We start from the raw sequence: 57,671 nt of genomic DNA on the forward strand, positions 1-57,671 counted from the left end.
TACGCCATCACGAATCAAACGAACACTAGAATCGCGAGTAATGAATCCATCTGTTACAAAGCCACCGGCAATTGTTCCAATCTTAGAAACCTTATATGTTTCACGGATATCAACTTGACCCGTAATTTCTTCTTCGTAAGTTGGTTCAAGCATTCCCTTCATAGCAGCTTCAACTTCATCAATAGCGTTGTAGATTACACGGTGAAGACGAATATCAACGTCTTGTGAATCTGCTAATTGTTTAGCTTGTGGAGTAGGTCGAACGTTAAAGCCAATAATGATAGCATTACTTGCTTCAGCAAGTGTAACGTCACTTTCGTTTATAGCACCAACTGCCGTATGGATAACGTTAACTCGAACACCTTCAACATCAATCTTCTTTAGACTACTTGACAGAGCTTCAACTGAGCCTTGGACGTCAGCCTTAATGATGATGTCTACACGTTTCATTTCACCCTCTTTTAGAGAATCAAATAAATTGTCCAAAGTTACATGGTTAGTTCGCTTCCGTTCCTCAACTAAAGCGCGCTTAGCACGATCTTCACCAGCAGCACGAGCCGATTTTTCATCTTCAAATACGACAAACCGGTCCCCCGCCTCAGGCACATCGTTAAGACCTGTAACTTCGACAGGTGTGGAAGGAGTAGCAATTTTAACACGATGACCAAATTCGTTAACCATGGTACGGACACGTCCAAAAGTATTACCAATAACAATTGGATCACCAACGTGCATCGTCCCTTGTTGAACAAGCACAGTTGAAACTGTACCTTTACCTGGATCAAGTTTAGCTTCAATTACAGAACCAGCAGCTCTTTGGTCCGGATTAGCCTTTAATTCTAGTACCTCAGCCTGCAACAAGATCATATCAAGCAATTCATTAATATTTGTACCCATCTTAGCTGAAATTTCTACAAAGATGGTATCCCCACCCCATTTTTCTGGAATAAGTTCGTACTCAGCTAATTGTTCAATTACATGAGCAGGATTGGCACCTGGCTTATCAATCTTGTTAACTGCAACAATAATTGGTACATCAGCGGCCTTAGCATGATTAATCGCTTCAATTGTTTGAGGCATTACACCATCGTCGGCTGCAACAACTAAAATTGTAATATCAGTAATATCAGCACCACGAGCACGCATCTCAGTGAAGGCAGCATGTCCAGGAGTATCCAAGAATGTGATTAACTTACCATCATGGTTCAACTGGTAAGCACCAATTCCCTGTGTAATTCCACCAGCTTCACCAGCTGTAATATGACTATTACGCAAATTATCTAGCAGTGTTGTTTTACCATGATCAACGTGACCCATGATTGTAACAACTGGAGGGCGACTTACTAGGTTATCAGTGTTAGCTTGTTCTTCATCAAAAATCTTATCAATATCAGAAATATCGACTTCAACTTTTTCTTGTGCTTCGATGCCATAGTCTGCAGCTAACAACTCAATTGTGTCATTATCCAAAGATTGATTTTGGTTAACCATAACACCCATCATAAAGAGCTTTTTGATGATTTCTGCCGGCTCACGATGAATCTTTTTAGCAATATCTGCAACGTTCATTCCTTCAGTATATTCTAATAAATCTGGTAATGGACGTTCCTTACGTGTTGGAGCTGGTTTTGTTTCAACGTTCTTTAGACGACCGTTCTTTTTAACTTTCTTATTACGGCGTCCGTTTCCGTTATAACTATTATTACGATTACCATTTCCGCTAAAGCGATTGCGACTGTAATCGTTCTTCTTTTTCTTATTGTTATTGAAACGGTTGTTTGAACGACTGTCATTATTCTCAGAAGACTTATTTACACTAGTTGTTGGAGCTGGTTTTGAGAAAGAACGACGCTCATTATTCCTGCTATTACTTGTATTAGCAGTAGAATGAGCGACTGACGCATTTGGACTAACTTTTCTCTCATTCTTCTCCGGTGTGCTACGCTTAATCGCTTCTTTTTTTCGCGGTTGTTCCTTTGCACGGCTTGGAGCAGGCGTACTATTTTTAATTTCAGAAACCGCCGCACGTGCTGCTTCTAAAGCCTTGTTTGCGGCCTTAGGCTTAACCGTATTGCTCTGCGAACGATTATTATTAAAACGTTGACTGTTATTGTTTCTACGATAATTACTATTATTGCTTGTGTTCCCCTGACGATTGTTAACATTCGTATTATTACGATTATTATTTAGTCGACCATTATTACGTTGTTGATTCTTTTGATTATTTTGATTATTGTTACGCGTTTGAGGTCGAGCATTGTTATTATTTGTCTTTACAGCAGTTTCTGTTTTTACAGATGTCTGATTTCCTGCCTTCGGATTGTATGGCTTTTTGCCATCTTCTTTTGCCTTTTCCTCATTACGACGAATAACTGTTTTGCCAGTTTTGCTCGAACGAAATTTTGGTGTGTGTTTTTCTGAACTTTCAACTGCTTTTCCGCTAACCGCAGTTTTATTATCACTTGTACTCTGTTTACTACCAAAAATGCTTACTAAGTGCTTTTCACTTGCATCATCAAGAGTTGACATATGATTTTTTACATCAAATCCTGCCTCTTGAGCTTTTGCAATCATATCTTTGCTTGAAACGTTTAATTCCTTGGCTAATTCATATATTCTCTTCTTGCCCATCGTTTCACGCTCCTATTCTATTTTTTTTAATAATCCATTTGTAAATCCTCTATCAGTAATCGCGATGACACTTCGCTTTTGCCCAATTGCGTTTGATAATTCTAACGTTGATCCAACCTCTATCCACATAACTTTATAGAAATTACATTTATCGGTTATTTTTTTTCGAGTAGCCGACCCCATATCGCTAGTAATTAAAACTAATAACGCCTTTTTCTTCTTAATGGACTCTAGTACAAGCGATTCACCAGTGATAATTTTTTGTGCCTTTTTCATCAATCCTAAATAATTACTAATATCACTATTTAGCATCGCCGAACAACTCTCTACGAGCTTGTTGGTGATCAACATACTCAATTAATTCATCGTAAAACTTATCATCTACCTCAATTTTAAATGCTTTATCAAAGGTACGCTGTTTCTTTGCTTTTTGAGCAATTTTTACGTCCAAACCAATGTATGCACCACGACCAGGCTTTTTTCCTGTCGCATCAATTGAAATCTCATTTTCCTTATTTTTAACAACACGAACTAATTCCCTTTTAGGAAACATTTCGTTGGTAACAATATCTTTTCGCATTGGAATTTTTCTAGTCTTCATTGCAATCACCTCCACAAATCTATTCTTCAGTTTCGGCCTCATCAACGTTTTCATCTTCTTCAAAGAATTCTGAAGCATCCGTCTCTGATTTAATGTCAATCTTATAACCAGTTAATTTTGCAGCTAAACGCGCATTTTGACCGCGCTTTCCGATTGCCAACGATAATTGATAATCAGGAACAACTACCATACAAGAACGTTCATCTTCTTCATCAAATAATACGTCTTCAACTTCTGCAGGATTTAATGCATTCGCAATATACGCCGCGGGATCCTCAACCCATTCAACGATATCCATATTCTCACCATGCAATTCATTAACGATAGTCTGAACCCGTTGTCCTCTTGGTCCAACACTTGTACCAACAGGATCAATATCTGGATTAGCGGATTTAACGGCAACCTTTGCACGATCACCGGCTTCACGAGCAATTGAGACAATCTCGACAGTTCCATCATAGATTTCAGGCACTTCTTGTTCAAACAAACGTTTAAGCAAACCAGAAGCACTTCTTGAAACATACACTTGAGGCCCCTTACCACTGTCATCAACTTTAGTTACATATACTTTAATATGATCATGTGGTTCATACTGTTCACCTGGTATCTGGTCTTGTTTAGCCATGACAGCCTCAACACCACCTAAATCAACATAAACATAACGATTATCACGGCGAGATACTTCACCAGTTACAATCTCATCTTCATATTGACTGTACTTTTCATAAACAACACCACGTTCTGCTTCACGAACTCGTTGCATAATAACTTGTTTCGCAGTTTGAGCAGAGATCCTACCAAAATTTTTAGGTGTTACTTCAAATTTAATTTCGTCATCTAGTTCGTAGGCCTTATTAATTGTTAATGCTTCATCGAGACTTACCTCAAGTTGATCATCTTCAACTTGATCAACTACTTTTTTTACTGCGTATACGTGAATATCACCTTTCTTTTCATCAAAGTCAACTTCGACGTTTTGCGCTTGACCATAATTTCTTTTATATGCTGAAACTAAAGCCGCTTCAAGAGCATCAATTACTATTTCTTTTTTGATTCCCTTTTCTTGTTCTAAAGCATCAAGGGCCGTAACCATTTCTTTACTCATTTTTTTAGTCCTCTCTAAAATTTAATTGCTAACCTTGCAAAGGCAACCTTGTCTAAATCAACAACTAATTGCTTTTTTCGTGATTTGTCCATGTAATCCATTGTAATTTGCTTACCATCAAAAGATATTAAATCACCTTCAAATACCTTTTTCTTATCAATTGGTGCATAAAGTGAAATATGAATATAGTCTCCCACAGCATTTTCGTAGTCCTCAATTTTTTTAAGCGGACGTTCTGCTCCAGGTGACGACACTTCCAAGAAATAGGCTTGGGGAATTGGATCAGGATCTGCCTCATCTAACTGTTCACTTAATTCATCGCTGACCATGGCACATTCCTCAATGTTAATTCCACCTGGTTTATCTATGTAAACCCTCAAGAACCAACTTTGGCCTTCTTTTACAAATTCAACTTCAACTAATTCAAAATTATGCTTATTAACTATGGGCGTTACCATTTTGGTTACTGTCTCAACAACATCACTACTCAAGGTTTCTCCTCCATTTTTCCAATAAAAAGAGCGAGCATCGCTGCTCACTCAATTTACGAGTATGAAAATTACATGAATAAATATACCATATAAAACGCAAAAGAGCAAATAACGCCCCTTAGAATAGGCTTAACTGATTCTCATCAGGTAATTCACTCAATACATTATTAATCGTCATGAATTCAATCAAGCTTGCTGAAACATGTCCTCTTTTTGCCAAATCTTCCTTGGATAAAAATGGTTTGTCCGCTCTCGCAGCAACAATCTGTTTAGCAACATTATCCCCAAGTCCTGGAATGGAATTGAATGGTGCTAGCAGTCTTTTACCCTCAATTATCCATTCTTCAGCATCAGAATGCTCTATATCGACCATTCCAAATTCAAAACCTCGTTCTATCATTTCATTCGCTAATTCAAGAACAGTTAATAAGTTTTTCTCCTTCGTAGATGCTTCCCGGCCTTTTTCGTTTATTTCGGTCATCTTAGCTTTCACAGATTCTTTTCCATGAGACATAGAGACAATATCAAAATCATCAGCTCGAACCGTAAAATAAGCGGCATAATATGCTAAAGGAAAATATACTTTGAAATAAGCAATTCGAAGTGCCATCAAGACATATGCCGAAGCATGAGCGCGTGGAAACATATATTTAATTTTTCCACATGACTCAATATACCAATCAGGAACATTAGCACTTCTCATTTTTTCTTCAAAACCTTCAGGAATCCCCTTTCCCTTACGAACACTCTCCATAATCTGGAAAGATGATTGAGAATCTAAACCATAATGAATTAAATCCATCATGATATTATCACGACACCCAATGACATCTTTAATTGTAACCGTTCCGGCTTTAATCAATTCCTCAGCGTTTCCCAGCCAAACATCGGTACCATGTGACAAACCCGATATTTGCAATAACTCTGAGTAATTCTTTGGATGCGTTTCTTCTAACATTCCACGTACAAATCGTGTTCCAAACTCTGGAATTCCAAGTGTTCCGGTTTTTGAATTAATTTGATCTTCTGAAACGCCTAAAACATCCGGTCCAGAAAAAATTTTCATAACATTAGGATCATCAGTTGGGATACTCTTCGGTTCAATCCCTGATAAATCTTGAAGCTTACGTATCATAGTAGGATCATCATGACCCAAAATATCCATCTTCAAAATATTGTCATGAATTGAATGAAAATCAAAATGGGTTGTTTTCCAAGCAGCGGTCTGGTCGTCTGCCGGATACTGAATCGGACTAAAATCATAAATATCCATGTAATCCGGTACAATTAAAATTCCAGCCGGATGTTGTCCAGTAGTTCGCTTGACACCTGTGGCTCCCTGGGAAAGGCGATCAATTTCAGCACCTCTAAGGTGAATATTATGATCTCGTTCATATGCTTTAACGTATCCATATGCAGTCTTATCCGCGACTGTTCCAATGGTACCAGCCCTGAAAACGTTATCCTTACCAAATAAAACCTGCATGTAATTATGTGCAATAGGTTGATAGTCACCAGAAAAATTTAAATCAATATCGGGAACTTTATCACCCTTGAATCCCAAAAATGTTTCAAAAGGAATATCTTGCCCATCGCCGATCATTTCAGTATCACACTTAGGACAATTTTTATCGGGCAAATCATATCCAGAGCCGTATTCGCCTTTTGTAAAGAAGCTTGAATATTGACAATTCGGACAACGATAATGTGGCGGCAATGGATTTACTTCAGTAATTCCAGACATAGTAGCAACAAGGCTTGAGCCAACCGAGCCACGAGAGCCAACTAAATATCCATCTTTATTACTCTTGTGAACTAACCGTTGAGCGATCAAATAAATAACAGAAAAACCGTTTCCAATGATACTTTTTAATTCTTTGTCCAAGCGTTCTTGAACAATTTCTGGAAGTGTCTCTCCGTAAAGCGCATGAGCCTGGTCCATTGTCAACTGCCTTATACGATCCTCTGCCCCAGGCATTTTAGGCGTGTAAAGCTTATTTTTCACTGGACTAATATCATCAACTGAATCAGCAATCTGGTTTGTATTTTCAATAACAATTTTACGAGCTTGTTTATCTCCTAAAAATGAAAAATCGCTTAGCATTTCATCTGTGGTTCTGAAATGAACATCAGGAAGTGCCGATCTATTAAGTGGATTAGCTCCGCCCTGCGATCCAATCAGAATTTGACGATAAATTGAATCATTTTGATTTAGATAATGAACATCACCAGTTGCAACAACTGGTTTCCCTAAATCATCACCCAATTTAATGATATTTTCTATTATCTCTTCGAGGTTCTTAGTTCCGCTCACAAGTTCTTGATCCAACAACTGCTGATAAACAGGTTTAGGCATCACTTCAAGATAATCATAAAATTTTGCTTTTGCCTTTGCTTCGGCATATCCCTTTTGCATCATTGCAGTAAATACTTCCCCACTTGAACAGGCGGATCCAACAATAATGCCGTCGCGTAGCTCTTTCAATTCTGACTTTGGAATACGCGGAACGCGATAAAAATATTCAACATTTGACTTTGAAACTAGTTTAAATAGATTTTTTAAACCATCCTGAGTTTTTGCAATTAAAATTGCATGATTTGGACGAGCATGTTTATATGCATCATTGTCACTCATATGATCATTTAACTGATCATGGTAAACGATATCATATTGTTCTTCTGCATCTTTTAAAAATTTAAAATACAAGTGTCCTGTTGTCTCAGCATCATAAATAGCACGATGATGATGCTCTAAATTAACACTAAATTTCTTTGCTAACGTATTTAATCTGTAGCCCTTTAAAGTAGGATACAAGAAACGAGCAAGTGTAAGTGTATCAATTACTGGGTTAGTAATTTCTTTCATGTTATGTCTAAGATAACCAGTGTTCATAAAACCTACATCAAAGGTAACATTATGACCAACAATTATTGAATCACCATAAAATTCTCTAAATGATTTAAAAATTTCTTCCTCACTTTTTGAACCATGAACCATTTCATTAGTAATACTGGTCAAATTAATTGTGGTTTCAGATAAAGGAAACCCTGGATCAATAAATTCTTCAAATTGATCAATTACATTACCATCCTGCATTTTCACAGCCGATAATTCAATTACCTTATCATAAATTGCTGATAAACCCGTGGTTTCCAAATCAAACACGACATATGTTGCACCCTTCAGGGGCGTATGCTTATTGTTATATCCAATTGGAACTCCATCATCAACTAGATTAGCTTCAACTCCAAATAGCATCTTTATGTTATTTTTCTTGGCTGCGGCGTATGCTTCTGGGAATGCCTGCAAACCAGAATGATCCGTAACCGCTATTGCTCGATGGCCCCATTTTGATGCCTGAATAACGTAATCTGAAATACTGTTTGTGGCATCCATTTGACTCATATTGGTATGCAGATGCAATTCTACTCGTTTTTCATCTGATCGGTCTTTTCGCTCAGCGTGTTTAATTTCTTCCACATCATAAGCATTCATTGTTAGATCCTTCATAAAAGTATCTTCTTGAACACTTCCTCGAACTTTAACCCAAATCCCTTTTTTTACGTTAGCAAATGCTTGTTCATCGCTGTCATTTTTAGAGAATTTCTTAACTGTAATTGAAGAAGTATAGTCTGTAACTTTAAAGATAAGTAGCTGACGTTCTGAACGTAGTGTGCGAATTTCGACATCAAAAATATATCCCTCAATTAACAACGATCGTTCTTCTTGATTAACATCTCGCAATTGCGTGACATTTTCTTTTGGAGAAATTGGTTTTCCAATCTGAACAGGTCCTTCATTGAAACTTGCATCGACAGCCTGTTCTTTTCGTTTATTTTCTCGCATCTGAATTGCGGCGGTCGCTCTTTGGGCAAGTTCCTGATCCTTTTGCTTCTTTGCTTCATGATATTCTTGAAACGAGGTCTCAGAATTAGAGGCATCCACCTTTGTCTTAATCGAAATATTTGAGAAGCCAATCATTTGATAATACTTGCTGAATGATTTAGTCACCTCGTCAGTAAAAAAGCTTTGTGCAACTTCATCAGGTACAGAAATCGTTAGTTGGCCATCTTCAAATTTAGGAACGGCTTTTTCACAAATTTGCTGAACAACTGAAGACTTGACATCACTATTCTTAACTACCCAATCCCAGTAGGATAGTACTTTTCTAACATTCAAGTCAGCCTTTTTCGGAATTATTTGATACTTAATTTGGGCAATCGCCTTAAATTCATTTTTAAGATGATTTTGAAAATTTAAAAACGTCTCAAAATCTAACACATCCTCAAATTCAAAATAAAACTCCCACTCCTTAGATTCCTTGTGAATTATTAAATTTTTTATTTTACCGGTCTTCAAGTTATTATCATCGTAATTTAAAAGTCCAATGTGCTCTAACAACGTTTGAAACTGTTCTTGTTCTGATAAACTCAATTTCTTCCTCCACTAGTGGATCAATCATTAATTTAAAAATGTTCCCCTGATTATAAACCAAGAAAACATCTTTTAAAATATTAAACTATTTAGCTTGATTTAGAAGAATTTCAATTGTATTTTTCAATTCTTCTACTCGTACTTCCAATGTCTCGCTTGTTTTTCTAATTTTAACTTCAACTATTCCATCACTAGATTTTTTCCCGACTGTTACTCGAATTGGAAGCCCAATCAAATCCGAATCGGCAAATTTAACACCAGCACGTTCTTTACGATCATCAACTAAAACCTGTAATCCTGCTTCAGTCAAATCTTGTTCAATTTGTGTAGCAATTGTTTGCTGATTCTTATCCCGATCGCTAACTGGCACAACATGTACATCATAGGGAGCAATTGCATTGGGCCAAACTAAACCATATTCATCCGCCTGTTGTTCCGTAACAGCAGATAACAAACGACTCACTCCAATTCCATAGCACCCCATAATAACAGGTTTCGCACGCCCATTTTCATCCAAAATAGTTGCATCAAGTGCTTTTGAATACTTAGTTCCAATTTTGAAAACATGACCAATCTCAATACCCTTAGTAAAAGTGAGTTTTCCTTTCCCATCAGGAGCAAGCTCACCCTCCTTAGCAACTCTCAGATCACTAAATTCGGTTACATCAAAATCGCGATTAAGGTTTGCATTGATAAAGTGATAATTATCTTCATTTGCACCTACAACAGCATTGGTCATTTGCTGAACATATTGGTCCGCTACTATTCTCACTTTTGCATCGTCTATCATTGGACCAACTGATCCAACGTGGGCCCCCAGCAGAGCAACAACCTCTTCCTCAGAGGCTTCATGAACTTCATTTACACCAAGCAAGTTTGTTAATTTTACCTCATTAAGTTCGTCATTTCCACGTAACAGTACCAAGATGGGTTCCTCATCTGCAATCATGACAAGGGTCTTGATTATTCGTCCCTCGTCTATATTCAACGCCTCAGAGACCTCATCAATAGAATGTGCATTATTAGTTGAAACTTTTTCTAAATCGCGCAACTCTTCATTAATGTTTAAATTTTGATATTGACTAGTTGCCATTTCAAGATTAGCGGCATAATCACTAGAATCTGAATAAGCAATTGTGTCTTCACCAACAGGAGCAATTGCAGAAAATTCACGTGAATCCCTGCCACCCATGGCACCAGCATCGCCGACAATCTCTCTGTAATCCAAACCAATTCGATTAAAAATGTTACGATAAGCAATTTCCATCTTATGGAAAACTTCATCTAAACTTTCCTCGTTCGCATGGAACGAATAAGCGTCTTTCATCATAAACTCTCGACCACGTAGCAAACCATAACGAGGACGATCTTCGTCACGGTACTTTGTTTGAATCTGATAGAGTGTCAGAGGAAGCTTCTTATAAGACTTAATATCATCGCGAATGAACGTCGTAAATGTTTCTTCGTGTGTTGGTCCCAAAATAAAATCCCTACCATGTCGATTCTTCAACTTAAATAATTCTTGTCCGTATGTTTCAAACCGACCTGATTTCTTCCAGAGTTCTGCTGGCAAAATAATTGGAGCCAACATTTCGACCGCATCAATCTTATCGAGTTCTTCTCTGATAATACCTTTAACTTTTTCTAAAACTCGGTAAGCTAGTGGCAAATATGCATAACTTCCCGCTGATACCTGTCTTATAAACCCCGCCCTAATCATCATCTGATGGCTTAAAGCCTCAGCATCACTTGGAACTTCTTTAACAGTTGGTATTAAAAGTTTTGATTGTTTCACTGTGTGCACCCCGTTTATTTAATGAAATATCGTTGAATATCATTCCATGTTACTAAAATCATGAGTAACATTAAAAATCCAAAACCGATTAATGTAATTATGTTTTCTGTCTCTGGTTTAATGGGTTTTCTTCTAATTGCTTCAATTATATTAAGCAGAAGCTTACCACCATCCAGAGCAGGTATTGGAAACAAATTAACAATCCCTAAGTTTAATGATAAGAACGCCAATACAAACAGAACAGAAGTAAATCCTTGACGTGTAGCTTGCGATGTTGTTGCATAAATGGCAACTGGCCCTCCTAAGTCATTTAGACTAAAGCCGTGAAACATCTGACCAATTGCTCCAAACAATCGCTCTGTCATTTCCCAAGTACCGGTAAAACCATACAATACTCTCGAAAGTAAGTTTCGGGTAGAAGTTGTTTCAATACCAATCATCCCAACCTTTTTCCCCCCGTTGTTAACCTCTTTAGGTTTTAGCTGAATAATTTTTTTCTGAGACTGTCTCTGAACTGTTAATGTTACGTTTTGATTTGCCTTATTAGAAATGTTTTCTGAAATTTCAGACCAATTCTTAATTTTTATATCATTAATTTTTGTAATTGTGTCATTATTTTTTAGACCTGCTTTTGCAGCGATGCCATTATCAACAACATTTACTTTATTAGAATTGGTTGGGACCGAGCCCTGGAGTATACCCAAAACTGCAAACACTACAATAGCCAGAACAAAGTTATTAAACGGACCAGCAAAATTTGTGAGCATCCTCTTCCAAAGTTTGGCTGCCTGAAATTGAACATCGTGCGGGGCAATTCTAACTTCAACATTATTTGCTTCAACTATGGTTGCATCATGGTCAACACCTAACCTTAAGAGCTTATCTTCGTTTCCATTTTGATAACCTTCAATAAATAGGTCATTAACCAAATCGTATTTAACAACTTCAAATGGAAATCCAACTCCAACGTTGGGATGATTGCTCGCGTCGATCTTAGTAACAATATTCTTTTGGTCTGTTGAAAGAATAACTTGCTGCCCAGGCTTTAACTCATCATCTTCTTCATCAATGCCGGCCATTCTAACATATCCACCAATAGGCAAAACTCGGATAGTAAAAGTTGTACCTTTTGACTTCAAATCAACGATTTTGGGGCCCATTCCAATCGAAAACTCACGTACCAGAATTCCTGAACGGCGTGCCATCCAAAAATGCCCAAATTCATGTACAACTACAAGAATTCCAAAAACAATAATAAACGTAACAATTGTTGTTAATACTGACATAAATTTCTCCTATCTAGAGCTAAAACAAACCAAACAGATGAGCAATTGGTAAAACCAACAACAAGCTATCAAAACGATCCAATATTCCACCATGTCCTGGCAGAATTTTACCAGAGTCTTTCACGCCATAGTAACGCTTGAGAGACGACTCAATCAAGTCTCCCATCTGACCAGCTATTGAAAGAACGATCGCAATCAGAGTTATGCCTATTACATCAAGGCTCACTTTGGTCCATATTGCAAAAATAGAGCAAATAATGACTGCAACTACGGTACCACCAATCGAACCTTCCCACGTTTTATTTGGACTGATCAACGGCGATAATTTATTTCTACCAAATTGACGCCCAATCATATAAGCCCCACTATCCGTAAGCCAAACGATAAAAAGAACAAACAGTAATGTTGTTAAACCAACATTTCGCGCAGCAACAAATTGATTAAATCCAAAACCAATATACAACATACTAAGTGTAAGTACACCAGCATCGTCGAAATTAAATCTATTTTTAGAAAAAATGATTCTAATTAACAATGCAATAACAAAAAGAAAGAAAATAAACTGTTTGTTAAATTGACTTGGTAAAAAACCATACCATTTATCATTTGATACTAAAAACAAAGTACCTAAAATGCTAATTGTTGCTTCCGGGCTGATTAACAAAATCTTCTTCATCATTAAGACTTCACTCATTGCAACACCTGCCAAAGCCAGTGCGGCCACCTCAATCCATGGCCCTCCCAAAATAATAATGGGAATAAAAATAACTAAAGCAATAACTGCTGTAATTACTCGTTGTCTCATCTCTCTAATAGCCTCATTTCTTTATACCGCCAAAGCGGCGGTCACGTTTTTGAAATTGTTGAATACAATTTTTTAATTCTTGCTCATCAAAATCAGGCCATAAAGTGTCTGTAAAGACCATCTCACTATAAGCAATTTGCCAAAGTAAGAAATTTGAAATTCTTTCTTCACCACTAGTCCTAATCAATAAATCTGGGTCTGCTAGTTCACCAAGTTGATTGGTCATTAAATTCTTTGCAAATAATTTGGCATCGATTTGTTCTGGGATGAGCTGTTTACCACTAACTTGCTCCGCAATTGACTGAACAGCTTGAATTATTTCGTCACGTCCACCATAATTCAAGGCAAAATTAAGAATCATTCCGGTATTTCGACTAGTTTGTGCAACAGCATCACGAACTGATTTCTGGGTATCCTTTGGTAACTTAGTAACATCGCCCATTACTTGGACTCTTATATTTTGTTCAATTAAATCTGGAACAAACGTTCCAAAAAAGTCAATCGGTAACTTCATCAAAAAAGAAACTTCTGAACTAGGTCTCTTCCAATTTTCCGTCGAAAAGGCATATAAGGTAAGCACTCTAACACCAAGATTGGATGCCTCTTGAGTGACTATTTTCACTACATCCATTCCCCTCTTATGACCAGCAACACGGGGAAGATGACGTCTCTTTGCCCATCGCCCATTTCCATCCATAATAATTGCAATATGGTTTGGAATATTCTCATTTAAAAAAATCTCATTTGAATCATTCACAATAATTCCTCAACTTATCAAAATACTTTAAAATTAAATTTCAGACCCAATCAAATCGTGTAAACCCACTAAATAAAAAGTGGTTCGGACAAAAACATAACCTCGTTTTTCACTCCGAACCAACCAGATTAAATAGTTAAGAAAACTAATTTGAACTTTCAACCTGTATTAAAAAATTAACCGGCTAATACTTCTTTTTCTTTAGTTGAAACGATCTCATCAACTTTTTTAATTGCATCATCCGTGATTTTTTGAGCTTGATCTTCTAAATTATGAAATTCATCATCATTAAAATCACCCTTTTTATTACCTTTTTTAAGGTCATCCATCATATCACGACGGATATTGCGAACTGCGATTTTAGCCTTTTCACCTTCAGCCTTAACATTTTTAGCAAGATCTTTACGAGTTTCTTCGGTCAATTGAGGAATAACCAAACGAATAGCTGAACCATCATTTGCCGGATTGATTCCTAAATCAGAAGTTAAAATTGCTTGTTCGACATCTCCCAAAACGGATTTATCAAATGGAGTAACTAACAAAACCCGAGGTTCTGGAATTGAAATTGATGCCATTTGGTTAAGTGGTGTCGGTGCACCATAGTAACTAATTTCTATTCGATCTAACAATGCTGCATTAGCTCGTCCTGCACGGATAGAACCGAGCTCACGTTCTAATGCCTCATGTGCTTTACCCATCCGATTTTTATTTTTATCTAAAATATCTTTTCCAGCCATTACTATTCCCCCTTGACAGTCGTTCCAATATTTTCGCCAATAACAACTCTTTTGATATTACCTGTTTGGTTAAGATTGAATACTACCAAAGGAATATTGTTTTCCATTGAAAGAGAACTTGCGGTTGTATCCATAACATTTAAGCCCTTGTCAATTATATCCATGTGAGTTAATTCATCAAACTTCGTAGCGTTTGTGTCTATGTTAGGATCAGCAGAATACACCCCATCGACACCGTTTTTTGCCATTAAAATAGCCTCGGCACCAATTTCAGCTGCCCGTAAGGCAGCCGTGGTATCAGTTGAAAAATAAGGACTACCAGTTCCAGCTGCAAAAATAACAATCCGATTCTTTTCAAGATGACGAACTGCTTTACGTCGAATATAAGGTTCTGCAATTTGACGCATCTCAATAGATGTTTGAACCCTGGTTGGCACACCTAAGGACTCCAAACTATCTTGAAGTGCTAAGGCATTCATTACGGTTCCCAGCATACCAATATAGTCGGCCTGAACACGTTCCATTCCCATTTGTTCACCGGTTTCACCACGCCACATATTTCCGCCGCCGACAACGATAGCGATCTGAACGCCCATATCATGAACATCTTTTAATTCTTCAGCAACTTTTTGAATCACTGGTGGATTAATACCAGTTTTTTTGTCACCTGCTAAAGCCTCACCACTTAATTTCATAATAACTCTTTTATATTTAACTTCAGACATAGATACAGCCTCCTATATTAATTCCATTACCAATTCTATCATAATCCAACTTGCTGCGAAACTGGGAAATGGTAGCCACAATTTCATAATTACTAAAAGTTAAAAATTGTTGAACCGTTCTTAATGTAATTTTTATAAAATACTTTGTTTTAAAATAAAGTTTGTCAAAAGTAACGTACTGTAACTGCTAATGAAGGCATAAAAAAAGGGAATCGCTACGATTCCCTTTTTTAATATATATTATTTGCCCATTTCTTTTCTAACTTCTTCGGCAAAATCAACATTCTTCTTTTCTATACCCTCACCGACTTCGTAACGGATAAATGATTTAACCTTACCGCCTTTAGAAGCGACATATTTAGCAACTGTTTGATCTGGATCCTTAACGAATTCTTGATCGTCAAGGCTCATCTCAGATAAGAACTTATTTAACCGACCTTCAACCATCTTTTCGATGATATTAGCAGGCTTGCCTTCCGTTTCAGCTTCCTTTGTAAGCACTTCACGTTCGTGTTCCAAAACTTCGCTTGGAACTTGGTCACGATTTACATACTTTGGATTAATAGCGGCAACGTGCATTGCAACATCTTTAGCAGTTTCTTCATCAGCACCTTCAAGAACAACAAGAGATGCAATCTTACCACCCATGTGTAGGTATGCTCCAAAATGTTCTCCATCATTTTTTTCAACAACTTCAAAACGACGAAGTGAAATTTTTTCACCAATTACTTGAGTTGCTTCAATGATGTCATCATTAATCGTTCCGTTTGTTGATTTAAGTGCTAAAGCATCCTCTATGTTGGCTGGCTTTTCTAAAGCAACTTGTGATGCGATTTCTTTTACAAGGTCGACAAAACGATCATTAGAAGCAACAAAATCTGTTTCAGAGTTAACTTCTACGATAGCAGCAGCATTATTATGTGACTCAACATCAGCCAAGCCTTCTGCGGCTACTCGGTCGCTCTTCTTAGCAGCCTTGGCGATCCCTTTTTCACGAAGAAAATCAATTGCTTTTTCCATGTCGCCCTCTGTTTCAACTAAGGCTTTTTTGGCATCCATCATGCCGACACCGATCTTATCACGTAATTCTTTAACTTGTTTTGCAGAAATACTTGCCATTATACTGGCCTCCTAGTTCATAATTATTTCACATAAAAGGCTGTCATCAATCTCCGGCCCAAAAGGTCAAAAACTGAGACAGCCCGAGTGTTATTATTCTTCGGAATCTGATCCTTCTTCAACTGACTTCTTTAAATCAGCTAAAGAATCTTTGCTTACGCCTGATTGAGCAGGAGCTTCTTCAGCAGCGTCAACATCATCTTCACCTTGACGACCTTCAATAACAGCGTCAGCCATTTTAGCAGTAATTAAACGTACGGCACGAATAGCATCATCGTTAGAAGGAATAATTACATCTACTTGATCGGGATCAGAGTTAGTATCAACCATTGCAACAACAGGAATGTTAAGTTTTTCAGCTTCTTGAACTGCAATCTGCTCCTTACGAGGATCAACGATAAACATAACATCTGGAATACGTGGCATATCTTCAATACCACCCAAGAATTTTTCAAGCTTATCTTTTTGTTTATTTAAAAGAGCAACTTCTTTTTTTGGAAGACGATCAAAAGTACCATCTTCAGCCATCTTTTTAAGATCTTTAAGACGCTTGATACGTTTTTGAATTGTGTTCCAGTTTGTTAAAGTTCCACCTAACCAGCGATGGTTAACATAGAATTGACCAGCACGTTTTGCCTCTTCTTCGATTGCATTTTGTGCTTGTTTCTTTGTACCAACAAAAAGTACAATACCATCTTCAGCGGCAACACCTTTAATGAAGTTGTAGGCATTATCAACTAATTTAACAGTTTTTTGTAAGTCAATAATGTAAATACCATTACGTTCTGTAAAAATGTATGGCTTCATCTTAGGGTTCCAGCGACGGGTTTGATGTCCAAAATGAACACCGGCTTCTAACAATTGTTTCATAGAAATAACAGGCATGTTATTCTACCTCCTAGTTTTTTCCTCCTAAGTCTTCGTGGATTTCGGGACCTTTCGGCACTACCTCAATCTCTAACTTAGTGTGTTTTGGTTACTAAACCGTTTATCATTGTATCGTAGCATCTCGTTCAAAGCAAGTTTTTTCTAGAGAAGTTATCCCAAATCTACCTGATTCTGGGACGTACCGTTTTCAATAAGGCTTCTATTATTGTCTAAAGCCACTTGGACCATATTTTTAACTGCATTAGTAGTATAAAATGCAGCATGAGGAGTAATCATTACATTTCTTCGTGCATTTAAATTATTAAACATCTCGTCATCAATTGGCTGATCTTCATGATCTATCTCAAAAATACCAACTTCGTTTTCGTAAGTGTCTAATCCAACTCCAGCAATTTTCCCACTATCAAGTCCTCTGATTAGAGCTGCCGTATCAATTAAGGAACCACGAGAATAGTTTAAAACGAACACTCCATCCTTCATACTATTAAATGCCTTGTCATCAAGCATATGATAATTATCTTTCAATGCGGGAACGTGCAACGTTACAACATCAACAGATTTGTAAAGTTCTTCAACCGTGTCAACATACGCCCCTTCTTTTTCAAGTTCAGGGTTAAGAAAGACATCATAGCAAATCACTTTTGCGCCAAATCCTTTAAATATATCTATTGCGGCGCGTCCAATTCTTCCAGTACCTATCACACCCACAGTCATTTGATTAAGCTCAAGTGCAATAGTTGGTTCCCAGCGAAAATCCCCTCTTTTCATTTTTGCTTGAAAATCAGGAATTCTTCGAATTAATGCCATTAATTGTGTAACCGATAACTCTGCAATTGCATTAGGTGAATATGCTGGGACATTTGACAACATTACATTATTCTCTTTCAATGCATTGAAAGACAGATTGTCTACTCCCACATTTCGCAATGAAAAAGCATGAATTCCGAACCGGTTCATTTTACTAAAAATATCATCAGTATAAGGCTTTTGTTGAAATGCAACGACACCATCAGAGCCCTTTGCTAATTCCAGCGTCTCAGAATCCAGTAATTCACTAACAGCTTGAACTTCAATATTGTTTTTTTCTTGCCATTCATTTAAATATGGTCGTTCATCTTCTCGAATACCATATGCCGTTATTTTCATCGTTTGTTACCTCTTTCATCCGTTTTGGTTGAGTATAACACACCAGTAATCAACTCCATTAAAGAGAAACATTTTTAAGTTTTAAAAATTCAATCTTTTTTTGTCGACTTTGATGTTTGAATTTATATTCAGCACTTAAGGCGTCATGTTGATTCTCAAATTGTTCAAAGTATAAAAGCTGGACGGGTCTTCTACTTGATGGTTTAGTATATTTGGCACCATTTCCAGAGTTATGTGTTGTTACACGATTAATAATATTAACGGTATACCCTCCATATAATGAACCATCATGACAAAGTAGAACATAAAAATAGAAACCATTTTTAATCGGTATTTCCATATAGTATTGTTTCAACCTCTTTAGAATAATCACTTCCTGAATACGTAATTATTGGCGGAATAATCTTTACCCCATTCGGGCCACCGTCTTTGATAGCTTCAATTAAAACCATGTTAGCATTATCATTAACGTGTGGATACACAAATTGAATCCTTTTTGGTGCAAGGCGATGCGCCTTCAATTCAAATAAAATATCATCTAATCTTTCCGGCCTGTGCACCATGAACAGCTTTCCGTTCATCTTCAACAATCGCGATGATACATCTAATACTTCACTCAGGGACGTTAATACTTCATGTCTAGCAATCGTGAGATATTTATTTGCATTTTTAATGCTTTGTTCCCTGTTAACAAAATATGGCGGGTTGCAGGTTACCACGTCAATTGAATCACTAGACAAATATTTAAAAATATTAGCAATACTATCATTAACAACATGGAACCTATTTTCTAAATTATTTAACTGAATACTTCTACTAGCCATATCGGCCAAAAGTGACTGAATTTCTACCAATGTAACTCTTGCTTCGGTCTTTGGAGATAAAAAGAGACCAACAGCTCCGTTACCCGCACATAAGTCAACAATATTCCTATCATGTTTTGCGTTTAAATTAGTGAAATGAGCTAACAGAACGGCATCAAGAGAAAATGAAAACACTTGCGAGCTCTGTATAATTTTAACGTCACTGCTATATAATTGATCTATACGTTCATTTATTTTTATTTTTGGCTTCAAAACTACTCTCCAACTTGTTGAAACTTTTCCTAAAATTCGTCATACTGACTGAAGTAAATATTACAAAAAAAAGGAAAAAAATCAAATGTTCTATTCAATTATCCGCGGAATCGTTTTCGCCTTAATATATCTAATCAATGGCATACCAAGGTCATACAACAAGGAACAACTTCCCAAGGGAAACTATATTTTAGTCGCACCTCATCGTACTTGGTTTGATCCTGTTTTATATGCAATGGCGGCATCGCCCAAAAAGTTTGCGTTTATGGCCAAACAAGAATTATTTAAAAATAAATTTTTAAGCTGGTTAATAACTAGTTTAAATGCTTTTCCCGTTGATAGGCAACATCCTGGACCATCTGCAATAAAAATACCAGTAAAGTTGCTGAAAAATAGCAATCTTTCAACAATCATATTTCCGTCAGGAACCCGCCATTCTGAAGAACTTAAAAGTGGCGCATTTGTAATCGCTAAACTTGCTGGAGTGCCAATTGTTCCAGCGGTTTACCAAGGGCCACTAACATTTAAAAGCCTATTTTCACGTCGTAAAATAAAAATTGCCTTTGGAAAACCAATTCAAATTGACAAAAAAATGAGAATGAACGAAGAGAATTTAGCAACTCTTGAGTCTCAACTAAATGCTGAATTTATATCACTTGATCGAGAAATTGACCCGGCATTTAAATATGTTGATGTCTCTTCCAAAAAATAATAACTATAAAAAAGAGGCCAAAATTTTTCTGGCCTCTTTTTTATAGTTATTATTTAGCAATCTTACAAACAAATTAGCCCTTCTTGGCTTGATTCTGCATTGAAGTCATCATTTGATGTAATTTCTTTTGTGACGGTTTTTGTCCCATCTGTAACATCATCGTCCGCAACATCTCTTCATTGATTGGAGGATTATTCTTAAGATAAGTCTCCATGTATCGACGAGCAATGAAAAAACCAGCTACTGCACCAATTAATGCAGCAACAACTACTATTGCAATCCAAATTCCAGTTGACACGTTAATTCCTCCTTACACTGTTACATATCTTATATACTACACAAAAAAACAATAAAACGGAAGAAAAAATTAATCACGCAACCCCTTTTTTCGCTGGGCGTCTTTGACTTTTTGGGGAGTAACTTCTTTACCATCTTTATCAAAAATCTGCATCATTTCTACCTGACTACGAAAACTCTCGCGAAATTTCTTTAAATATTTTTGGCGTAAATCTTTACGTTCAATGATTTCAAGATCACTCAAGCCATCTTCTTTGGCTTTTTTTGCTAATTCATTAATTCTTTTAATTAACTTTTGCATTTCTTGATCAGCCATACTCCACACTCCAATCTTTTTTATAATAATACTACCATGAAAGATCAAAAAGCAAAAAATACGAACATAAGTTTGATTAGGAAAGTTGGACATGGTATGATTATGTTAAATAAATTAAGGAGTTACGCAATGACTGTAAAAGTTGGTGACAAGCAATTTGCTGTTTTACAATTTATTCATGAAAAAGTTACTGAAAAAGGGTATCCTCCGACTGTTCGCGAAATTGGTGAAGCAGTCGGTTTATCCTCTACCTCAACAGTCCATGGTCATATTTCACGACTCGAAAAAAAGGGCTTCTTACAAAAAGATCCTACTAAACCCAGAGCTCTTGAGGTTACGGCAGCTGGATTGGAAGAACTTGGAATTGAAACCAACGAAGATACTATTCCAATGCTTGGTGTAGTAACTGCTGGGCAACCAATTTTAGCTGTTGAAGAAGCAACCGATTATTTTCCCGTCCCTGATGAGTACAAGGAGAGCCAAAAAGACCTCTTCATGTTAACCATTCGTGGGGAGAGTATGATTAACGCTGGAATTCTTTCTGGTGATCAAGTTATTGTTCGCCGACAACAAAGCGCTGATAATGGAGATATTGTGATTGCAATGACTGAGGATGATGAGGCTACCTGCAAGCGATTCTTCAAAGAAATTGATCATATTCGACTACAACCCGAAAATGACACTATGCAACCAATTATTCTTTCAAATGTGACTATCCTGGGTAAGGTTGTTGGTTTGTTTCGGAATCAGATTTTTTAACTATTATTTATTCGAGACAATAAAGTAAGCGAGATATAAGTTGAAAAGTGATGAGTTTAAAAAGCGAAATCACTTGCCTTATTTCTCGTATTTTTATTATTTGGGCATAGAAAAAATTATTCTTTAGTGTTGCCTGACCCCTTTTAATATCTTTTATTTTGAACTTTTTTCATTTTGCGAATTTTTATCGCTTCACAATGAACTATTTTTAATTCAAGAAGATATTTTTTCCTTTTCAATTTGATTCGGTCAACCTCAGAATAGTGCAGAACTTCAATAATTACTGTATCTCCTAATTGATTCAAAACCCTACCTATAATTGGGTTTAACATTGATTCAACATATCGACATTTAACCAAAGTGCCCTTTTCAAAAGTCATCCCCATCTGTTTCACCTCATTTTATAGTTACTATATTATAAAATAAGTAAATATATATGCTTATTATTAGATTTTATTGTGAATTTGCCGATTATAATGTTGAACATGTATAATGGTGAAAAATGATAAGGAGAAACGTATGCTTTATTTGGCAATAATTTTAGGTATCGCTTTTATACTATTGTTGTTTCGGGTTGCAATGGTTATCACAAACCGAGAAAATCCCCTTTTGACCATTCTATTGACTTTATTGGTCGGGGCCGGGTTATTATATTCATCTCTCCAAGTTCCAAAAGCTCTAAAACAGGGAGACCATCAATCAGCGCAAGTAGATAGCACTAGTGCGGATAGTCTTACAAACAAGCTTCCGTTAAATCAATTAACCGATAATAGTTCCAGCCAAAGTGAAGCTAAGCAAGAATTATCAGAAAATTCAATCCTTAACTCCGTTAGAGAAAGTTATAAGTCCATTGGTAAAGTAAGTTTTGACGGTTCTACTAAAACTTATTCCTTGTTACCAACCGCTTCTAGTTTCGTGAAGCCACTTCGTCAAATTATTGCCAATCCTAATCAGGCCAATGAAGCAAACTTTGATCAGATGGTTACAAACTTTAAAACAACATCCAAATCAATCGAAAACGACCTTGGCAAGGGATACACCCTACAACTGTTAAATCCTGATAAAGCAAATCAAAAACTTTTGGCCGTTAAGGATCAAAATGTAACATATAACTTTTTCAGTAAATAGCGAATTAATAAAAAGTGGTACTAAAGCATCCATCTCTTTGCTTTAGTACCATTTTTTTTATAATCATCAATGTTCCCCGTAAATTCTTTGATGATTTTTTTGCCCTTTTAAAATAAATTTTGCTGGATCTTCTCTATAATCAGTTTCAAAATCATCACTATCCAACATTGCGCTCAGGTAGATTCTTTCGTATTCTTTAACAGTCACTTGCTTACGCTGATCTAACCACTTCAAACTTTCAATTAAAGATTGCTTGTCATAATTGTTAATCTTACCACTAAAGAATTCTCCCTCGGCCCCTGAGCCATAGCTAAACAAACCAATTATGTCATTTTGCTTAAGTTCTCGATTAATCAGAAGTGAAATCAAACTCAAGTATAAAGAACCGGTATATAAATTCCCCACAATCTGTGATAGTTGTTTGGATTCATCAAAGGCCTCAAATAACCGATTTTGTTCTTCAACTGTTTCATCTTCAATTCCCGCTCGTAGTGCCTTATATCCCATTTTGGTGAACGGAAGATGAAATACCAATGCCTCAAAATCGGATGATTCTAACTTTGTCATATCTTTATACGCATTATAAGTTTTTAGAAAAAACTGAATAAACTCATCCGAAGAGTATTTGCCATCCACCAAAGCTTCCGAAAATCCGAGTGGTCTCCAAAAATCCATAATATCCTTCGTGTAATGTGAATATTCTTTTGAGATAGTCATAATGCGTGGATTTGCACTCATTATCATTGCAACTGCTCCTCCACCTTGGGTTACTTCGCCTGAACTATGAAGCCCATATCTTGCGATGTCAGAGCCAACTAATAAAACCCTACTGTCTGGCTTCATCATTATATGGCCCATTGCTAATCTGATACCCGCTGTTAAGCCAAAGCAAGCTTGTTTTAACTCGACTCCACTTGCAGATTGATTAATGCCTAATAAATGCTGTAAATACACTGATCCTGATTTTGAATTATCAACTCCAGATTCCGTGCCAAAAAGTATTAAATCAATTTTTTGGCGATCTGCGTCATCAATAATTTTAGAAGCTGCATTTGCTGCGAGTGTCACAGAATCTTGAGAATTACGGATTACGGCCGCCTTTTTTTGCCCAATTCCAATTAAATATTTATTTGGATCCTCATTTCTTGCAGTGGCTAACTCTGCCATATCTAAAAATAAATCACTTGTAAAAAAACCTATCTTATCAATACCTATGTTCATAAATTTTTCTCCGTTCTATTGTCTTGATATATTAATTATAATTGAATATTCAAAATTTGTAATTCTTCTTTACTTTTTCATAAAATATAGTAAAAAACATAAAGATTGACTTTAGAATCTATTGTGTCTATTATTCTAGGGTTAATATACAAAGAATAAATGGAGGAATATCATGAAAAAAGAAGTCACCTTATTAAGCATGTTTAGGTATGTTTTTCAAACCGTTCTACAAAAGAAACGGCTTCTTTTCCTAAATATTGCTGCGCTCATAATTATTACAGCACTTCAATTTGTAATGCCACAATTTACTCAATACATCATTGATAAAATTATTCCTGATAAAAGTATGACTAAATTATTTTATTCCGTTGCATTGATGATTCTTGCAGCTGTGTTACTTGGTGTTTTCAATTATTTTTCCACCTATTATATGAGTATTATGAGTCAAAATTCAATTTTGACACTTCGTGAGAACCTGTTTAGACATATTTTAAGCCTTGATTCCGCTTATTTTGAATCAAGCAAAACTGGTGATTTAATGGTTCGGCTAACCAGTGATATTAATAACTTGCAGAGCCTTATATCGGCAAACATGCTCTCAATTATTGGTAATTTCTTTACATTCGTTGGCGTGTTAGTATTTATTATCATCGTTAATTGGCAAATGGCTCTTGCGGTTAGTATCACTTTCCCATTAATGTTTTTTATTTACCGTATATTTAGGACCCGTATTCGAACAGCATTTAGGAATGCACGTGTCTCTCAAGCGGACATGTCAAATCAGATGCAAAATACGTTAACCCAAATCCAACTTATAAAAAGCTTCACGAATGAAAAAGCCGAAAGCAAAAAATTCGATCAATTTGCGGATCAAAACCGTCAATACATGATTGAGGCATCAAGAAACCAAGCAATTTTTTCGCCTTCAATTGATTTTGTGAACTATCTAGGTACAGCGATTATACTTTTGCTTGGTTCATATTTTGTAATCAAAGGTCAACTTCTTGTTGGTCAAATGGTCGCCTATATTAGCTATGTTGCTATGTTACAAAGCCCAATTCGTTCTTTTACGCAACTATTAAATCAAATTCAACAATCTTTAATTTCATATGGTAGGATCATCGATGTTATTGGCGTTCAGCCCAAAATCATCGATTCACCCGATGCAGAAAATTTTCCGCAAATTAAGCAAGGCATTAAGTTAGATGACATTTCTTTTTCATATTCAACCGATAATGTTAACTTCAATGATGGAAGTAACGCTTTAAATAACGTTACTTTTAATATTCCTTATGGAAAAACAACAGCATTGGTTGGTCATTCTGGTGCTGGTAAGACAACAATCACCAAGCTCCTAACTAGATTCTATGAAGTTACGTCTGGAAACATATTTTTCGATAATATCCCGATCAAAGACATTAAAATTAAGTCATTGAGGGACAACATTGCAATTGTATCTCAGGACGTTGATATTATTGATGGAACAATTCGAGAGAATATCATGTATGGAGAAAGTGATATTTCAGACAAAAATATTCACGAAGCTGCCCAAATGGCAAATATTGATGATTATATTGTTAAATTACCAGATGGACTAGATACGCAGGTTGGTGAACGTGGAATTAAACTATCAGGCGGTCAAAAGCAAAGAATTTCAATTGCCAGAGCCTTGCTAAAAGATGCACAAGTAATAATTTTAGATGAAGCCACTGCCGCCCTAGATAATGAATCTGAAAAGGCTATTCAGCATGCTTTAAATAACCTTTTAACTAACCGAACATCACTTGTTATTGCTCATCGACTTTCGACAATTCATAATGCCGATAACATTATCGTGATGGATCAAGGTAGGGTCGTAGAATCTGGCACTCACGAAAACCTTCTTAAACAAAACAGTTACTATAAAAAATTATATGACGCTCAATTTGAATAGTTTTAAAAAAGAGTTCGAAATAAAATTCCGAACTCTTTTTAATTTATTTCAAATCCGCTGGGTTTAAAAATGTAAGCAATAAAAATCCTTATTCCTAGATACTGAATTTAGATTAAAATATTCCAACTTGTTACTATAAAAAAATCAAGTTGTGCAAATTTTACCAAGCTTAATTCTTATAAACGTTTAATTTCTGCACCAATTGCGAGTGAGAAAGGAGGTTTTTGCGGTTCAATCAATCCAAATTGTTTGTAAGGATAAACATGTTTATAAGTGTAATTATGTTTTCGAGTTATCTTTTGGATATTGTCCAATTTAGTGAACTGTCCCAATGTAACATCAACTAGAAGTGAAGTCATATTTGTACCCGTTGCAAAACTTATAAACGGTAAGTCTTGAACCGAAAGTGGCGCAATACTTGTTAGGGTTAAATGTCCACGATCATTTTTAAAAATAACTGTAAAAATTCCGTTTTCTTCCATTCTAGAGGTTTCACGTTCCGCTAAACGTTTGGCTTTATTTGAAACTTCTTGAGACAAAGCAGATAAATCAGTACTTAGATATTCCTCATTTGTTCTAATTTTCCCCAAAACGCTGATCTTCTCATTAGATTTAAGAGTAACAAACATAAAATCAGAATCGACATTTTCAGAGCGAGTAGTTCTACTTAAAGGTAATTGTTTAATTACAATTCCATTATCTACAAGTTTATTAACAATTTCCCACTTTCCTTGCGCTAAAATAGCGTCAGGCTTTTCAATATTAAAAATATTCAAACAATTTTCAACTGTAAGTGGTTCCAGATATACTTTATCCGCAAATCCCGGGGCCAATGAAATTGCGCTCGGATTATTATTAATTAAAATAATCTTGTACCCTAATCTTTTGGCTTCTAAAATCGTCTGAATTGTAGTATATTCGGCCGCCCCGTTTGCACCAACCTGATTATTAGCCGTACCCAAAAGTATAAGTTTACGATCATCACTTGTAAATGATTCATCCTCATCTTCAAATGTGGAATAGAAAACAGTAGAATCAAAGTCAAACTCTCCGGCAGTTGGTTCAATTGACTTAAATGTCGGTTTCAATTTACTGTACTCTAGTCTAAAGTGCCGCACTCGGTCGTACTCGGTCTTCCATAGATGAGCAATTTGCGTATCACCAAACCCATAATATTTAGCATTTTCCAACGAATCAATGCTAAATAGGTTCTCACGTAAATCTCTTTCAATTTGGATAATGTGATACAGTTTGTAAAAATAAAAGGCGTCAATTTTTGTCATTTCAGCAAGTTCATCGATTGTATATCCCCTTCTAAGTGCTTCTAAGAGATAAAAAAGTTCTCCTGCCCTTGGATGAACCAATACATTAATCAACTGAGCCTCACTTAACTGTGACTCATCTAGTGATGCCTGCTCAGCAATTGTACTAGAATCGACCGATCGAATAGCCTTTTCAAGGACTTCTTCCATACTTCTACCATATGCCATTACTGCCCCAGTTGATTTCATTTGTGTATTCAAGTTTTGATCGGCATTTTTAAAACTTGCAAAAGACCATGTTGGAAAACGAACAGCTAGGTGATCTAGTGTCGGCTCAATTAAAGCTAAAGCGTCCTCATTCAATCCAGGTAATTCAATATCACGCAAATTTTTACCCATAATTACGTGGGCTACCACTGGTGCAATTGGATAACCCGTTGCCCTTGCAGCGAAGGATGTTGTACGATCAAAGAATGGGTTAATTCGAGTAATAAAATGACGACCTGAAATCGGTTCTAACGCAAATTGAACGTGACAAACACCCTTAACTCGAAAAACTTCTGCAACCTTTAAAGCAGACTCACGCAAAGTTTGTCGTTCGGTATCTGTTAAGGTTTGGATGGGACTAAAGGTTATAGAATCACCAGCGTGCACCCCAACCGGATTGAAGTTTTCGGCACCATTAATTGCCAACTTTGTTCCTTCTGAGTCCCTCAGCACCGTCATTTCGATTTCTTTATATCCTACAATACTTTTTTCTACAGCAACTTGATTTGTTGATGAAACTTTAAAACTACTCTCTAAGTTTTCGATTAATTGAAATTCATTTTCACACTGTTGCCGATTTGTTTTGGATAATGAGGCAATTGGTTTAATAATTATTGGATAACCAACCTTTTTCGCAAATTTAATTGCATCCTCGGGCGTTTCAACAACAGTAGTTGGAATTGTTGGTTCTTTGATATGTCTAAGAACTCGATTCATAAGTTCAGGATTCTGTAAGTTGTGAATCGTGGTTAATGTAACACCTAGCATCTTTAAATCCAAATCAGAAATAATATCTGCCTCATTCAATTGTTCAACTAATTGAAGGGCCCGACTATTTCCTAAGATTGGTAAAATCGTGTCAATTTTCCGATCACGAATCACTGTAATTAGATGATTCACGTTTAACTCACTAACAATAAAATGAACCTTTAAACCCAAACTAGAAATCACCGAATTGGCGTCATCGGTCACAAAAAAAAGATTCAAATCTAATTTTGCCAATTCTCTGATGATTTGTATTGAAGCTGCATCAGTTTCAGTATCTTTACCAATTTCTGTGGTTCCTGAGCCGATTATTAAAATATTTTTTATGCGTTTTCTTACCATAATCTTACCTTCCGCGAGTTGCCATCATTTCCATAAATTCGTCAAATAATTCTGTCGCTTCTCTTGGCCCAGGCGAGCTATCCGGAAAGAACTGGACACTAAATGCAGGATAATAACGATGTCGTAACCCTTGAACGGAGTGATCAACCATGTCGTAATGCGTAACTAGTAGGTCATCTCGATTGATTGAATCTGGATCAACCATAAAACCTTGTCCCTGAGAGGCATACATAACATCATCTGTGATAATTGATAAAATAGGATGATTATCACCATGATGTTCAGCGTTTGACTTAATAACATCACAACCGTTTGCAAGGGCGAACGCTTCGTGTCCCAATCCGATTGAAAATAATGGGATATTTTTTCTCTGAACAGCTAAAATCATGTCGATCACTTCCGATGGTAAATCTTTTGGAGAACCGGGACCTGTGGAAATAATAACTCCATCGGGATCTAAGCTAAAAATCTGATCAGCTGTTGCAGAATAAGGCAAAACTGTTACATTACAGTCTCTTTGACTCAATTGTCGTAAAATACCGTATTTTAAGCCTAAATCAATAACGATCACATTTTTTCCTTCACCCGGATTAGGAAATGGTTTGGGAGTAGAAACTTGTCCTACCTGTTGGTTTGTTAACACAATTGCTTTTAACTGATCAAATGCGTGTTCTAAATCATTAACAGGGTCTACAATACTGCCACGAATTGTTCCTGTCTTTCTGAGCTTCCTAATTAAAGCGCGTGTATCAATACCAGAAATTCCCGGTATGTTTTGTTGTTTCAAGTATTCATGAAGTGACAAACGACGACGACGATTAATCGAAACATCAGCAATGTCTCGGACAATTACACTCTTACACGTTGGATCCACTGATTCATAACCTGCTCGCTCGATTCCCGTACCACCAATGGATGGTCGAGAAAAAACAATAATTTGATTGTGATATATTTGGTTCGTAATTATTTGTTGGTATCCGGTCATGCTTGTATTAAAAACCACATCTCCAAAAGTTGTAGCTTTGGATCCAAAACCAGTTCCCTTAAATACAGATCCGTCCTCAAGAATTAAATAACGTTCAGCCACATACTTTTCCCCCAATCAGTAATTACTTTTTTCCGAGACTCACTAAATCTTCATCATCAATTTCATTTACAAAGACATTAATTTTTTCGTTCTGTGCCGTTGGAATATTTTTTCCTACAAAGTCAGCACGAATTGGAAGTTCACGATGCCCACGATCTACTAGTACTGCTAAAGCAATCTGAGAAGGCCTTGCAACATCCATCACTGCATCCATAGCAGCTCTAATTGTCCTACCTGTGAAAAGAACATCGTCAACCAAAATAACCTTTTTTCCTTCTAGATCAAGCTCAATTAAATTTTGGTCAACAGTTCGTTCATGAGCTTTTATGTCATGAATATCATCGCGATATGCCGCAATATCAAGTTCTCCAACTGGTATATCAATTCCTTCCAATTGTTTTAACCTATCAGCAATTCGCCTTGCCAAATAAACACCACGAGTCTTAATTCCGATTAAAACAATCTCATCTACACCTTTGTTTCTTTCAATAATTTCATATGTGATCCGTGTTAACGCTCGTTTCATTGCCATTGCATCCATAATCTCTTTTTCCATTCGCAAACGCTCCTTTTTAATAAAAAAATCCGAAACAAAACACTGTTTTGCTCCAGACTCCCTGCTTCAAGTTAAATAATCAGACTACGAGTAAAAAATGCTTAACCACCAAAACAATTAAACTATTACAACCTAAATTATCCTTGTCTATTCCTTATTGTCAAGTCGTTTTAACTGATCTTGAAATATTTTTGGTGGTTCTATTTCAAATACAAGCTCTTCACCAGTTCTAGGATGCTTGAAGCCTAATAATGCCGCATGAAGAAACTGACCATGACCTTTTAATGTCTTTTTCGGACCATATAAAGGATCTCCAGCAACCGGATGACCAATATACTTTAAATGAACTCTGATTTGGTGGGTCCGTCCAGTTTCTAAAATACACTCAATTAGCGTATATTCTCCAAACCTTTTCAGCACTTTAAAATGCGTAACCGCATGTCTACCATCTGCAATTACATCCATTTTTTTTCGATCTTTTTTTGAACGACCGATAGGAGCATCGATCTTTCCAGAATCCTCAGTAATATTTCCGTGTACAATAGCTAAATACCGACGTTTCGTCGTCTTATCCTTTAATTGTTTGCTTAAGCTGATCAACGCATCATCGTTTTTTGCGACCATTAAAAGCCCTGATGTATCTTTATCGATTCGATGGACAATTCCCGGGCGGAATTCTCCGTTAATTGTTGCTAAAGGTGTGTGGGCTAATAACCCGTTTACTAAAGTTCCATTTTTATGCCCGGGGGCAGGGTGAACCACCATTCCCTGAGGTTTATTAATAACGATCACGTCGTCATCTTCGTAAATAATATCAAGATTCATTTTTTCCGGAATAACCTCAGTAGGTTCCGGATCTGGGATTAATATTTGAACATAATCCCCAACAGACAATTTGTAACGATTTACGGTTGATTCACCATTTACTAAGACGTTACCATGTTTAATTAAATTTTGTATTCTTGAACGTGTTAATTCCGAAAAATTTTTCGTGATCGTTTTATCAATACGGTTTACGTCATTTTCATTCGCTGTAAAATCAAATGTTTGCACAGATTCACTTCCTCAAACTATTTATTCACTATCATCACGTATAATTGCAATAAACAAAACAATTACACCAAAAGTTAGACACATATCAGCTATATTAAAAATTGGAAAATTAATAAAATCTAGTTGAAACATATCAACTACATAATGTAATCTTAACCGATCAATGAAGTTTCCAATTGTACCTGCTATCATTAACCAAATTCCAACATTAAATGACCAACTATCTCGTTTAAGAAATAAAATGTAGCCAAGAGCTCCCAATGCAACCAAGGTTATAATCAAAAATAAGCTCTGATTTCCCTCTAAGATACTCCAAGCTGCCCCGTCGTTCCTTAAATTGGTTATTGAAATTAATCCTGGAATAATTTCTCGCACATGCCCTAGCGGCAAGTTACTACTGATGTAATTCTTAAAAGTCTGATCAATCAACACCAATGCAACTGCCACCAGTCCATTAATCCACATAAATTTCTTCATAGTTTAAAATACTCCGGAAATTTTGCCATTAGCATCAACATCAATATTAAGAGCCGCTGGTTTTTTAGGTAATCCAGGCATTGTTAGAACATTTCCAGTCATAACAACAATAAATCCAGCCCCTAATTTAACATTTAGATCACTAACATGAATAGTAAAATCATGGGGAGCACCTAAGAGTTTTGGATCGTCTGAAAAGGAATACTGGGTTTTGGCTACACAAATTGGTAAATGTTCCCAATCATTATTCTTGAATTGCTTGATTTTGTTTAGAGCTTTCCTAGAAAATTCAACATTTTTGCCACCATAAATGTTTTTAACAATTATTTCAATTTTATTTTGTAACGAATCATTGTTGTCATAAAGCCGCTTAAAATGACTTTCCTTGGCCGCATTTTCAATCACTTTTTCGGCCAACTCTTGAGCTCCCTGCCCACCATCTTTCCAGACAGTCGCTTCAACTGCATCGACATTCTCTTCTTTTGTTAATTTCATTAGCATCTCAACTTCTTCATCAGTATCCGATGTAAATCGATTAATTGCAACAACAAGTGGAACTCCAAATTGTTTCATATTGTTAATATGTCGTTGTAGATTGACAAATCCCTTTTCCAAGGCCAACAGATTTTCGGTTTCTAGATCTTTCAGCAAAACACCACCATTATATTTAAGAGCGCGAACTGTCGCTACAATAACAATTGTATCTGGGGTCTTTCTAAGTACTGGCGTTTTAATATCTAAAAATTTTTCTGCACCCAAATCAGCTCCAAAACCGGCTTCTGTTACAACATAATCTGCATGCTCCAATGCTGTTTTAGTTGCAATTACACTATTACAGCCATGGGCAATATTAGCAAAGGGTCCTCCGTGAATTAAGGCAGGTGTATGTTCAAGCGTCTGGACTAAATTAGGCTTTATTGCATCTTTTAAAAGTGCTGTGATTGCTCCACCAACGTCTAAATCTTTTACAAAAATTGGTTTACGATCATATGTTTGACCAATTACAATTGAGTTAATTCGTTTCTTTAAATCACTTATATTCTCAGCTAAACATAAGATTGCCATTAATTCACTAGCAACGGTTATATCAAATCCATCTTCTCGGGGAACGCCACTCGTTCTACCGCCCAAACCAATAACGACTCTCCGTAATTCACGATCATTTATATCCAATGTTCGTTTCCATGTAATTGTCCGGGGATCAATATTTAGTTCATTTCCCTGTTGGATATGATTATCTATTAGCGCTGCTAAGGTATTATTAGCACTGGTCAAGGCGTGCATATCACCGGTAAAATGTAGATTAATATCTTCCATTGGAACAACTTGCGAGTAACCGCCACCAGTCGCGCCACCCTTCATCCCCATTACAGGACCCAATGAGGGCTCGCGTAAGGCAATCATTGCTGAACCAGTTTTTGACTGCAAAGCGTCTCCCAGTCCAACCGAAATCGTAGATTTACCCTCTCCAGCTGGCGTGGGATTAATTGAGGTCACTAAAATTAACTTTCCATCTTCTTTTAGTTTAGATTTGGAATTATAAATATTAATTTTGGCTTTATAATTGCCATATGGTTCAATTTGGTCAGTTGTAAAGCCAGCTTTCTCGGCAATTTTTGTAATTGGTTTTAAAGTTGCATTTTCAGATATTTCAATATCCTTCATTACAAATCACTCTCCCCTGAGTATATTATAAAGACGATCACGTGATTTTCGCGATAAAAAATAATTAAATTCCTTATTCTTGTAGCTAAATTTCAAACCAAAAATCGTCTTGGTAACGCCATTTATTTCTCTTAAACTAATTACATTCCTCCCGCGGCTAAGTGTACGGTTCATTATTAATTCATTATCAAAAATTTCAATTGTTCTACTTAAAACTTGAATAATTATTACAATAACAAATACTACTAAAAATCCCGCAGTTATCCAATTAAAATGTGTCACTTCAAGCCAAAAAATAATCCCAATAATTGGAATTAATAATGTCCAGCTCCAACTAATTACACTACTAAAAAAACTTGGTTGATAATAAAATCGTTCCACTTTATTCAATATTATTTTCCTCCGTAAATCTTAATCATCTAAAGATATATAGTCACTAACAGAATGTGTATAATAACTTAAATTGACGGATTTATGTTCGATAATTTCTGATAATAATTTCCCTATTAACGGTCCTGTGGTAAGCCCAGACGATCCAAGACCAGAAGCAACCAAGAGATTGGAACCATCAGTTAATGAACCAAAAAATGGCAAAAAATCATTTGTATATGCTCTCGTGCCAACTCGGTAGTTTACAATATCCGCATTGGTTAAACTTGTAATGATTCTTTGCCCACTCGCTAATAGGTCTGACTTAACTTGGTCGCTAACTTTTAAATCGAAGCCACCGTCGTTTTCATGAGTTGCTCCAATGATCAATCCTCCATTATTCTGAGGTATAAAATCTCTCTCCCCTTCAGGCATTAAGACAGGCAAATGTTGATCCAGTTTAGGATTCATTTTAACCTCAATCAGTTGTCCCTTCTGCGGACGAACCTTAACTTTATATCCAAGTTCTTTTAAAATATCTGGTAGCCACGCGCCAACTGCTAGTACTATACAATCAAATCTTTGATTATTAACCATGACTGCACGATTTGAACTTAGAGTTAGCTTAACAGGTTCTTTGATAAAATCGTTAAACGTACTTTTTTTATTTAAAAATTCTACAAATTTTGCTCCATCAATTTTTGCACCACCAGAAACATATAAACCTTGATCCATAATTTTAAAACCAGGAAACAGATTTTGAATAGATTGACTGGATAATTTATTAAGTTCCCCCATTAAGGGAGCTTCCTTTCTTCTTTCAATCCCAAGCTGGTTTAAATTCTGTAGGTCTGAATCATTTTTTCGAAGATAAATAACTCCGCTCTGATCATAAACATCGGTTGTCATCCCAGTCTCAGTCGCAAGTTCATTGATTACTGAAGCACCATCTCTAGCAAGATGATACCAAACCTTGCTCCTTCTTTTTGATAACCACGGTGCGATGATTCCGGCAGATGCTTTTGTAGCCTGTCCAATACCATAATCAAACATTGTAATGGTATGTTTCTTTTCTTTTGACAGATAGAAACCTACTGTTGCCCCGACAATTCCGTCTCCAATAACTGCAATCTTCAACCTAATTACGCTTCCTTCTCTGTGCCCAGAATTGAAAATAATCCGTTCTTAAAGCTCCATTGTATAATTTTCTTTTTTTAGTTGCACGTTCACCATAAAACTTTTCAAATTCTAAATCACTTGTTAAGAAATATTTACTCCAAAAAGGTAGATTTTTGGTTACTTCACCTAATTGTTCATACAACTTACGGACCTGATCACGATCACTCAACCGTTCTCCATATGGAGGATTACCAATCATTACACCTCGTTCATCCTGCGTGGTGAAGTCCTTTACAGCTTGTTGTTTAAATGTAATCAGGTCACCCAGTCCAGCTTCTTGAGCGTTATTTTGGGCGATCTCAATCATATTTTGGTCAATATCAAATCCCTGCAGCTTTAAATCAATATCGTAGTTGGCTTGCATATCAGCCTCATCACGAACTTCTCGAGAAGTACTTTCTGGCACCCAATCCCAATTCTCACACTGAAATGCTCTGTTAAATCCGGGTGCAATATTCTGCCCAATCAAAGCTGCTTCAATTAAAATTGTTCCTGAACCACACACTGGATCTACTAATAACATATCAGGATGCCATGAAGTCAGTAATACTAAAGCTGCTGCCATTGTTTCTTTTAGTGGTGCAGCCCCCTTATCAATCCTATAACCACGTTTGAAAAGGCTATCGCCAGTAGTGTCCAATGTAAGCATAGCGTGATCTTTATCAATCGCAACTTCAACAGCAAATATAGGTCCAGTCTCTGGTAAAGCTTGCCGCCAATGATATTTTTGCTGAATTTGGTCAACAATCGCCTTTTTTGTGATTGATTGGATATCTGGTACACTGTGCAATTGTGACTTTTTAGACTTTCCGGAAACATTAATGGTTGCTTCTAAGGGCATAATTTGATCCCATTCTACTGATTTTATTTCTTCAAATAAGTCGTCAAAAGTTTGTGCCTCAAATTCCTTGAGAACAATTTTAATTCTGTCACCCGTACGGAGCCAAAGGTTAGTTTTTATAATATCTCGTACATTTCCTTGAAACCTCACTCTTCCGTTTTCAGTTGCAACATCGTATCCCAAGTCAACTAATTCTTTTTTTGTAAGACTTTCAAGACCGCTCGCCATGGTAGCAATTAAGTTAAATTTATCCTTGTTCATTTTATACCTCAATGTGAATTTTTTTGATAAGTTTTTTTATATTAAAAAGGGCTGTGACAAAACAATGTTTTGTCACAGCCCCATCCTGAATTGCAAATTTCTGTAAGCCATGTTTTGTCCAAAATAAATTTCAGGAAATTTAAATTTGGGTAATCATCTATCTCCAGACAATGTCTGCCCCCACATTCAGTTCATTTCCGCATGTGAAGCTCCCCTACCATAGTTTGGGTTGCCCGCTCGAGGGGTTTACCGCGTTCCATTTGATTAATTTCTTAATCAACTCGTTTCTGTGGCACTTTTCAGAATTACTTAAACTTAGTCGAAACCTTAGTTTGTTCATTCGCCGTTACCAATTAAGGTACCCCAGCTTATTTTTTCGCCAGGCACGAACACTACAAGCATCTCAGCTTGTGCGAGCATGGACTTTCCTCAGTCAGCATAGAGCTGACCGCAATTACCCGAAATTTGCAATGTTATTTAATTTAGATACGATGCATATCGTTAGTGTCGTCTTCCAGTTGAGAGCCAAAAACACGGCGTTCCAAGTTAGAGAGACGTTTTAAAACATCAACGTTTGTTGCACCACTGACTGGTGCAGCAGCTTCTTCGTTAGCAGCTGACACTGGTGTACTTACAGAAGCTTGCTTACCTAATTCATCAATTTTATCTTGTAAACGTTCGTTTTCATCTTGTAAGTTCTGAACTTCTTGTTGATACGTTTCATAATCCTTAATAACTGAATCCAAGAATGTGTCAACGTCCGTTGGATCATATCCACGCATTTTCGCTTTAAAATCTTTTTGTAAAATATCTTTGGGAGTAAAATTAATATTATCCATGTCGTGCACCTCGTAAGTGATTTTTGATAAATACCTCATTCCTGATTGTATCAAAAGTGAGACTAAATTAAAACATTACTTGTCTAATTCTTGGTATTCATTTGCAAATTCTTCTAGATCATAGAAATCTAATAAATCAATCGGATAATCATGTTGCTCCGCAAATTTTAGCGCTGCATCGAAATCATACTGTGATTTTCCAGGTCTCTCTTCATCATAAACCATCAATAATCTATCTGTATGTCCTAACATAAAACTTTGATAATTTCTTAATTGTTCCGGAGATTGATACGGTTTATTACTTACAAAATCTGAAAAATCAGCTTGTATTTTTGCTTCTTGCAATTTACCTTGGTTACTCTCATTCCATTGAGAACCAAATTCTGTAAACGGAAACATCATGGCAACTTTAAGCTCGGGATACTCTTCCTTTAAACTTTTTACTGTAGCAACAGTCCACTGTTCAACTCCCATTTGTGGCCCTGTTAATATCCATTCCGCGCCCTCATTAATTATATTTAATAACTTTTGTTTTAAAGCAAACTTAATAACCTGCAGTTTTGGATCCTTATCATCAAATACACCTAATTCATAACTCCTATAACCTGTAACCCAAACTCTACTCATAACATCAAATTATCTCTTTCATTAAAATGCAAACTAAAAAAACAAATTTATTATTTTATTAAAAAAACATCGTTCCATTATATAGTATAATATAGGAACTTGGGGGTATAGTATGAATATTAATTATCCAAACGGCCAACATCATTCCCCAGAAGCTATAGATCCAAGCTTAAATAATTCAATTGAATTTGGCAAGCGTGGTATGAGTTTAGAGGAAGAACTTAATAGTAGCAATCAGTATTATCTGTCACGTGGCTTGGGCGTTATACATAAAAAGCCAACTCCTATTCAAATAGTTAAAGTTGAATATCCCAAAAGAAGCGCTGCTAGAATAACTGAAGCATATTTTAGACAGGCATCCACAACGGATTACAACGGTGTTTACAAGGGGCATTATTTAGACTTTGACGCTAAAGAAACGACTAATTTAACATCTTTTCCATTAAAGAATTTTCATACCCATCAAATCACTCACATGAAACAGTGTATTGATGCTGGCGGAATTTGCTTTACTATCATAAAATTTGTAAAATTAGATAGGATATTTCTGTTGCAAGCTATTAACCTGTTTGATTACTGGGATAAGAAGGATAATGGTGGCAGACAGTCAATTCCGCTTTCATATTTTGAGGAACAAGGAATTGAAATTAAGTATAAGCTTGCTCCACTTATTCCATATTTATCAGCTGTAGATATGATTATGTAGCAACAATCTTATTCATTAACATTGAGGAGACATTCATGGACAATCAAAATCCAAATCAAGGTGGCCGTGTTATGCGTAGAACACAGCATACACAGCTTAAAAATAACAAAAAGCATTTTAGTTGGTGGAAAAAAGCACTACTTGGTATTATCGGCTTTTTTGTACTAATTTTTGTCTTAGGGGCGGGACTCTTCATGTACTATGCGAAGGATTCACCAAAGATCACAAGAACTCAATTAGCAAGTGATAATGCAACCGTTGTTTACGATGCAAACGGTAAGGAATTAACACGGCTAGGAGCTCAAAATCGAGACTACGTTAACCGCAAAGATATTCCAAGAACTTTAAAACGTGCAATTGTTTCTATTGAAGACCGTCGTTTTTACAAAAATGACGGTGTCGACCCGATTCGTATCGCAGGCGCCGCTGTCGCTAATGTAACGGGATCCTCCCTCGGATTACAGGGTGCAAGTACACTTACACAACAATTAGTTAAACTTTCTGTTTTCTCAACCGATGCTTCAGATCGAACAATCCGAGTTAAGGCTCAAGAAGCTTGGTTAGCACTCAAAGTTGATAAAGAATATAGTAAGGATCAGATTTTAGAGTTTTATATAAATAAAGTTTACATGGGCAACGGGGTCTACGGTATGCAAACCGCAGCAGAATATTACTTCGGTAAAAAGCTAGATAAATTAAATTTATCTGAATTAGCTCTTTTAGCCGGCATGCCACAATCACCAACCGTTTATGATCCTACACGTAACCCGCAGTACGCTACTGCTCGACGTAACACTGTTCTTCAGGCCATGGTTGAAAACAAAGAAATCTCAAGCACTGATGCAGCAAAAGCTAAAAAAGTTAGTGTAAAATCTGGCCTATCAAGCACTCATGGAACTCTTGATACTTCTAAGACCAAAGATAAAATTATTGACCCCTACCTGAAACAAGTCCTTGCTGAGTTGCAGAAAAAAGGCTTTGATCCTAACAAAGGTGGTCTAAAAGTTTACACCAATATGGATTACGGTGCCCAAAAAGAAATGTATAATCTTGCAAATGATGGCACCACCATTCAGTTCCCTGATGACAAGTTCCAAGTTGGGGCTACTATGGTAAATAACGACAACGGAAAAATTGTTGCAATGTTGGGTGGAAGAAAAACAGGTGATGTTACGTGCGGCTTAAATCGCGCTGTCCAAACTGATCGAAGTTCTGGTTCAACTGCTAAGCCACTAATGGACTACGGGCCTGCGTTCCAATACCTAAACTGGCCAACTTATCGTAAGGTTAAAGATATTCCATTTACTTATCCAGGAACGGAAAGTCCAACCAAGCCAAATGGAATCAAGCTTTATGATTTTGATAAAAAGTACGAAGGTACTATGACTGTTAGAAATGCCTTAATTCAGTCTCGAAATATTCCAGCAATTAGAACCCTTCAAGATGTTGGAATGTCAAGAGCAACCGAGTTCTTAAAGAACTTAGGAATCAGTCAGAAAAAAGAATACGACTTAGTTAATGGTATTGGCTTATATATTTCTACTTTACAAGAAGCCGCAGCGTATGCAGCATTTGCAAACGGTGGTTCATATCATTCTCCATACTATATTAGTAAGATTGAAACTCAAAGTGGTAAAACATACAAATTTGGTACGACTACTGATAAAGCAATGAGTGCAGGAACAGCATTTATGATGACATCTATTCTTAAGGGTGTTACAACTGATCCAATGGGTTCTGGTACCGCTGCTGATATTCCTGGTTTGAATGTTGCTTCAAAAACTGGTACCGTTTCATACCCTGATAGTATTGCTAATCAATATCCAAGTGATGCAGCAAGTGATTCTTGGATGACAGGTTACACTAAGAACTACTCCCTATCAGTTTGGACAGGTTATGATCATGCAAATACTCCAACAGGTTTCTTGACACAACAACAAACAACCATCGCTCAACTTGTTTGGAAATACATGATTTCATATATGGCTCAGTCTTCTCCAAACACAGATTGGACTCAACCATCGTCTGTTGTTTCTAAAGGTAATAACGAATATGCTTTCGCTGGAAAATCATATTCAAATACTGGAGCAAGTGATCTAGATAGTAAGAATAACAGTGGATCCGCAAGTTCAAGTGCCTCAAGTAATAATGGTACTAATTCAACTGGTACGACTACTGGTAATACAACAACAAATGGTAACAATTCTGTTGCTACCTCACCTTTTACTACAAGATAGGCAACCAAAAAACGATGAATTTGAAATTAATTTCAAATTCATCGTTTTTATTTTGCATTATTTAATGGAGCCGTCTTCACCAAATCTAAAGATTGGAATTTGAACCGCCTTTTTAGGCTTTTCATTTGAATTCACTTGTTTACGCTCACCTTTTCTAACATCTCGTACATATGCCTCGACCTGTTGAGCTGTCTTAATATTTCTTTTTTCCCATGAAAGTAAAATTCGATCCATATATTTAAGGCTATATGCTTGGTTTAATGTCGCTTCTTTTAACGCCGCCCTTATAAGCTCTGGTGAATAATGATCGTCTTCCATCCACGCATTTATACTTTCTATCTCCAATGGCGATAATGGTCTATTGAATTCTAATTGTATTTGATCAAAAATAGCTTCCTTATCATCCTGTTTAACTTGACTAACAGCCTTATTCTTTTCCTCTTTCAATTTAACTTGATCACCCTTCAATAAGGCGATCAGTTTTTGATCAAGTAATTTGAAATCATAAAAATCAGTTTGTTGTCCGCGTTCATTTTTACGTTGGCTAATACTCATTATTTTTTTCTGTTGCAATGATTGAAGTAAACTATATAAATTCTGAATATCTGTCCCAATATAATTAGCTAACGCATCCATTTCAGGGAAAAAATTACCCCTGCCCTGCTCTTTTTTTATCTGAAGATAAAGTAAAAACTCGTCATTCGACATGCCGAGTTTTTTAAAATTATCCATCAATAAATTAGGGACAGTGGTACTTCCGTCTTGCAATATTTTTAATAATATTTCATCCATAACTGCCTCCAACACTAGTTCTAGGGATTCAAACGATTCAATAAACGTGGAAATGGAATGGCTTCTCGAATATGACTTTCTCCAGTAATCCATGTGATCGCTCTTTCGAGTCCCAATCCAAATCCTGAATGCGGCACCGAACCATATCTGCGTAAGTCTAAATACCAATCATATGCTTCGGGATCTAAACCAGCTGCTTTAATGGCTGCCTCTAGTTTATCAAAATCATCTTCCCTTTCAGAGCCCCCAATAATTTCTCCATATCCTTCAGGTGCCAAAAGATCCGCACATATATATACATCATCACGAGTTGGATGTGGTTTCATGTAAAATGGCTTGATAGCCTTGGGATAGTTCAAAATAAAGACTGGCTGATCAAATTGCTCTGCTAAATATGTTTCTTCTGGCGAACCAAAGTCAGCTCCCCATTGAATCTCAGGAAAATCTCCCGACTCCTGTAACATTTCAATAGCTTTATCATATGAAATTTTAGGATAAGGTAGCTTAGTATACTTCTTTAAAATCTCAGGATCCCGTCCGAGAAGTGATAATTCATACTCACAATTATCTAAAACACTTTGTACGAGAAAAGCAACATAACGTTCTTGTACTTCCAGGCTTTCTTCTTGATGCATGAATGCCATTTCAGGTTCAATCATCCAAAATTCAATTAGATGACGTCGTGTTTTTGATTTTTCTGCCCTGAAGGTTGGTCCAAATGAGAATACCTTATCAAAAGCAAGTGCACCAGCTTCTTCATATAGCTGGCCACTTTGTGATAAATATGCTTCCTTATCAAAATACTTAGTTTTAAATAGTTCTGTCGTGCCTTCTGGAGCACTTCCAGTTAGGATTGGAGCGTCAATTTTTATATAACCCTCTTTATTAAAAAACACATATGTCGCACGAATAATTTCATTTCTGATAACCATCATGGCATGGGGCTTTGTTGAACGGAGCCATAGGTGACGATGATCGAGCAAGAAATCAATACCGTGTTCTTTGGGAGTAATAGGATAATCTTCACTTTCACCCACTACTTTCAAACCTGAAACTTCAATTTCGAAACCAAAATGTGAACGAGTATCTTCGTGAATTACACCCGTTATAATCATACTTGTTTCTTGACGTAAATGACGAATTAATTCATATAAATCGTCTCCAAGCTGACTTTTAACAGCTACCCCCTGAAAAAATGCTGTTCCATCTCTCAATTGTAAAAATGAAATTTTTCCACTAGAGCGCTTATCAGTCAACCACGCACCGATTTCAACTTCTTGATCTACGTAATCCTTTGCATCAATAATGTTAATTTTCTTCAAACCAATCACTCCTAATAAGTATTTACCGCATTAATTATTTTCCCCGAATCAAAGGCAACTGTCTTCACTACTAGATGATTAGCCTTAGAAATATAACTGACAACCCATACCGCTTGGTTTTTGTAATACCCAAAAGAAGTATTTGTGATCTGATCAATTTTTGACTTTTTAATTACAGTATTGATCGCTGTCTGTTTTGAAACACCCTTTGCTCGGTTAAAAACTTGTAACTTTTTGCCCTTATTGCTTACAACCACAAGGACATCTTTTCCACTCCGTTTACCAGTAACCGAATATTGTGGATCACCATGCGTAAATCGCATAACACTTCCGATACTGGTCAATCCCACTTTTTTCTTAACCAAACTAGTAACCTGTTTATCTGTTTGACGGACAGGAGCAACCAATTCATTTGAAATAAGCAAGATGATACCAACGAGGCTAACTACAATAATCGTTAGGATGATCAGAAACGGGTGTTTTCCTTTTTTATTTCTTCGTTCCATACTCAATCCCTCCAATTACTTTACTACCGCTCTAAATTATATCCCATTTGATACTACTAAATAAAGGGTCATTTGGATCGATAAAAATTTTTTAAATCATTTCTAATTTTTTCAACATCATTTATTTTGTTTTCAACACCATTAGGAAGCTGACTAATAAACTGTTTGCCATATTTACGATCGATAATACGACGATCTAAAACAACGACAGCTCCTCTATCATCACTTTTCCGAATAACCCTACCAATCCCTTGCTTAAAAGTTAATAATGCATCAGGAAGTAAGAAGCTCTGAAAGACATTCTTAGATGTTACCTTTGCCAATTGGGAAAGTTTATCCTCAGGCGATCTGAATGGTAACCTGGTAATTATTAAATATTCTAATTGGTCACCTGGAAAATCCACCCCCTCCCAAAAACTTGCTGCTCCTAAAACAATTGCATTTTCTTCATCGTTGAACTCACGAATTATTTTTGCACGGGAACCGTTAATTCCTTGTGCTAAAACTTTACGATCCTCATTTAGATCTGTCATTCTTAATAACCCATAAACATGTGCCAAAGTTTCCAAAGAATTAAACAACACTAAGGTTTGTTTATCAATACCCTTAGTTAATTTATAAATACTTTCTGCTAAAAATTGTTCATAGTTTTGGTAACTTTTTTCTTGAGATATTGAAAAATCAGAGTCGAGAACCTCAAATTTAAGTCTATTTTTGTAGTCAATTTCAGAATTAAAAGTTCTAATCTTTGTCGAATCAGAATTAAAATCAAAATTTTGCAAAAAATACTTTCGATTATGACCAGCAAATAATGTTCCACCGATTAGCAACGTTTTTGCAAAAGTTTTTTCTACCTTCGAGTTATAAAAGGCAGTTGCTTCAGCAATTTCTCTTGCTACTCTTATTGACCTTTGATCATGATTTGCACCAACCAATACCGAAAAGACCTCTCCTTTTGGTTTCTTTTGGATAATTTTTTTCATCATTTCGTACGCAATTTCAAAGATTTCCGCGTCTGTTTGAATGTTCAATAGCAAATCACGATCTTCACTCAACAAATAATCTTCGTTACTTTGCTGTATCAGCTTTTGAATTGCAACCATACCATTCGCTAAATCATCGTATATTCGTTTCCATTCTGCATTCTTTCTAAGAAGAAAAGATGTATCAATCGCTAATTCAAATGGTTGTCCTGTTAACTGCGTATGGGTAAATTTTTTTACAAATTTAGCAAAAAGGATTGCTTGAAAATCCTCAATATCATTTGTTAATCTAAGCAAAACGTTCTGAGTACTCTGTAGATCATTTTGTGAAAGGCGGGTAGCTTGTCCATTGCGCTGAGTTTTAAATAGCCAGTCTTTTATATTTTCATTAATCTTTGTAACCTTATTTAGGAGTGTTGTTAAATCAATAATAATTTCATTGAATTGTTTTAAATCACTCACAAAATGTTGGGCTTCATCAACTACCAAGAAGGGGCTATTATAATTATTCTTTTTTACAAATTCATCAATATTTTTAATCAAAAAATTATGATTTGTAATTAAGACATTAGCAGTCTGTCGCCGAGCTAGATTTCTTCGATAAAAATCAAACTCGAAAAAGGGATTAGTTTCCCCTTGTATTGCCCCTCCACGATAACGAACTTCTTCAATAAAGTTAGAAAAACCAACATGCTGATTGATTTCATCCAAATCACCAGTATTTGTTTCAAGTAACCAGACCATCACTTTCATTGCAAGTAATTTCGATTCCTTACTTAGTTGTCCATTCTTCAATTGTTTTTCTAACAGATTAAGATCCAAATAATTGTGATTAGACTTAACTATTTCTAAGTTTATGGGAGTTGGTAAAATACGATTTAATACCCTATTTCCCTCCTGTAAAACTTGTTCCTGAAGGATGGTAGTCGGAACACTAACGACCATTTGTCTATTTTCAATCACACTAAGATAAGCTAACGGTAATAAATATCCTAATGTTTTCCCCATTCCAGTCGGCGCCTCAATCACCAAGTTTTTAATATTTTCTTTTCTTAAATTACGAAACACATAGTTCATCAGTGATGATTGTGTTTTTCTAATAGCCAGGTAATCTCCAAACAAATGTTGCTTTTCCTTCTTCGTCATTGGAAATTCCGCGATCTTATCAAGCGGTGCCGTTTGATAACCATCAGGTCTGCGTAATGCAATCCCATTTACGACGACCAAATTTGAAGGTAAATCTTTTTTTCGTTCTTTGTTTATATTTAATGCGTCTTTAACCACTTCAAAAGTATCCCTGGGAAGAGCTTCCCCCAGTTTAGCCAACTCTTTCAAAGTAACTAACGGCAACCCCTGTATCTTCTTAAGCAGGTGGATTAAGACATAGGCTGTTGCCCTAGAGTCACTATTTGCAGAATGCGGGTTTAAATGCTCTATGCCTAGATAATGGGTTAAATCTCTTAATCGATACCCAGGTGCCTTTGCAAAAATAACCTGACTTAGAGTAACCGTATCAATTGCTGGTGTATCAAGTGAAGGGTATCCACTCCTCATAAATTCATCATTCAAAAAAGGAAAGTCAAAATTCACATTATGTGCTACAAAATTTGTTCCTTGTAACATTGCAAAAACTTTTCCAGCAATATCAGAAAATTTAGGCGCAGTATCAACCCTTTCTTGAGTAATCCCCGTTAGCCTTGTAATCATAGCAGGAACGGACCTCTCGGGATTCACATCACTACTATATTCATCAACAATTCGCCCATTCTCAATAAATGTACACCCAATTTGTATTATTCGATTTTCGCCATTCATGTCATTGCCAGTCGTTTCTAAGTCAACAACAGCATATCTTTTATTTAACATTTTTCTTCCCTCAATTCATTCCTTCTTAATTTTACCAAAAGATAAGGTTTAGAGCATAGAATAAACAGCAATATTAAGGTATCATTTAATTTGCATATAAAAAGGAGTGTAAAATATGGATACTTTCCAATCGGCTAGTAATGCCAAGATTATACTCATTGGTGAACACAGCGTTGTTTATGGTGAGCCCGCCATTGCAATGCCCATAAAAAATATTCAAACACGTGTTCAAGTTGAACCAATTGCTGGTCCCATTTGGATTGAAAGTCGTTATTACTCTGGTACAATTTTATCTGAGCAAGCCAACAATTTAAGCGGCATATTCCGATTAATTGAGGCTTGTTTTCAGCAGTTAAATCGTCCTTTGCAAAATGTTAAGATAACTATTAATAGTGATATACCTTCTGAGCGGGGGATGGGATCGTCGGCGTCAACTGCAGTTGCAATAGTTCGTGGTATTTTTGGCTATTACAATCAGTCACTTAATCAGGCGACCCTTACTCAGCTCACTAATATTTCCGAGTCCGTCATTCACGGCAATCCAAGTGGACTCGATGTAGCAGCAACGAGTTCTTCTCTACCAATTTGGTATCAAAAAAAAAGGGAACTCTCTTATTTTCATTCAAATCTGAATGGTTATCTTGTAATTGCTGATAGTGGCGTCAAGGGTAAAACAGATGAAGCCGTTTCTCGGGTCCGTCTTAAGGTTTCACAAAATGCTGAGGCATTACAACGAATTAAGCATCTCAGTTCGCTCACTCATGATGCTCGAACAGCAATTGAATTAAATCAAATTGACGACCTAGGATTGATTTTTAATGAGGCCCATCAAGATTTAAAATATTTAGGAGTTAGCGACCCTTCAGTTGAAACACTTATTAAAACGGCAAACCGGCATGGTGCTCTTGGTAGCAAGCTTACCGGAGGTGGCCTTGGCGGTTGTATTATCGCGCTTTCGGCCACCAAAAACACGGCCGAAAATTTAAGGTCAGCACTACTTAACAGTGGTGCAACTGAAGCTTGGATTGAACGCTTTGGATAAAAACTATGAATAATACTCATAATAAAACTGGTTTTGCACGTGCTCATACTAATATTGCACTTGTTAAATACTGGGGGAAAAGTGATGAAGATCTTATACTACCAACTAATGACAGTATTTCATTAACTTTAAGGGACTTCTATACAGATACAGAGGTAACTTTTGAAAAAAATATTAAAAAAAACAAGCTCTGGATTAATGGCAGCCGAGTTGATGATTCCAAACTGCTTCGTGTTAATAGAGTGATTGATTTAGTAAAGAAAAAGTTTAAAATCAATCAATTTGCCAGCATAAAGTCAGTAAACCACGTCCCTACATCTGCAGGGCTTGCATCTTCGGCATCGGCAATGGCAGCTTTATCGGGCGCCGCTTGGAAAGCTGCGACAGACCTAGCTCCTGACCTGCGAGAACTATCAAAAATTGCTCGCATTGGGTCTGGTTCTGCGTCAAGGTCCATTTATGGCGGATTTGTACGTTGGCATCGTGGAATTGATCATGATACTTCCTTTGCCACCCCTATTCCAACTAAAAATTTTGACGATTTGAGAATTATCACAGTAGTGGTTAATTCCGCGGCAAAAAAAATTCTAAGCACTAACGGAATGAAAAGCGTTGCACAAACTTCACCATTCTTTGATTCTTGGGTTCAGCAGGCTAATCAAGACGTAACCAAAATGATTAGTGCACTTGAAATCGGTGACTTTGACAAGTTAGGAATGATTGCAGAGCAAAATGCTATGCTGATGCATTCAACAACCCTTTCCGCCAACCCTGCTTTTACTTATTTTGAACCTGCTACTTTACAAATTATCAATATAGTCCATCATCTCCGTGAAGATGGTATACATTGCTACTTTACAATCGATGCTGGACCAAATGTTAAAATTATTTGTCAACAGAATTCTGTGACAAGTATTAAAAATAAACTTCAACAAGATTTTAAACAGGACCAAATCATCGAAACTCAAGTTGGCCCTGGTATTACATTTTCAAAAATAGAGGGAAATCATGATTAAAGAACAAGCACCTGGAAAATTATACATAGCTGGTGAATATGCAGTAGTTGAACCTGGTCACAGTGCCATTATTGTTGCATTAAATCAATTTGTGACAGCCAGCATCGAACCAACCACAAAAAAAGTCGGAAATATTATTTCTGAGCAGTTTCAAAATGACATTCTATCATGGCGTCGACAAGGCAATAAAATGATTGTTGATAATCGTGACAATCCTTATCACTATATTCTTTCTGCTATTTCAATAACAGAAGAATTAGCTTCCCTTTTAGACAAAAAGTTAATGACTTTTAATTTATATATATCTAGCGAATTAGATAGCAAAGATGGAAAAAAATATGGCTTGGGTAGCTCAGCGGCAGTTACCGTTGCTACTATCAAAGCATTAGCTAAGTTCTATCAAATTAATCTAAACAAAGAGTTGCTATTTAAATTAGCTGCTATCGCCCATCTCGATGTTCAAGGAAACGGTTCTCTGGGAGATATCGCCGCAAGTGTTTATGGCGGGTGGATTGCGTATCACTCATTTAATCGTGACTGGCTCAGTAGTATTCGTAGAACCCAAGATTTAGAAACTATTTTAAAAACTACATGGCCTGATCTAAAAATTGAATTACTAACCCCCCCTTCTGACTTGGAATTATTGATCGGTTGGACTGGTTCTCCTGCTTCGACTTCAAATCTAGTCGATCAAGTTGCTTCGACTAGTTATCAAGAATCAACTCACTATACTCAGTTTTTAAGAGATAGCGAAATTTGCATTCAAGAACTAATAACCGGATTTAAAAATGGTGATTCAGTGGCCGTTCAACATGCAATTAATCAAAATCGAATTCTATTAAAAAAACTAAGCGCATTCAGTGGTGTTTTAATTGAAACACCTGAACTTTTAAAATTATGCGAAATTGCAAGTCAGTTTAATGGCGTTTCAAAATCATCTGGTGCTGGTGGAGGTGACTGTGGTATCGTTCTCATCAATAAAAATGAGGATATTTCTGGTTTAAAGGAATCGTGGAGTAATAATTCAATCACACCACTTAACTTGGACGTTCATGACGTAACAGAAATTATGTAGGAGACTTTATGAAAAATATTCAATCGCACCGTAAAGATGAACATGTTTCTCTTGCAGAAAAATTTTATCAACCTGTAGCTGATGCGGGTTTTGAACAAGTCCGTTTAATTCCGACCGCTATTCCCGAGTTAAACGAGTCTGATATACATCTAGAATCCGTTCTTGCTGGGATTAAAATTTCTACACCCTTTTTCATTCAAGCAATGACTGGTGGAAGTGAAAACACCAAACGAATCAATGCTCGTTTAGCACATATTGCTAGCCAAACAGGCCTCGCCATGGCTGTCGGTTCACAATCAGTTGCGCTACGAAATTCCGATCTGGTTTCTACTTTTCAAATCGTTCGCAAAGTAAATCCAAAGGGAATTATTTTAGCCAATGTTGGAGCTGGCGTACCCGTCGTGTATGCTCAACAGGCCGTTAATATGATTAAAGCTGATGCACTGCAAATTCACATAAATGTTGCTCAGGAAATCGTTATGCCCGAAGGTGAAACTGAATTTACTTGGCTTAAAAACATTCAAAATATAATTCAAAAAGTTCATGTTCCTGTCATTTTAAAGTCAGTCGGTTTCGGACTCTCAACTGCCGACCTTGAAATTTTACAAGCGATAGGTGTTAAGTATTTTGACTTAGGCGGTTCTGGTGGTACTAATTTTATTGACATAGAAAACCAAAGGAATCATAGCGCTCAATATGCTTACCTACGAAATTGGGGATTATCAACTGTTGAATCTTTGCTTGAGGCACGTAACTATAAGGACCTATCATATACAGCAACCGGTGGAATTAGAAATCCTCTCGATATTGTTAAGGCGATTGCCTTAGGTGCTAAAAATGTTGGAATTGCTGGGTACTTCTTGCATCAAATCATTAATGAAAAAGATGATAACGTTATTATTTCCAATATTGAAGATTGGAAACATCAAGTTAAACAAATTATGCTTATGCTTGGAATGGATCATATTGAATCGCTTACAAACAATCAAATCATTCTTTCTAGTGAATTATCGAACTTTAAAAATCAACGTCATATTTAGGCACATCTTAATTTAAAATAGCCCTCAATAAAAGCCTGCAAAGTAAAACTTTTCTGCAGGCTTTTCTATTTTCATTTATCAACAGATCATACTTCACAATTTTTACATAGTTTATAAAACATTCATCCTTAATCCTTTAGGATAAAAGTTTTTTAATGTTCCATTCACTAACTTTGCAGGTCCTACAATTGTGTCGTCCACGCAGACTGCTACCCAGCCATTTTTTGCTTGATTTGTTTCCAAGTCTATCGTGTCGCCATGCACATATTGCTTCCATTCGTCCGCAGAAATTTGAACGATATTTTTAATATCATCCTTTTTTAGAGCAAGCACCAAACTTAAACTAGGCTCAAATCGATTCTTTTTAAAAGCTCCTAACTCCCAACCTGGTTTAATATATCTTAATTTTGATAAATCTATTTCTTCATTCCTGCTATATAAAATATTTCCAACTGCAAATACGTTCTTGATCTCAATATGGTCAGAAAGAAAAGACTGCTTAAAATCATTCCATAGTCTTTGCTGTTCTTTTTCTAGTCTAGTTTGGCTCTTTCTTCGTTTCTTCGCTTTCTCACTTATGACTTGGGCGTCTAGACTTAGTTTTGCCATAAAGTGGCCTTCACCCCTAAAGTGCTGCGGAAAAAGTCGTATAGCCTTTTTCAATTCTTGATTACCATTGGCCCATTCTGGTCGGCCACTGTCCATTCCGGATCCCTTAGGAAGTTCAACCATTGCAAGATCTGGATAATTATCTAGTAGCCAAGCAATAATTTGTTCGTCTTCTTCTGGTGCAAAGGTGCAGGTAGAGTATACAATCTGCCCTCCGGGAGCTAACATCTTCATAGCACTTTTGAGAATCTCTTTTTGTCGTCTTGCACATTCTAACGAATAATCCCTGTGCCAATACTGAACTGCCCCAGGATCTTTTCTAAACATTCCCTCACCTGAACATGGAGCATCAACAACAATAATGTCAAAATATTCCCCAAAAACATGTTCCAAACGATCTGGAGATTCATTTAGAATTACCGTATTTTGAGTTCCAAATCTTTCTAAATTTTCAGCTAGTATCTTAGCACGCCCACGATTAATTTCGTTTGAAACGAGGATTCCCTCTTGATTCATAAAACTTGCTAAATATGTTGATTTCCCACCGGGTGCAGCACACAAATCTAAAACTTTTTGTCCTGGCTTTGGATGTGTAATCTCTCCAACCAGCATGGCACTAGGTTCCTGACTATAAATACCTCCACTTTGATGATCAATTGTTTTCCCGTTAACTTTTCCATAATATCCCCAATCCGAATATGAGATGGGTTCACGTAGATCTGTATCATGTAGTAAGACGTCTCCTTTTAAAGGATTAATCCTAAAACCTTTTTCAACTGGTTGAGAAAAACTGTTTAAAAATTCAGTAGCATCGCTTCCAAGCAGTTTTTGATATTTTTTGATAAAATCGTCTGGTAAATTCATAAATTTCTTCCTTAATGTAGTAGTATCTATATATTAGCTTAAAAACATCTAAAAATGAATGGAGCACCCTTATGGAAAAACAACTCATCACTTTAGACCTTGATGGAACAACTCTAAATCAAGCTTCGTCACTTTCGAATACAACAATTAAAACATTACAGGCCGCTTCTAATGCAGGTCACATTGTCTCAATAATAACTGGTCGTCCCTATCGAATGGCAGTAGATATTTATGATCAACTTCAACTAAAAACTCCCATGGCCAATTTTAACGGAGCACTTACTCATATTCCCCACCAAAGTTGGGCAGGTGAATATCGTCGTTCGATCAATAAATCAATTGTGCTCGATCTACTAAAAAATAAGGATAAATATCACATTGAATTACTTGCAGTCGAAGATAAAGATTCCTATCTAGCAGACCATGGCTCCCCTGCATCGTTTGACTTTTTTCCACATACAATCGCTAAGAATCAAATTCTAACACCCGAGTCCCTAAGAAAAAATCCAACTTCGATTACGATCCTTGTTGAACCCAGATATGAAAACCAGGTTAAAAATCAGCTTTTACATCATTACGGTGATTTTATTGAGATTGGTGTTTGGGGTGGACCAAACAGTGTCTTAGAAATCGTTTCGAAGGGAATTCAAAAAGCTAAAGCCGTTAGCTATATCGCGAATTATTATGGAATTGATCGCAGCAATATCATCGCATTTGGAGATGAACATAACGATGCTGAAATGCTCGACTTTGTTGGACGTGGTGTCGCAATGAAGAATGCCACACCTCAAATTAAAGGTATTGCCAACGATATAACCGAATTTGATAATGATCATGATGGTGTTGCACGCTATCTTACACAGTATTTAAAATTGGCTCAATAATTACACTTAAAAACAACCGATAATTCCTTGGTAAAATGAATTAACTTTCAAAATAAGATTATTGATTAATCTTTGAACGTCGATTCTAACCTAGGTAATTCCGGTTGTTTTAATTTAAATTAATAATCAATTCAAATTACTTTTCGTCGCTTTTTAAAATTCCGGCAACTGAGTAGTTATTTTTCTTCATCTCGTTTAAAACAACATGAACATGCTCTGCAGGAGCACCAGTATTTTTAACAATGGCAGTAGTTACGTCTTTGACTAACCCACGTAATTGTTCTTCACTCCTACCTTCAATTAGATCAATATGGACCAATGGCATAGTATTCCTCCTCATTAAAATGTTGATTAATATATGATAGCATGCTTTTACCGTCTAATCCAAGCTCTGTTATAACCGTTAGCAAAACCGTATAATATAAATATAAAAAGGAGTGTTTAAAATATGGATAATAAATATTCTGCCTGCACAAGTTTTTTAGCAGGGAATCGAGCAACCGCAGATGGTTCTACAATTATCGCTAGGAATGAAGATTCGAAACCATCATGGCCAAAACATTTTAAAGTTCAAAGTCACGAAAGTATTGAAGATAATCATTTTAAATCTAACGAAAATAACTTTGAAATGAATTTATCATCAATCAGAGCCAAGTACACTTCTACACCTGAATGGACCGATGAATTTGGGCTATTTGAAGAAGATGGAATTAATGAATATGGGGTTGCAATGAGTGCAACCGAAAGCGCCTATACTAATCCAAGAGTACTTAGCTTCGATCCTCTTGAAACTGATTCAGGCATTGGAGAAGAGGCTATGATTACCGTCGTTTTGCCATACGTTAAAACTGCACGCGATGCGGTTATCTATCTTGGAAAGATCATCGAACAACATGGTACCTCCGAAACAAACGGAATTCTCTTTTCTGATAAAGATGAGGTTTGGTATATGGAAACCGCTGGCGGGCACCAATGGGTAGCGCAAAGAATTCCTGACGATTCATATGCGATAGTCTCAAATCAGCTTTCGATTCAAGAGATAGATTTTAATGATTCAAACTCGTTTTTATTCAAGGACGACATTAAAGAATTCGTGGAAAATAATCATCTAAATCCCGATCCCAAAAGTTTTAATTTCCGTAATATTTTTGGACTTAATGATCTATCTGATGAATATTACAATACTCCTCGAGTATGGGAGGGACAACGGATTCTTAATCCGGAAATCGAACAAAGTCCAGTAAGTCACGATATGCCCTTTATTCGAAAAGCCAGTAAATTAATTCAATTGGAGGATATAAAACAAATTTTAGGATCACACTACGAAGGAACACCATTTGACCCTGCTGGCAGCGGCTCTGATGAAGAAAAGCATCGTTTTAGGCCAATTAGTCTACCGGCAACTCAAGAGTCGCATATCCTTCAAATTAGGCCTGATTTGCCAATTGATTTAGGTGGAATTCATTGGTTATGCATGGGTGTCGCTGCTGAAAGTATCTACGTTCCATTTTTCGCTGGTATTTCAGAAACTCCAGCTGCATATCACAATGGAAAACAAAACTATTCGTCTGACTCAGCCTATTGGACATTCAAATTATCCAGCGTACTTGTTGGAGCTCACTATTCAAACTTTATTAAACAATTAAATGATATGCGGACAAGTACCAATGTCATAATTAATTCTCGATTACACTCCTTGCAAGTTGATATTTTAAATTCCCAAGATGAGGAACGACAATATAAACTTAACCAAGCGGCTAAAGAAATAAGCGACATTGCCATTGATGCTTTTAAAGAATTTAATTCTAAAATAATTAGTGCATCAACTGCGTTGTCTCCTTTATACTTTGAACATAACTCAAATTTATAATATAAATTAAACGGTAAAATACTAAGATCATATCGCTTATTACCCTCGAATTATTTTCTTTAGTAACTGATTTTATCCAAAAAACCTAAACCTAGGTTCCATGTAAATAAAAGAAGCCATCCTTATCGGATGGCTTCTTTTATTATTATAATTATTTACGACGATCTTCCTTAATACGAGCTGCCTTACCATGTAATGCACGTAAGTAGTACAACTTAGCACGACGAACACGTCCATGACGAACTACTTCAATCTTAGCAACACGTGGTGAATGTAATGGGAAAGTACGTTCCACACCCACACCGTTACTGATCTTACGAACAGTATAAGTAGCGCTAATCCCACTACCATGGCGTTTAATTACAACACCTTCAAAAAGTTGGATACGTTCGTTTGTACCTTCAACAACACGGGCATGAACGCGAACTGAATCACCTGCACGGAATTCAGGAATATCATCACGTAATTGATCCTTTGTAATCTTTTCAATTAATTGATTCATAAAAATAAATCTCCTTCGCCAATCTTCATTAACCCTCTAAGAGCCAGCGGAACATTGTTAATTAGTCAACAAGACCATTAACAATGTTACCACAATCAATCAGTTTCTGTAAAGGTCATTTCTTTTCTTTTAAATCTGCTAAATAATCTAAATCCGCAACGGATAACTTTGCTTTATGAATTAAATCTGGTCTACGTTCGCTAGTTTTCTTTAAACTTTGCTGGCGTCGCCATAAGTCAACTTTACCGTGATCTCCACTTAAAAGTATACTTGGTACTTCCATTCCGCGAAAATTGGCCGGTCTTGTATACTGTGGATACTCAAGCAATCCTGAAGAATAAGAGTCACCCGGTGCCGATTCTTTATTTCCGAGAATTTCTGGAATTAATCTGACAGTTGCATCAATTATTGTTAAAGCCGCTAGTTCCCCACCTGTAATCACAAAATCGCCCAGCGATACTTCATCAGTAACTAAAGTTTTGATACGTTCATCGTAACCTTCGTAGTGTCCACAAATAAAAGTTAATTGTTCTTCCTTTGAGAATTCTTCAGCCATTTTTTGATTAAATCTTTTACCAGCGGGATCAACCAAAATCACACGTCCCATTTTCCCATTATTTTTTTGACTCACATGTTCCATTGCATCAAATATTGGTTGAGGAGTAAGCAACATTCCTGCCCCTCCACCATAGGGGTAGTCATCAACATTTCCATGTTTATTGGTTGAAAACTTTCTAAAATCTGTGACGTCAATATTAAGTTTATCTGCTTCAACTGCTTTTCCAATAATGGATTCATTAAGAGGTACTTCAACCATCCGCGGAAAAAGAGTAAGTATATCAATATTCATTTATTCAAGTCCTTCTGGAATATCAACCAAAACTTCATTTTGATCTGTATTTACTTTTAATATTACACTTTTAATATATGGCAACAGCAATTCTTTTCCGTTCCCAGTATCGACAACCCATACATCATTAGCTCCATAAGGTAAGATATCCTTTATCGACCCAATTTCACCGCGTTGTTGGTCTATGACTTTCAATCCAATAATCTCATGAAAGTAAAATTGACCTTCTTCAAGTTCATCTAACTGATCTTCAGCAATTTTTAGCGAATAACCTTTAAATTTTTCTACCTCATTAATTGAATCAAAATTCTCCAGTTTCAGTATGTATGTCCCCTTGTTGATTCGAGAGTGTTTTATAACGACTTGCTGAACTTTTTGATCGCCATTAAAAAGGTCTAAAATACTGCCAGAGGCAAAACGTTCCTCCGGAAAATCAGTTTGCGATATAACCTTAATTTCCCCACGAAGTCCTTGCGTATTTACAATTTTTCCTACATTAAAATATTCCATAAGAATCTCCCACAAAAATTGAATAGTTAAATAAAAATAAAGAGGCAGAACAAAAACGTTAGTTTTGCTCTGCCTCTTTTTAAACTCTACTTAGAGAATTTTGCTTCATGGTACTTCTTCATAATTCCTGCTTTTGAAAAGATATTCTTAACAGTATCTGAAGGTTGTGCACCATTGTTCAACCAACCCATGATATCATCTTCATTAAGCTTAACCTCTGCAGGTTCTGTTAATGGATTAAATGTACCAACTTGAGCGATAAAACGACCATCACGTGGTGAGCGAGAATCAGCGACCACAATACGATAAAAAGGACGTTTCTTTGAACCCATACGTTTCAAACGAATTTTTACAGACATAGCTTTCACCTCCACTAAAATTTCACAAGTAATAATATACCAATAAATTCATCAGATGTAAAGGTTTTTTTCTTTACACCCCATTAACGACGTTTGTTTTTCTTCATTCGTTTCTTTTTATTCTTCTTCTGGCGCTTAACCATTGAATTCATGGCCATTTTAGATAAACGCCCTGAAATACCGCTTCCCAGCATTCCTTCCATTCCATTAAAGTTACCCTTTGACATTTGATTCATCATCTTTTTCATTTGATTGAATTGTTTAATCATTCGGTTAACTTCAACTACTGGCTGTCCAGATCCTGCTGCAATTCTTCTGCGTCGGCTAGGATTTAAAATATCGGGATCTTCGCGCTCAGCAGCCGTCATTGAATAGATTATTGCCTTTGTATGTTCAATGTCTTTTGGATTAACATTCATATTTTTCATTGCAGGATTATTAGCCATACCTGGAATCATTTTCATAATGTCTTCCATTGGCCCCATATTTTGGACCTGCACTAATTGATCCACGAAATCATTAAAATCAAAGGTGTTCTCCCGAATCTTATCAGCCATTTCAGCTGCTTGTTTTTCATCAACATCCCTTTGTGTTTTCTCGATCAGGGTTAGCATATCACCCATTCCAAGAATTCGGGAAGCCATTCGATCTGGATGAAATACATCTAGATCTTCCATTTTTTCACCTTGTCCAACAAGCTTAATTGGTTTTCCGGTAACAGCACGAATTGAAAGTGCGGCACCTCCCCTTGTATCACCATCAAGCTTAGTTAACACGATACCTGTTATATCCAGTTTTTCATTGAAACCTTCAGCAGTATTAACAGCATTTTGACCAGTCATTGCATCAACAACCAGTAAAATTTCGTCGGGATGCGCCAATGCTTTTATATCAGCTAACTCTTGCATCAATGCTTCGTCAATCTGTAAACGTCCCGCCGTATCAATAAAAACATAATCATTATGATTTTCGCGAGCTACCTCTAACCCACGCTTTACAATATCTACAGGGTTAGCAGATGTACCTTCTTCATAAACAGGGACATCAATTCGCTGACCGACTTGAACTAATTGGTCAACCGCAGC

The 57,671-nt window shown here is 36.4% G+C and carries 55 protein-coding genes and 1 other RNA gene (2 of these 56 running past the window's edge); 12 read left to right on the top strand and 44 right to left on the bottom strand.

Annotated elements, in window-relative coordinates; translation table 11 throughout:
• The 17 genes from infB to PECL_RS04775 all read right to left on the bottom strand — a co-directional run.
• Positions 1-2,631, bottom strand: the 5' portion of a protein-coding gene (gene infB / locus PECL_RS04695; protein WP_014215445.1) for a translation initiation factor IF-2. Its footprint begins 162 nt before the window's first position; only the first 2,631 of its 2,793 coding nucleotides appear in the window; the start codon lies at positions 2,629-2,631; its stop codon lies beyond the left edge, outside the window.
• Positions 2,632-2,643: 12 nt separating this feature from the next.
• Positions 2,644-2,943, bottom strand: coding sequence for a L7Ae/L30e/S12e/Gadd45 family ribosomal protein (locus PECL_RS04700; RefSeq protein WP_014215446.1), 300 nt, complete (start codon positions 2,941-2,943; stop codon positions 2,644-2,646).
• Positions 2,933-3,232 (bottom strand): RNase P modulator RnpM, encoded by a 300-nt coding sequence (gene rnpM / locus PECL_RS04705; RefSeq protein ID WP_014215447.1) that lies wholly within the window; start codon positions 3,230-3,232, stop codon positions 2,933-2,935. Before rnpM ends, PECL_RS04700 begins: the two co-directional genes overlap by 11 nt.
• Positions 3,233-3,251: 19 nt before the next feature.
• On the bottom strand, positions 3,252-4,337 hold the full coding sequence (gene nusA, locus PECL_RS04710; RefSeq protein WP_014215448.1) for a transcription termination factor NusA: 1,086 nt from the start codon (positions 4,335-4,337) through the stop codon (positions 3,252-3,254).
• Between the two features lie 14 nt (positions 4,338-4,351).
• Positions 4,352-4,828 (bottom strand): ribosome maturation factor RimP, encoded by a 477-nt coding sequence (rimP, locus tag PECL_RS04715; RefSeq protein ID WP_014215449.1) that lies wholly within the window; start codon positions 4,826-4,828, stop codon positions 4,352-4,354.
• A gap of 118 nt (positions 4,829-4,946) precedes the next feature.
• Positions 4,947-9,263 carry a PolC-type DNA polymerase III gene (locus PECL_RS04720; protein ID WP_014215450.1) on the bottom strand — a complete coding sequence of 1,439 codons (4,317 nt, stop codon included), beginning with the start codon at positions 9,261-9,263 and terminating at the stop codon, positions 4,947-4,949.
• Positions 9,264-9,348: 85 nt separating this feature from the next.
• Positions 9,349-11,058, bottom strand: coding sequence for a proline--tRNA ligase (locus tag PECL_RS04725; protein WP_014215451.1), 1,710 nt, complete (start codon positions 11,056-11,058; stop codon positions 9,349-9,351).
• Positions 11,059-11,072: 14 nt separating this feature from the next.
• Positions 11,073-12,344, bottom strand: a complete 1,272-nt coding sequence (gene rseP, locus PECL_RS04730) for an RIP metalloprotease RseP (protein WP_014215452.1) — start codon at positions 12,342-12,344, stop codon at positions 11,073-11,075.
• Positions 12,345-12,363: 19 nt separating this feature from the next.
• The gene (locus PECL_RS04735) at positions 12,364-13,149 is read right to left on the bottom strand and encodes a phosphatidate cytidylyltransferase (RefSeq protein WP_014215453.1); all 786 of its coding nucleotides are present in this window, start codon (positions 13,147-13,149) and stop codon (positions 12,364-12,366) included.
• 13 nt (positions 13,150-13,162) lie between these two features.
• The gene (locus tag PECL_RS04740; protein ID WP_041534614.1) at positions 13,163-13,912 is read right to left on the bottom strand and encodes an isoprenyl transferase; all 750 of its coding nucleotides are present in this window, start codon (positions 13,910-13,912) and stop codon (positions 13,163-13,165) included.
• 170 nt (positions 13,913-14,082) lie between these two features.
• The gene (frr, locus tag PECL_RS04745; RefSeq protein ID WP_014215455.1) at positions 14,083-14,643 is read right to left on the bottom strand and encodes a ribosome recycling factor; all 561 of its coding nucleotides are present in this window, start codon (positions 14,641-14,643) and stop codon (positions 14,083-14,085) included.
• 2 nt (positions 14,644-14,645) lie between these two features.
• The gene (gene pyrH / locus PECL_RS04750) at positions 14,646-15,368 is read right to left on the bottom strand and encodes a UMP kinase (RefSeq protein WP_014215456.1); all 723 of its coding nucleotides are present in this window, start codon (positions 15,366-15,368) and stop codon (positions 14,646-14,648) included.
• A 240-nt stretch (positions 15,369-15,608) separates the two neighbouring features.
• Positions 15,609-16,487: a translation elongation factor Ts gene (gene tsf / locus PECL_RS04755; protein ID WP_014215457.1), complete on the bottom strand. Its 879-nt coding sequence runs from the start codon at positions 16,485-16,487 to the stop codon at positions 15,609-15,611.
• Positions 16,488-16,580: 93 nt separating this feature from the next.
• The gene (rpsB, locus tag PECL_RS04760; RefSeq protein WP_014215458.1) at positions 16,581-17,372 is read right to left on the bottom strand and encodes a 30S ribosomal protein S2; all 792 of its coding nucleotides are present in this window, start codon (positions 17,370-17,372) and stop codon (positions 16,581-16,583) included.
• Positions 17,373-17,525: 153 nt separating this feature from the next.
• A complete protein-coding gene (locus PECL_RS04765; protein WP_014215459.1) occupies positions 17,526-18,521 on the bottom strand; it encodes a D-2-hydroxyacid dehydrogenase in 996 nt (331 codons plus the stop codon).
• Positions 18,522-18,579: 58 nt separating this feature from the next.
• Positions 18,580-18,861 (bottom strand): GIY-YIG nuclease family protein, encoded by a 282-nt coding sequence (locus PECL_RS04770; protein WP_014215460.1) that lies wholly within the window; start codon positions 18,859-18,861, stop codon positions 18,580-18,582.
• Entirely contained in the window at positions 18,845-19,597 is a 753-nt protein-coding gene (locus PECL_RS04775; RefSeq protein ID WP_014215461.1) for a tRNA1(Val) (adenine(37)-N6)-methyltransferase, read from the bottom strand. Before PECL_RS04775 ends, PECL_RS04770 begins: the two co-directional genes overlap by 17 nt.
• 85 nt (positions 19,598-19,682) lie before the next feature.
• Between PECL_RS04775 and PECL_RS04780 the strand changes: the two genes are divergently transcribed.
• Positions 19,683-20,309 (top strand): lysophospholipid acyltransferase family protein, encoded by a 627-nt coding sequence (locus tag PECL_RS04780; protein WP_014215462.1) that lies wholly within the window; start codon positions 19,683-19,685, stop codon positions 20,307-20,309.
• Between the two features lie 73 nt (positions 20,310-20,382).
• On the opposite strand, the gene PECL_RS04785 is transcribed toward PECL_RS04780, so the two are convergent.
• On the bottom strand, positions 20,383-20,607 hold the full coding sequence (locus PECL_RS04785) for a YneF family protein (RefSeq protein ID WP_014215463.1): 225 nt from the start codon (positions 20,605-20,607) through the stop codon (positions 20,383-20,385).
• A 69-nt stretch (positions 20,608-20,676) separates the two neighbouring features.
• Entirely contained in the window at positions 20,677-20,922 is a 246-nt protein-coding gene (locus tag PECL_RS04790; RefSeq protein WP_041534615.1) for a DUF896 domain-containing protein, read from the bottom strand.
• Between the two features lie 129 nt (positions 20,923-21,051).
• On the opposite strand from PECL_RS04790, the gene lexA reads away from it, so the two are divergent.
• Positions 21,052-21,681 carry a transcriptional repressor LexA gene (gene lexA / locus PECL_RS04795; protein ID WP_041534616.1) on the top strand — a complete coding sequence of 210 codons (630 nt, stop codon included), beginning with the start codon at positions 21,052-21,054 and terminating at the stop codon, positions 21,679-21,681.
• Between the two features lie 143 nt (positions 21,682-21,824).
• On the opposite strand, the gene PECL_RS04800 is transcribed toward lexA, so the two are convergent.
• Positions 21,825-22,067, bottom strand: coding sequence for a hypothetical protein (locus PECL_RS04800; RefSeq protein WP_041534617.1), 243 nt, complete (start codon positions 22,065-22,067; stop codon positions 21,825-21,827).
• 133 nt (positions 22,068-22,200) lie between these two features.
• Between PECL_RS04800 and PECL_RS04805 the strand changes: the two genes are divergently transcribed.
• Complete coding sequence (locus PECL_RS04805; RefSeq protein ID WP_041534618.1) at positions 22,201-22,809, top strand: hypothetical protein; 609 nt, start codon at positions 22,201-22,203, stop codon at positions 22,807-22,809.
• Between the two features lie 66 nt (positions 22,810-22,875).
• Here the strand turns inward: PECL_RS04805 and PECL_RS04810 are convergent, their stop codons facing one another.
• The gene (locus tag PECL_RS04810; protein ID WP_014215468.1) at positions 22,876-24,030 is read right to left on the bottom strand and encodes a hydroxymethylglutaryl-CoA synthase; all 1,155 of its coding nucleotides are present in this window, start codon (positions 24,028-24,030) and stop codon (positions 22,876-22,878) included.
• Between the two features lie 172 nt (positions 24,031-24,202).
• Here PECL_RS04810 and PECL_RS04815 point away from each other — a divergent pair, with 172 nt between their 5' ends.
• A complete protein-coding gene (locus PECL_RS04815) occupies positions 24,203-25,963 on the top strand; it encodes an ABC transporter ATP-binding protein (RefSeq protein WP_014215469.1) in 1,761 nt (586 codons plus the stop codon).
• Between the two features lie 176 nt (positions 25,964-26,139).
• Here the strand turns inward: PECL_RS04815 and PECL_RS04820 are convergent, their stop codons facing one another.
• From PECL_RS04820 to PECL_RS04870, 12 genes are all read right to left on the bottom strand, one after another.
• On the bottom strand, positions 26,140-28,599 hold the full coding sequence (locus PECL_RS04820) for an ATP-binding protein (RefSeq protein ID WP_014215470.1): 2,460 nt from the start codon (positions 28,597-28,599) through the stop codon (positions 26,140-26,142).
• Between the two features lie 4 nt (positions 28,600-28,603).
• Positions 28,604-29,686: a carbamoyl phosphate synthase small subunit gene (locus tag PECL_RS04825; protein ID WP_014215471.1), complete on the bottom strand. Its 1,083-nt coding sequence runs from the start codon at positions 29,684-29,686 to the stop codon at positions 28,604-28,606.
• Between the two features lie 22 nt (positions 29,687-29,708).
• The gene (pyrR, locus tag PECL_RS04830) at positions 29,709-30,242 is read right to left on the bottom strand and encodes a bifunctional pyr operon transcriptional regulator/uracil phosphoribosyltransferase PyrR (protein ID WP_014215472.1); all 534 of its coding nucleotides are present in this window, start codon (positions 30,240-30,242) and stop codon (positions 29,709-29,711) included.
• Positions 30,243-30,389: 147 nt separating this feature from the next.
• Complete coding sequence (locus PECL_RS04835) at positions 30,390-31,295, bottom strand: RluA family pseudouridine synthase (protein ID WP_014215473.1); 906 nt, start codon at positions 31,293-31,295, stop codon at positions 30,390-30,392.
• Positions 31,296-31,316: 21 nt separating this feature from the next.
• Positions 31,317-31,760 carry a signal peptidase II gene (gene lspA, locus PECL_RS04840; RefSeq protein WP_065868878.1) on the bottom strand — a complete coding sequence of 148 codons (444 nt, stop codon included), beginning with the start codon at positions 31,758-31,760 and terminating at the stop codon, positions 31,317-31,319.
• Positions 31,761-31,775: 15 nt separating this feature from the next.
• Positions 31,776-33,437, bottom strand: coding sequence for a formate--tetrahydrofolate ligase (locus PECL_RS04845; RefSeq protein WP_014215475.1), 1,662 nt, complete (start codon positions 33,435-33,437; stop codon positions 31,776-31,778).
• Between the two features lie 6 nt (positions 33,438-33,443).
• Complete coding sequence (locus tag PECL_RS04850) at positions 33,444-33,818, bottom strand: EbsA family protein (RefSeq protein ID WP_231952025.1); 375 nt, start codon at positions 33,816-33,818, stop codon at positions 33,444-33,446.
• Between the two features lie 30 nt (positions 33,819-33,848).
• Entirely contained in the window at positions 33,849-34,943 is a 1,095-nt protein-coding gene (locus PECL_RS04855; RefSeq protein WP_014215477.1) for an NAD(P)/FAD-dependent oxidoreductase, read from the bottom strand.
• 1 nt (position 34,944) lies between these two features.
• The gene (locus PECL_RS04860; RefSeq protein ID WP_041534619.1) at positions 34,945-36,087 is read right to left on the bottom strand and encodes a THUMP domain-containing class I SAM-dependent RNA methyltransferase; all 1,143 of its coding nucleotides are present in this window, start codon (positions 36,085-36,087) and stop codon (positions 34,945-34,947) included.
• Positions 36,088-36,185: 98 nt separating this feature from the next.
• An RNA gene (gene rnpB / locus PECL_RS09865) (RNase P RNA component class B) lies at positions 36,186-36,553 on the bottom strand.
• A gap of 16 nt (positions 36,554-36,569) precedes the next feature.
• Entirely contained in the window at positions 36,570-36,926 is a 357-nt protein-coding gene (gene gpsB, locus PECL_RS04865) for a cell division regulator GpsB (RefSeq protein ID WP_014215479.1), read from the bottom strand.
• 75 nt (positions 36,927-37,001) lie between these two features.
• Positions 37,002-37,553 carry an SLOG family protein gene (locus tag PECL_RS04870; RefSeq protein WP_014215480.1) on the bottom strand — a complete coding sequence of 184 codons (552 nt, stop codon included), beginning with the start codon at positions 37,551-37,553 and terminating at the stop codon, positions 37,002-37,004.
• 112 nt (positions 37,554-37,665) lie between these two features.
• Here PECL_RS04870 and recU point away from each other — a divergent pair, with 112 nt between their 5' ends.
• On the top strand, positions 37,666-38,259 hold the full coding sequence (recU, locus tag PECL_RS04875) for a Holliday junction resolvase RecU (protein WP_014215481.1): 594 nt from the start codon (positions 37,666-37,668) through the stop codon (positions 38,257-38,259).
• Positions 38,260-38,294: 35 nt separating this feature from the next.
• Entirely contained in the window at positions 38,295-40,496 is a 2,202-nt protein-coding gene (locus PECL_RS04880; RefSeq protein ID WP_014215482.1) for a transglycosylase domain-containing protein, read from the top strand.
• 57 nt (positions 40,497-40,553) lie between these two features.
• Here the strand turns inward: PECL_RS04880 and PECL_RS04885 are convergent, their stop codons facing one another.
• The 4 genes from PECL_RS04885 to PECL_RS04900 form a co-directional block, all read right to left on the bottom strand.
• The gene (locus PECL_RS04885; RefSeq protein ID WP_014215483.1) at positions 40,554-41,288 is read right to left on the bottom strand and encodes a DnaD domain-containing protein; all 735 of its coding nucleotides are present in this window, start codon (positions 41,286-41,288) and stop codon (positions 40,554-40,556) included.
• 20 nt (positions 41,289-41,308) lie between these two features.
• The gene (gene asnS, locus PECL_RS04890) at positions 41,309-42,610 is read right to left on the bottom strand and encodes an asparagine--tRNA ligase (RefSeq protein WP_041534620.1); all 1,302 of its coding nucleotides are present in this window, start codon (positions 42,608-42,610) and stop codon (positions 41,309-41,311) included.
• Positions 42,611-42,621: 11 nt separating this feature from the next.
• Positions 42,622-43,116: a hypothetical protein gene (locus PECL_RS04895; protein ID WP_014215485.1), complete on the bottom strand. Its 495-nt coding sequence runs from the start codon at positions 43,114-43,116 to the stop codon at positions 42,622-42,624.
• A gap of 68 nt (positions 43,117-43,184) precedes the next feature.
• Positions 43,185-45,965 carry a helicase C-terminal domain-containing protein gene (locus PECL_RS04900; RefSeq protein ID WP_014215486.1) on the bottom strand — a complete coding sequence of 927 codons (2,781 nt, stop codon included), beginning with the start codon at positions 45,963-45,965 and terminating at the stop codon, positions 43,185-43,187.
• 115 nt (positions 45,966-46,080) lie between these two features.
• Here PECL_RS04900 and mvk point away from each other — a divergent pair, with 115 nt between their 5' ends.
• The 4 genes from mvk to fni are packed head-to-tail and all read left to right on the top strand — an operon-like array spanning position 46,081 to position 50,138.
• Positions 46,081-47,007: a mevalonate kinase gene (mvk, locus tag PECL_RS04905; protein ID WP_014215487.1), complete on the top strand. Its 927-nt coding sequence runs from the start codon at positions 46,081-46,083 to the stop codon at positions 47,005-47,007.
• Positions 47,008-47,012: 5 nt separating this feature from the next.
• Positions 47,013-48,023 (top strand): diphosphomevalonate decarboxylase, encoded by a 1,011-nt coding sequence (gene mvaD, locus PECL_RS04910; protein ID WP_014215488.1) that lies wholly within the window; start codon positions 47,013-47,015, stop codon positions 48,021-48,023.
• Positions 48,016-49,098 (top strand): phosphomevalonate kinase, encoded by a 1,083-nt coding sequence (locus tag PECL_RS04915; RefSeq protein ID WP_014215489.1) that lies wholly within the window; start codon positions 48,016-48,018, stop codon positions 49,096-49,098. Before mvaD ends, PECL_RS04915 begins: the two co-directional genes overlap by 8 nt.
• A gap of 8 nt (positions 49,099-49,106) precedes the next feature.
• The gene (gene fni / locus PECL_RS04920) at positions 49,107-50,138 is read left to right on the top strand and encodes a type 2 isopentenyl-diphosphate Delta-isomerase (protein ID WP_014215490.1); all 1,032 of its coding nucleotides are present in this window, start codon (positions 49,107-49,109) and stop codon (positions 50,136-50,138) included.
• Positions 50,139-50,249: 111 nt separating this feature from the next.
• On the opposite strand, the gene PECL_RS04925 is transcribed toward fni, so the two are convergent.
• A complete protein-coding gene (locus tag PECL_RS04925; protein ID WP_014215491.1) occupies positions 50,250-51,611 on the bottom strand; it encodes an RsmB/NOP family class I SAM-dependent RNA methyltransferase in 1,362 nt (453 codons plus the stop codon).
• A gap of 71 nt (positions 51,612-51,682) precedes the next feature.
• On the opposite strand from PECL_RS04925, the gene PECL_RS04930 reads away from it, so the two are divergent.
• Positions 51,683-52,495: a Cof-type HAD-IIB family hydrolase gene (locus PECL_RS04930; RefSeq protein WP_014215492.1), complete on the top strand. Its 813-nt coding sequence runs from the start codon at positions 51,683-51,685 to the stop codon at positions 52,493-52,495.
• Positions 52,496-52,631: 136 nt separating this feature from the next.
• Here PECL_RS04930 and PECL_RS04935 read toward each other — a convergent pair whose 3' ends face one another.
• Positions 52,632-52,820, bottom strand: coding sequence for a 2-hydroxymuconate tautomerase (locus tag PECL_RS04935; protein WP_014215493.1), 189 nt, complete (start codon positions 52,818-52,820; stop codon positions 52,632-52,634).
• 123 nt (positions 52,821-52,943) lie between these two features.
• Between PECL_RS04935 and PECL_RS04940 the strand changes: the two genes are divergently transcribed.
• Positions 52,944-54,365 carry a C69 family dipeptidase gene (locus PECL_RS04940; RefSeq protein ID WP_014215494.1) on the top strand — a complete coding sequence of 474 codons (1,422 nt, stop codon included), beginning with the start codon at positions 52,944-52,946 and terminating at the stop codon, positions 54,363-54,365.
• Between the two features lie 151 nt (positions 54,366-54,516).
• On the opposite strand, the gene rplS is transcribed toward PECL_RS04940, so the two are convergent.
• The 5 genes from rplS to ffh all read right to left on the bottom strand — a co-directional run.
• Entirely contained in the window at positions 54,517-54,867 is a 351-nt protein-coding gene (gene rplS / locus PECL_RS04945; protein ID WP_014215495.1) for a 50S ribosomal protein L19, read from the bottom strand.
• A 115-nt stretch (positions 54,868-54,982) separates the two neighbouring features.
• Positions 54,983-55,717, bottom strand: a complete 735-nt coding sequence (trmD, locus tag PECL_RS04950) for a tRNA (guanosine(37)-N1)-methyltransferase TrmD (RefSeq protein ID WP_014215496.1) — start codon at positions 55,715-55,717, stop codon at positions 54,983-54,985.
• Positions 55,718-56,227, bottom strand: a complete 510-nt coding sequence (rimM, locus tag PECL_RS04955; RefSeq protein WP_014215497.1) for a ribosome maturation factor RimM — start codon at positions 56,225-56,227, stop codon at positions 55,718-55,720. It abuts the gene before it with no gap.
• 86 nt (positions 56,228-56,313) lie between these two features.
• Positions 56,314-56,586, bottom strand: a complete 273-nt coding sequence (rpsP, locus tag PECL_RS04960) for a 30S ribosomal protein S16 (protein WP_014215498.1) — start codon at positions 56,584-56,586, stop codon at positions 56,314-56,316.
• A gap of 83 nt (positions 56,587-56,669) precedes the next feature.
• Positions 56,670-57,671: the 3' portion of a signal recognition particle protein gene (gene ffh / locus PECL_RS04965; protein WP_014215499.1), read on the bottom strand. It continues 429 nt past the right edge of the window; 1,002 of the gene's 1,431 nt are visible here — the last part of the coding sequence; its start codon lies off the right edge, out of view; its stop codon occupies positions 56,670-56,672.

This window comes from Pediococcus claussenii ATCC BAA-344, from assembly GCF_000237995.1.
In the GTDB taxonomy this organism is placed as follows: Bacteria; Bacillota; Bacilli; order Lactobacillales; family Lactobacillaceae; genus Pediococcus; species Pediococcus claussenii.

What these genes read in the sequence shown, in the direction of transcription:
- nusA (WP_014215448.1), bottom strand. Translation starts at nt 4,337, where the DNA reads ATGAGTAAAGAAATGGTTACGGCCCTTGATGCTTTAGAACAAGAAAAG.
- rimM (WP_014215497.1), bottom strand. Translation starts at nt 56,227, where the DNA reads ATGGAATATTTTAATGTAGGAAAAATTGTAAATACGCAAGGACTTCGT.
- lspA (WP_065868878.1), bottom strand. Translation starts at nt 31,760, where the DNA reads ATGTGGATTAATGGACTGGTGGCAGTTGCATTGGTGTTGATTGATCAG.
- tsf (WP_014215457.1), bottom strand. Translation starts at nt 16,487, where the DNA reads ATGGCAAGTATTTCTGCAAAACAAGTTAAAGAATTACGTGATAAGATC.
- PECL_RS04870 (WP_014215480.1), bottom strand. Translation starts at nt 37,553, where the DNA reads ATGAGTAGAGTTTGGGTTACAGGTTATAGGAGTTATGAATTAGGTGTA.
- PECL_RS04810 (WP_014215468.1), bottom strand. Translation starts at nt 24,030, where the DNA reads ATGAACATAGGTATTGATAAGATAGGTTTTTTTACAAGTGATTTATTT.
- PECL_RS04805 (WP_041534618.1), top strand. Translation starts at nt 22,201, where the DNA reads ATGCTTTATTTGGCAATAATTTTAGGTATCGCTTTTATACTATTGTTG.
- pyrR (WP_014215472.1), bottom strand. Translation starts at nt 30,242, where the DNA reads ATGGAAAAAGAGATTATGGATGCAATGGCAATGAAACGAGCGTTAACA.
- rnpM (WP_014215447.1), bottom strand. Translation starts at nt 3,232, where the DNA reads ATGAAGACTAGAAAAATTCCAATGCGAAAAGATATTGTTACCAACGAA.
- rpsP (WP_014215498.1), bottom strand. Translation starts at nt 56,586, where the DNA reads ATGTCTGTAAAAATTCGTTTGAAACGTATGGGTTCAAAGAAACGTCCT.
- frr (WP_014215455.1), bottom strand. Translation starts at nt 14,643, where the DNA reads ATGGCTGGAAAAGATATTTTAGATAAAAATAAAAATCGGATGGGTAAA.
- PECL_RS04820 (WP_014215470.1), bottom strand. Translation starts at nt 28,599, where the DNA reads ATGGTAAGAAAACGCATAAAAAATATTTTAATAATCGGCTCAGGAACC.
- PECL_RS04915 (WP_014215489.1), top strand. Translation starts at nt 48,016, where the DNA reads ATGATTAAAGAACAAGCACCTGGAAAATTATACATAGCTGGTGAATAT.
- rpsB (WP_014215458.1), bottom strand. Translation starts at nt 17,372, where the DNA reads ATGCCTGTTATTTCTATGAAACAATTGTTAGAAGCCGGTGTTCATTTT.
- trmD (WP_014215496.1), bottom strand. Translation starts at nt 55,717, where the DNA reads ATGAATATTGATATACTTACTCTTTTTCCGCGGATGGTTGAAGTACCT.
- lexA (WP_041534616.1), top strand. Translation starts at nt 21,052, where the DNA reads ATGACTGTAAAAGTTGGTGACAAGCAATTTGCTGTTTTACAATTTATT.
- recU (WP_014215481.1), top strand. Translation starts at nt 37,666, where the DNA reads ATGAATATTAATTATCCAAACGGCCAACATCATTCCCCAGAAGCTATA.
- PECL_RS04815 (WP_014215469.1), top strand. Translation starts at nt 24,203, where the DNA reads ATGAAAAAAGAAGTCACCTTATTAAGCATGTTTAGGTATGTTTTTCAA.
- PECL_RS04885 (WP_014215483.1), bottom strand. Translation starts at nt 41,288, where the DNA reads ATGGATGAAATATTATTAAAAATATTGCAAGACGGAAGTACCACTGTC.
- PECL_RS04770 (WP_014215460.1), bottom strand. Translation starts at nt 18,861, where the DNA reads ATGGAAATACCGATTAAAAATGGTTTCTATTTTTATGTTCTACTTTGT.
- PECL_RS04895 (WP_014215485.1), bottom strand. Translation starts at nt 43,116, where the DNA reads ATGGAACGAAGAAATAAAAAAGGAAAACACCCGTTTCTGATCATCCTA.
- PECL_RS04845 (WP_014215475.1), bottom strand. Translation starts at nt 33,437, where the DNA reads ATGAAGGATATTGAAATATCTGAAAATGCAACTTTAAAACCAATTACA.
- PECL_RS04935 (WP_014215493.1), bottom strand. Translation starts at nt 52,820, where the DNA reads ATGCCATTGGTCCATATTGATCTAATTGAAGGTAGGAGTGAAGAACAA.
- PECL_RS04790 (WP_041534615.1), bottom strand. Translation starts at nt 20,922, where the DNA reads ATGGCTGATCAAGAAATGCAAAAGTTAATTAAAAGAATTAATGAATTA.
- PECL_RS04800 (WP_041534617.1), bottom strand. Translation starts at nt 22,067, where the DNA reads ATGGGGATGACTTTTGAAAAGGGCACTTTGGTTAAATGTCGATATGTT.
- pyrH (WP_014215456.1), bottom strand. Translation starts at nt 15,368, where the DNA reads ATGTCTGAAGTTAAATATAAAAGAGTTATTATGAAATTAAGTGGTGAG.
- PECL_RS04735 (WP_014215453.1), bottom strand. Translation starts at nt 13,149, where the DNA reads ATGAGACAACGAGTAATTACAGCAGTTATTGCTTTAGTTATTTTTATT.
- PECL_RS04860 (WP_041534619.1), bottom strand. Translation starts at nt 36,087, where the DNA reads ATGAACAAGGATAAATTTAACTTAATTGCTACCATGGCGAGCGGTCTT.
- PECL_RS04930 (WP_014215492.1), top strand. Translation starts at nt 51,683, where the DNA reads ATGGAAAAACAACTCATCACTTTAGACCTTGATGGAACAACTCTAAAT.
- PECL_RS04925 (WP_014215491.1), bottom strand. Translation starts at nt 51,611, where the DNA reads ATGAATTTACCAGACGATTTTATCAAAAAATATCAAAAACTGCTTGGA.
- PECL_RS04780 (WP_014215462.1), top strand. Translation starts at nt 19,683, where the DNA reads ATGTTCTATTCAATTATCCGCGGAATCGTTTTCGCCTTAATATATCTA.
- gpsB (WP_014215479.1), bottom strand. Translation starts at nt 36,926, where the DNA reads ATGGATAATATTAATTTTACTCCCAAAGATATTTTACAAAAAGATTTT.
- fni (WP_014215490.1), top strand. Translation starts at nt 49,107, where the DNA reads ATGAAAAATATTCAATCGCACCGTAAAGATGAACATGTTTCTCTTGCA.
- mvk (WP_014215487.1), top strand. Translation starts at nt 46,081, where the DNA reads ATGGATACTTTCCAATCGGCTAGTAATGCCAAGATTATACTCATTGGT.
- PECL_RS04900 (WP_014215486.1), bottom strand. Translation starts at nt 45,965, where the DNA reads ATGTTAAATAAAAGATATGCTGTTGTTGACTTAGAAACGACTGGCAAT.
- PECL_RS04700 (WP_014215446.1), bottom strand. Translation starts at nt 2,943, where the DNA reads ATGCTAAATAGTGATATTAGTAATTATTTAGGATTGATGAAAAAGGCA.
- mvaD (WP_014215488.1), top strand. Translation starts at nt 47,013, where the DNA reads ATGAATAATACTCATAATAAAACTGGTTTTGCACGTGCTCATACTAAT.
- PECL_RS04765 (WP_014215459.1), bottom strand. Translation starts at nt 18,521, where the DNA reads ATGAAAATAACGGCATATGGTATTCGAGAAGATGAACGACCATATTTA.
- PECL_RS04880 (WP_014215482.1), top strand. Translation starts at nt 38,295, where the DNA reads ATGGACAATCAAAATCCAAATCAAGGTGGCCGTGTTATGCGTAGAACA.
- rplS (WP_014215495.1), bottom strand. Translation starts at nt 54,867, where the DNA reads ATGAATCAATTAATTGAAAAGATTACAAAGGATCAATTACGTGATGAT.
- rseP (WP_014215452.1), bottom strand. Translation starts at nt 12,344, where the DNA reads ATGTCAGTATTAACAACAATTGTTACGTTTATTATTGTTTTTGGAATT.
- PECL_RS04940 (WP_014215494.1), top strand. Translation starts at nt 52,944, where the DNA reads ATGGATAATAAATATTCTGCCTGCACAAGTTTTTTAGCAGGGAATCGA.